We start from the raw sequence: 40,900 nt of genomic DNA on the forward strand, positions 1-40,900 counted from the left end.
TGTGGGAATGGCGCTGATTGCTCTGGGCTTATCGGCCATCGATGGGCGGCTATGGCAGCGCAGAATGATTGCGAAGGCCTAACCGCCACTGTACAAACCGATAGCTTAACGAATAGGCAGGTAGCGCGAATTGAATCGCCCCCAGAACCATAGACACAACTCAGCTTTCCAATGACCGCATCATGTGGCGTTCCCAGTCACTTCTCATAATGGCAGTTTGTAAGGGACAGCGCCCAAGTATTATGTTGGGCGCTGTACTCTGACTAAGAGACGGCTGTGTTTGATCTGTATGTCGATATGATATGGAGCTATTCCGCCTTGCTTTGCGTCGGCATCTTTATTACCGATTTCTGCAAGATCAACGAATTAGGGTAGGTGATCATTCTGTCCCCCTGTCTGATGATCACGTGAAACAGAGCGATCTCTTCGATCTCACCGGATATGTCATCGTCTTTGTCTACTACCTTCACGTAGTCACCGACGCGATAGGGAAAGGCGAAGAAAATGACGAAACTGGCGGTAATGTTGCTCAAAATGGACCACTGGGCAAACAGTGCCACGCCAACCACCGCAAAGATGGAGGAGGCTAAAACGGCCAACTGCTCATACTCCACGCCAAGCACCACAAACAGCGCCAGAAGCAACGCCAGTGAGAGTAGGATATTGAGTGTTCTCACCAAGTATCGCACTCGAAAAGGCTGTACAGACCGTTTTTGCCCGTAGCTTTCGATTCCCCGGGCTACCAGTCTTCCTGCCGTGATGTAGGCGAGAATCAGTACGCCGGCTAATATCCACTGCATTCAGTTTCTCCTTGTCTTGTTATCAGGTTAATCCAGGCTCATCGACGTCGTAGATGATGCCGGGACCCGGGTCCTCATCGAAGAGAGAGTCTATCTGCGCCATCGCTTCGTCAGCGTGCTGTTGCTCAAAGTAGGCAAGATGAAACAGCGCGTCTCCCTCGTTGACGAGTGGCAGGGTGTGCTGACCGATAACGATCCCCTCCTTGGGCGCAAGCAGAGTGAACTCTCCGTGCCCCAGCGGTGCTGCAATTTTGGCTAGCACGGCTCCTTTTTTTACTTTTGAGCCCAGTGCGACCTGGGAGCGGATGATGCCATCTTGCTCGGCTCTGACCCAGGAGGTCGACCGTGCCACAGCCATAGTGTCGGACCGGCTTCGTCGACGTGACGGCAGCATGCCGAGGCTGCGCATCACCCGAATGCAACCTTTGATCGCCATGTTTATGGCACCGCTGTCAAACCTGAGCGCTTCACCTCCTTCAAAGGTGAGCACAGGAATGCCCTTAGCCTGAGCTTCTGCTCTGAGAGAGCCGTCTCTGGTGGAGGCGTTGATTACTACCGGTGCACCAAAGGCTTGAGCCATTGCACTGCTTTCCGGGTCATCCAGGTTGGCTCTGAGCTGAGGCAAATTGGTTCTGTACACCGCGGCCGTATGCAGATCGATGATGTGACTGCAACGGGTCACCACTTGGCTGAAGAACTGATGGGCAAGCCTGGCCGCGATGGAGCCTTTCTGGCTGCCGGGGAAGCTGCGATTGAGATCGCGCCGGTCCGGCAGGTAGCGGCTTTTCTGGATAAAGCCAAAGACATTCACCACAGGTACTGCGACGAGCGTGCCCTTCAGTTTGGCCGGCTCCACCAGAGACAGAATCTGCCTGACTACCTCCACACCGTTGAGTTCATCCCCGTGGATGGCCGCACTGATCAGCAGCACCGGCCCTTCGAGGCGGCCATTCAGCACCTCCACAGGAATGGTCAGCGGTGTGTGGGTGTACAACTGGGCAACATCCAGTTGTATGGTTTGCTGCGTTCCCGGGGCAACCTCGACCCCACCCAATTCAAAACCACGATTTGGTTTAGCCCTTGCCACGAGTGCGCGTCCTTTGAGGTTTGGCGTTTTTTTCAATGTACTCAATGATCATACCGGCCACATCCTTCCCGGTCGCGGCCTCGATCCCTTCCAGTCCCGGAGAGGAGTTCACTTCCATCACCAAGGGGCCACGATGGGACCGCAACAAGTCCACACCGGCGACGCGTAAGCCCATGACCTTGGCTGCCTCTACTGCAGTACGCCGCTCTTCCGGAGTGATGCGCACCAGTGAGGCACTGCCTCCCCGATGCAGATTGGAGCGGAACTCACCCTCGGCTCCCTGGCGTTTCATGGCGGCGATAACCTTGTCGCCGATGACGAAGCAGCGGATATCGGCGCCGTCTGCTTCCTTAATGAACTCCTGCACCATGATGTTGGCCCGGAGCCCAAGGAAGGCTTCGATGACGCTTTCTGCCGCCTTGCGGGTCTCCGCCAGGACCACGCCAATGCCTTGTGTTCCCTCAAGCAGCTTGATGACCACAGGGGCGCCGCCAACCATATCCAGAAGATCCTTGATGTCATCGGGCTTGCTGGCGAAACCGGTAATTGGCATGCCAACCTTGCGGCGTGACAGCAGTTGCATGGAGCGCAGCTTATCTCTGGAGCGGGTGATGGCCACTGATTCGTTGACCGGGTAGACACCCATCATCTCGAACTGACGCAGCACGGCGCAGCCATAGAACGTCACCGACGCACCGATTCTGGGAATGATGGCGTCGAAACCTTCCAGGCTTTCCCCTTTAGAGTGAATGCTGGGTTGGTCTGAATTGATGTTCATGTAACAGCGCAGGGCGTCGATCACGACTGCCTGATGGCCGCGTTGCTCACAGGCTTCGATGAGCCTGCGAGTGCTGTAAAGCTTGCTATTGCGTGACAGTATGCCGATCTTCATTTCGGTTGCTCTCCAAGCAAATAGGATGAGTCGGAGTCAATCAGCAGCCGGCCGCGCATGGCGGTCCGACCGATGAGCATGCGAAACTTCATGGTATCTCTGTTGGTGACGGTCATCTCCACCGGCCAACTCTCGGTGCCGAGGGTAAGCTGGGTAAGAATTACCGGTCTGTTTTCCACATGACCGCCGGAATCGGTGACGTCACGTTGGTCGACAATGGGGGCCTGGCACACCACGACGGTGTCTACATCTCCCTGGCGGGGGTGGACATGAAACTCCAGCCAGGGGTGACCCTCTTTATCGAATACCCGGGTGTGAAACGCGTGCAGACAGGATGTGCGCGCCCCGGTATCCATCTTGGCCTTTATCTTGTCGATGCCCAGGTCGGGTAAAGAGGCCCACTCCCGCCAACCGGCACACTGCTTGGGCGATCTCTTTTCACTGTCCATACAGCCTCCTTCGGCTGATGTCCGGCGCCCCCCGGGGCGCCTTGGTTAGGGGATCAGAACGAGTGTGCCCAGTCCCAGGAATGTCAGGAAACCCACCACATCAGTGACTGTGGTCAGGACCACAGAGCCCGATAGGGCAGGGTCAATCTCTTGTCGGTCCAACATCACCGGGATGATGACACCGGCCAGGGCGGCGACCACAATATTGATGATGATGGCCGCGGCCATCACCAACCCGGTGGCCAGATCGCCAAACCAAAGTCCTGCCACCGCGCCAATAATCACCGACCAGGTAACGCCGTTGAGCAGGCCTACGCCCATCTCTTTAGAGAGCAAGGCGCGCAAGTTACCCTGTGCCAGTTGTCCCATGGCCAAGCCGCGTACCACCAGCGTCAGAGTCTGGCTGCCAGCGATGCCGCCCATGGAGGCGACAATGGGCATCAGTACGGCCAGCGACACCACTTGAACCAGAGTCGCTTCAAACTGACCAATCACCCAGGAGGCCAGCAGCGCGGTGAGCAGGTTGATCCCCAGCCACAGTGCCCGGCGCTTGCTGCTTTGCCATATTGGCGAAAACAGGTCAGTTTCCTCATCCAGACCTACGGTGGCCATCAGCCGGGATTCATACTCTTCCCGGGTGAGCTCCAGAGCCAGTTGCAGGCTGATGCGCCCCAGTAAACGTCCATCCTGATCGATAACCGGCAAGGCGGAGAGATCTGAGTGCTCCACGGCTTCGGTGGCGTCCACCAGGCTGGTCGTCGCTTGCAGCGGCGCCAAGTCCAACAAGGGAGCATCCTGCAGCCGCTGAGAGCCGGGCAGGGTAGCCAGCTGTTGTAATGACATGGCACCCCGATACACCCCTTGGGCATCAACCAGGTAGGCCTGGTCACTGAAAGGGTAGCGGCTGCGCACCAGTACACGCAGGGCATCGGCGGCCCGGGCGTTGGCTGGAATCAGCACCATCTCGTGGTTAAGGTAGCGGCCCACTTCGTCGTCGTCGAACTGACTGGCTTGCTCAAACCAGCGCCTTTGTCTGGCGGTCATTCTGCTGACCGCTTCGTCGACCACCGACTCAGGCAGGTCGTCCGCCAATTCGATCAGGGACTCCGCATCCACCCGGTCGAGCAGTGCCACCAGTGTGGGCTCAGGCAACGTTCTCAAGATGGCGCCACGGGCTTCCGCGCGCATTGCCACCAGTACATCCAGTTGCTCATCCTGGGCAACCTGCTGCCATCTTTCCAGACGCTCTGCTATGGGCAGAGATTCCAGCAACAGGGCAATCTCCCCCGCCTCAACCTGTTCAATGGCTTGCTCGAACAGCGACTCTTGCTGAGCTTCCTTGGCCAGGTTCAGCTTTTCAACCAGTTGACTGACCTCCTCCCTGGAGTGGTCAATTTCGTTTGGTAGTTCGGTCAAGGTGCTCTCCGTTGCTGCAGGTGCGGTTAAAAAAGGGGCAAATTTTGGCGGCATCATGCGCCCAAAAACTGATTTCTACAATCAAATTCTGATGTCAAAACTCAACTTTTTTTCTGAGTGTTTTCGAGCGCTTTTCCAGGTCAATCGGAACTCAGTTCAATGAGTGCCACGAGTCGTGTTTTGATTTCTTTCTTACCGGCATCTATCTAAGATTAGTGGAGTATTTCGAGGATGAGACACTTATGAAAAACAGCCAGGGATTGATCATTGGTCGCCGCTTCGACGGCCAGGGTGGGGCAGAGCCGGTGGCGCTCTGTGAGGATGTTCACTGGCGCTCTAGCGAAGATCCCCTGTGGTTGCATTTCGACTACACCGATGAAGGGGCTAAATCCTGGATAGAGCAGCACAGTGGGCTGGAGCGCGTTGCCATCGATGCACTGCTCTCTGAAGGCAGTCGACCCAGAGCGACCGTGTTGCCGGAGGGATTGCTGCTGAACCTGAGGGGGGTGAACCTAAGTCCAGGTTCGGATCCGGAAGATATGGTGGGCATTCGCTTGTGGACCGATGGTCAGCGCATTCTGAGCACCCGAAAACGGCCTTTGCTGTCGGTTCGGGATATTTCCGATCGCTGGGACCTGGGGGAGGGGCCTCGAAACGTGGGTGAGTTTCTGGTGGTACTGACTGAACGCCTGATGGCGCGGATGCAGGGCACCATTGATGAAACCGAAGATCAGATCGACGAGATCGAGGAGCAGATGCTCACCTCAGACAGTCAGGGCCTTCGCAGTCAGATTGCCTCACTTCGGCGTACGGTGATCTCTTTGCGGCGTTATTTGTCGCCTCAAAAAGAAGCCCTTCAACAACTGCAGATACTCAAAGCGGCCTGGTTGACTCAGGATGAACGTTTGGCGATCCGTGAGGTGGCCGATCATCTTAGCCGTTTTATAGAAGGGCTGGATTCGGTGCGTGAGCGAGCGTTGGTGGCTCAGGAGGAGCTGAACAACCGGTTGGGCGAGAGGATGAATAACCGGATGTATGTGTTGTCTCTGGTTGCGGCCATCTTTCTTCCCCTCGGTTTCCTGACCGGGTTGTTGGGGGTGAATATCGGCGGCATACCCGGTGCAGACTACCCGCTCTCATTCTGGATATTCTGTGGGTTGCTCGTGGCGTTGATCGGGCTGCAGTGGTGGTTATTCAAGCGCAGCCGATGGCTCTAAGCCGATGACTTGGGGATCAGCAGCAGATCACAGTACAGTGTTTCCATAATCTGCTCACTGGTACTGCCGGTCATCTGCCTTTGAAACAGCCCTCGGGCGACCAGGCCCATCACCAGGATGTCGATACGGTGTTTCTGGCAATAGCTGATCAAGGTTTGCGAAGGTTCACCCTGGAGCAATCGCCAGTTGAGTTTGCGCCAGCCGTTGTTGGCAATGAACTCCTGAATCACCTGCTGATGAGTGGACTGAATCATTGAGCGGTATTTGACCATGTAAGCGGGCACATAACAGCTGTGTACCACACTGACCTCTCCATTGAGGGCTCGGGTTAATCCCAGTGCCTGATTGACAATTTTAACGTCCATGTCGGCTGGACGGTCACTCTTGTGGAACGGATCGATGGCGGCCAACAGCGACAGTCGGGTTGGCCAGGGGTGGTCACTGAGCAGCAGTACAGGGCACTGGCTCTGCTCTATGACTCTTCGAAACCGGGGAGGAACCCGCTTGCCTGGACAGTAGACCACCAAAAGGTCAGATTCCGACTCCCAGTGCTTTTGCGCGGTCTCCAGGCTTTTGCTCCAGATGTAACTCAGTTCAAGGGCAACTTTTCCGGAAGCTAACGGGGCGATAAGTGACTGAGCCCAGTCATTGACCTGCTGCTTGTAATGGTCGGCGGCGGCAGCCAGTTCCTGATCGTCAAACAAATAGAATCGTTGCAGAGGCGGGGATTCGCCGTGGATCACCACTTGGCAGGGTGAACTGCTCGCCCGCAGGAGCGGACGCAATTTTGATCTTATCAGGGACAGCTCACCTTCCAGAGCGGACAGCAACAGAGTCGCTCGGTACATTCTTGTCTCCTTATTAGCCGGTAGTCAGACTTTTCTGTTCCTTTGAATCGCTGACTTTGCCATTTCAGTATAGAGGTGTCTTCCGATAATAAGCCTGCCAATGTCCGGAGTTTTCAGTGAAATTTAGCGTGCCTGTGCCTACATTTAGCTAATCTCGGTTGGAGGTTCAGCCGTCTGACCTTGGCGTTTTGCGGCTTGATGAACACAAGGTCACTCTTTTCCTGGAGGTGTGATGCTCAGTGACAGAATAAAGGTGTATTACGACCGGGCAATCGATGCTGTATTTGGCCTGATTCTGCTGTTTATCTCCATTGGGGTTGCCATTGGGGCGATGAAGCTGTTTTTCACCACCTGGGATCTGATACGAGCTGAAGGGGTAACGGGTAATTACATCCACATCATTACCGATGTACTGACGCTGTATGTGATGATAGAGCTGTCAAAGTCCTTGGTTGAGTACTTCAAGTCTCATCGATTGCGTCTGACCTTTATTCTCGACGCAGCTATCGTATTCATTGTGCGTGAGATCCTGATTGCCCTGTTCAAACATGAGATCAAAGCAGAGATGATCTATGCCTTCTCGGTATTTCTGTTGGTACTGGGGGCAATCAGGATCGCCGCAGTGGTGGTCTATCAAAGAGAGAAATTGATCTCCGGTGACGATCACTGAACCCTAGGTTTGAACAGCAGGGCCGTTAATCAGGTGATTTGACCGTCAGCCCCGTGATTCGGCCGCTTTCGGCAAGCGGGCGAAGTTGAGGGTCCGTGTCTGCGTGCCCCAGGTAGTCTGATGAGATGTCGATAGCGCGTTGCAGGTGCAGAGCGGCTTCCTCCAATTCACCAAGAGCAGATGCGGCACAGGCCAGTTGGTAGAAGGCGTGGCCATTCTCCGGATCGATCTGTAAGGCCTGGCGACACAGGTTTATGGCCCATTTTGGTTCGCTAAGCTCAAGGGCTGAGTCTGCTTTGTAGGTGAGCGCCTCTACATCGTCAGGTCGAAGCTGCAGGATCTGGTCATAGATGGAAATTTTCTGTTCTTCGCTGACTTCCTGGCTTGCTCTGAGCCACATTGAATGAATTTCGTTTGTTCGCTCAAGCTCACTTTTATTTTCTGATATCAGCTTCTCTTTGGCATTCATCTGTTCCTCAACGCTTTTTAGCCTTTTTTCATAGCGGTTGATCAATTTGGTTACCTCTTGATCGGTCATCGTTAAGGCTTTGTCTTTGATGTCTCTGATGGAGGTCCAGCCAACCAGGACCAATAAGGAGGAGGCCCCTGCCACCAGATAGAAAAAGTAGGTCACGGTGTCCGTGGCGTAGGTTACGGAGTGGTTTGCCAGTGCCATCTGTTTCTTGTTGAGTTCGCCGATGAGTTCTGCTCTTTGCGCCTGCAATTCGGTTCTCAGAGTTTTGACTTCGTCGAGGAGATAGCGCTCTACAAACGGATTGTAGAGGGGCTTATCCAATTGACTGACGGAATCACGTACTTCCTGCTCCTCTGTGAGGGGCGCTGCAGCAGCAAACAGGTTGTGGCTGAAAAGAAGAGTGACAACGCACATGAGGATTGTTGTGAGGTTTGCTTTCATAAGGGGACCTGATCGGGCAAAGGTAGTGTACAAATCATATCGACATCTTCTGTATGATGCAAAGTCGCACAATGCCTCTATTAATCAGCCGCTTATTGATTCGCTTCTTCGGATCTTTGATTTATTTTGATTAGAGCTGTAACCTTTATTGGGTGTGTGGACAATACCAGTGCGTCCATGGAGGGGGCACTATCTGTCTATGGAGTTCGGCAATCAAGAAGGAGGAATGTGTGAGTAACCGGGATAATCTCGCAGTGGATTTTCAGTCAATGGCCTCTCTCAAACATTGGGGTGAATCCCCGGAGCTGGCCGAGAAAACAATGAAACGCAGGTCGCTGGTTCATTGTGGCTGGGGGCGAGTTCTGTTTGGCCATACTTACGCTGATCACCAGGCCTTGATAGAAGACCTAAATGATGAGGATCAGTTGCGTTCAGATGTGGTGTTTTATTGTCGGGAGCCTCAGGTTCTCGTATCGAAAGCTCCACATCAGTTGTTTATTGACCCCTCGCTAACGTACCGACTCGATCTATCTGGCTCTAAACCAGAGGTTACTCGCTCTCCTAGATTACGGGTCCGTACCTTGATGGGGGGGTGGGATGAATACAATATCAATAAATTGTTGCTTGATTTAGGAAGGGTGGACCTCGGGGATGACTTTACTCACAAGATGTTTGCGGACCCCTCTTTATCAGTGCTCATAGCGGAAGATGAAAAATCGGGCCAATTACTAGGATGCGTTTTCGGTATCGATCATAAGCTCGCGTTTGACGATCCCGACAATGGTTCAAGCGCGTGGTCGCTTGCCGTTGTTGAAGACTCTCCGTTATCAGGAGTGGCCAGTGCGCTGATTTCTGAGTTGGCAAAACGCTTCCGGGAAAAAGGGCGACAATTCCTTGACTGGTCGATAGTTCATGATGAGCAGGATGACTGCTTGCTGGCTGAAAACATGGGGTTTGCGCGCGTTCCGGTTTACTCAGTCAAGAACCGAAATGCAGTTAATGAGCCTTTGTATACCAGCGAAGCAGAGTGCCAGCCAGAATCATTGAGTGCTCAAGCCCTGCCACTGGTTGAGCAAGCTCGTCGCCTGGGGATTTCGGTACAGATACACGACGCGGCCAGGGATCTGTTTTCTCTTCAGCTTGCGGGGCAGTCGGTACGCTGTAAAGGGGCACTCACTGAATTAACCAGCGCGGTTGCCTTGCAAGTGTGTGAAGATCTTCATATCAGCAATTCATTGTTGAGGGGGGTAGATGTTGCTGTGCCAGCACAATGTTTCATCTCGACGAAAAAGGCGCTTGAAGAGTTTGCTAAGCCTTTCATATCGATAGATCTGTTGCCTGCAGTAGGTAACGACGATGGCCAGGCTTTACTGGGTTTGAAGACAGAGGCCGACCTTGAAGCGGCCTGGCATGTTGTTCAAAGCAGTAAGCTGCAATGGGTGGCCCGGGAAAGTATCTTTGGACAAAAGATTGATGTGTTGGTCATCGGCGGTGATGTGTTTGCTGCTAAGGTCGGAGGTCGGTTTTTAGATCACAGTGAGCCGTGCAGGGAGAAAGTCATCTCGCCGGGATCAACACACAACAGTGAAGATGTCACCCAACGCCTCCATCCCGTGATAAAGCGTGCGGCCCTCATGGCTTCGCAAGCACTTGGAGTTCAGGTTGTTGCTTTGGAAATGACGGTGGCCTCAGCTTGCCAGCCAGACTACAAAGTCACTTTGGCGAACCCTCGGCCCGCGCTGAACGCTTTTGCCCCTCAACCGGTAATTGAGCACTGGTTAAAGTTTCTGTTTCCCAGCCTCGCCACTGCAATAGAAATGAAGCGCACTTTTTAGCTTGGCAGGCGCCGACATTGAGTTGGTTATACGGGGTAAGGGTACACAGGAATCGGGCACGTCGATAGGAGCCTTTAATCACGCAGTATGAGACGTCGAGATGGTACTTCCACTGAGAGGTTGTGAGTTAAAAACCCATTGAAAAAGCCCCCAAATCTGGGGGCGTTTGTCTATCTGAGCACTTTGGAGAGGAAGGATTGGGTCCTCTGCTGCTGCGGTGCATCGAAGATTTGCTGCGGCGGTCCGCTCTCCACCACTTCGCCGCCATCGATGAACAGCACCCGATCTGAGACCTCCCGGGCGAAGCCCATCTCGTGGGTGACGATCACCATGGTCATGCCGTCGTCCGCCAGGGATTTCATTACGTCCAGCACGTCGCCGACCATCTCGGGGTCCAGGGCCGAGGTGGGCTCATCGAACAGCATCAGATCCGGCTCCATCGCCAGGGCGCGGGCGATGGCCACTCGCTGCTTCTGGCCTCCGGACAGGCTGGAGGGGTAGACCTGGGCTTTGGCGGCCAGGCCCACCTGTTCCAGCAGAGAGAGGGCTTTGGCTTTGGCCTGTTCGGCGTCCATCAATCCCAGTTTGACCGGTGCCAGGGTGATGTTTTCCATCACCGTCTTGTGCGGGAACAGATTGAAATTCTGAAACACCATGCCGACCTTGCGGCGCAGCTGATCCACGCAGGCGCCGGGGGCGGTGATCGACTCCCCTTCAATGAGGATCTCGCCTTTCGTGGGGATCTCCAGCAGGTTGAGACAGCGCAGGAAGGTGCTCTTGCCGCTGCCGCTGGGACCGATGACGCTGACCACTTCGCCGGGGGCGACGGTTTGGTCGATCCCCTTGAGAACCTCTACATCGCCAAACTGTTTATGCAGGTTGCTGACTTTAATCACTCTGTTTCAGCCTCTTCTCAAATTGGGACAGCATCAGGGTGAAGCTGTAGGTCAACATCAGGTAGATGATGGCGCAGGTAAACAGCGGCACCACGTCTTCGAAGGTGCGACTGCGGATGATCTCTCCGGCGCGCATCAGGTCGACGCCGCCGATAAAGCCGATCACCGCAGTCTCCTTGAGCAACACGATGAATTCGTTGCCCAGAGCCGGCAGGATGTTCTTCACCGCCTGGGGCAGAATCACCTCCTTCATCGCCTGACCCTGAGAGAGGCCGAGGGAGCGGGCCGCTTCCGTCTGGCCCTTGTCCACCGCCTGGATGCCGGCACGGATGATCTCCGAGATGTAGGCACCGCTGTTGATGCCGAAGGCGATCACCGCGGCGGTGATCTTATCCACGTCCAGCGAGGCCAACACGATGAAGTAGAGGATCACCAGCTGGACCACAACCGGGGTGCCGCGAATCACCGACACATAGAGGTTGGCCGGCCAGCGCAGGTACCAGTGGCTGGACATCTTCATCAAAGTGGTGCCGATCCCCAGCACCGAGCCGAGCAGAGTAGCCAGTATGGTCACCGCCAGGGTGACCTTAAGGCCGCTCCAGATCAGCAGGATGCCCACCATTCCATCCTGGCCGATGGGGGTAAAGAGAGAGTCGATGATCGCCTGCATAGGGTTACTTCATGTACTGGGAGATGAGGGCGTCGTACTGGCCATTGGACTTCATCTTGTCCAGGGTGGCGTTGGTCTGCTTGAGCAGTTCGGCGTTCTCCTTGGAGATCGCCAGACCGTAGTATTCCGGATCAAACGCCAGCTTGGTCAGCTGCAGATCCGGGTTCTTCTTCATGTGATTGGCGGCAGGCTCGCTGTCAAACAGCACCAGGTCCACTTTGCCGTTTTTCAGCTCCATGATCGCCTCGAAGCCGGTGTTGAACGCCACCACGTTCTGGCTGTACTCCTTGGCCATGATGTCGCCGGTGGAACCCAGCTGCACGGCGATGGTCTTGCCCTTAAGCTCGTCCGGGCCGGAAGGCGCCTGGCCCTGCTGGGTCAGCACCACCTGGGTGGCTTCGTAGTAGGGTTGGGAGAAGTTCACCGCTTTTTGGCGCTCCGGGGTGATGGTCATGCCGGCGGCGATCATGTCAATTTTGCCCGCGTTCAGGGCCACAATCAGGGAGTCGAACTTCATGTTCTCCACCTTGAGGGTCTTGCCGGCGTCTTCGGCAATCTGACGGGCGATGTCGATATCGAACCCTTTGACTTCGTCGCCGTTGGGGCCACCCATGTATTCAAAGGGAGGGAAGGCGGCGTTGGTGCCGACCACCAGGACGTTCTCTTTCTTTCCACAACCGGTCAGGGTCAGCAGGGAGAGGCTCAGTACAGCAATGAGTTTCTTCATAATCTGGTCTCTGTTTTCAATGGTTCGATAATTGAGAGAGGCCGACTATAGGACAGGGGCAAATGCTTAGTCAATAACTATGCGTTCAGAATGAATTAAAATGCGTTTGATTGCGTTGTTTTTCACCAGTTTTGAACAACGATGCAACCAATGCTATTGGCTTAACGCTATGAGGGAGTGTGTTCACTGTCCAGACAGACATCTCAAACATGCAGCGATTGAATATTTATGCATTGGCCTTGAGGGGGAAGGATTTGTGAGTCATCAGCAGCAACAGGGCGGTCCCCGCCACCAGAGCCAGGGTGGATCCCATGCGGTAGAGGCTGGAGAAGAACAGGTCCTGTTGCCCAGGCACCACGCCGGACATCAGCACGGTGACCGCTGAGGTGCCGGCAAATCCGATGGCGCCACGCTCGCCGCCCTGGCAGACCAGCGACAGGAAGGGGCCCAAAGCCAGGGAGAAGGCCGCCAGGTAGAGCAACAGATGGTCCAGGTAGGAGAACAGCAGCAGTTGTAGCGTCAGGGTGAGGGCACAGCCCAGCAGGGTGCCCACCAGTCTGGCGCGGGAGGCGACAAAGCTGCCCATCAGGCTCATGGGGGCCAACAGCAGCACCGCGGCCGCCTGAGCCGAGAGGGTGTCCGCCAGATCCATACATTGAAACAGCAGATAGAGAAGCATCACCATGCCCCAGGTGATGCGCAGGCCATGGGCGACCTGCTCCGGTGTCTGTGGCGGAGGCCCAGGCATGGGCTGGGGGTCATCCGTCGGGATAAGCAGCAGCATCAGGGCGGCCATCACCGAAGCCAGCAGGGCAGAGAAAAACAGATCCAGGCTGAAGTCCATCAGATCGAAACCGGCAAAACTGCCCACGTTCATCATGACAGACCCTATGGACAGGTTAACAAAGCCAAACATGTAGCTGGCGGGGTGGGTCATGGTGATGCAGCTGATGGCCATCCACAATGCCATGGCGGCCAGGGTCAACAGGGGGAAGGGCTGGAGAAAACCAAGAATCAGGTTGGCCAGCAACCCGGTGAAGCCGACGGACAGCAGCAGTTGGCCTACCACATAGCCGTTCCAGCTCTGCAGCCGCGACAGCAGCACCACCAGCAGCAGCGGCGCGAACATGGCACCGTAGCTCCAGTTGCCCAGCGTCGCCACCACAAAGGCGATGCTGGCGCCAAGCCAAAGCCGCTTGAGCATCTGCACAGCCATCAGTAGATGAAGTGCAGGTGGCTGATGAGGGCGATCTGCACCTGGGCCAGGGTGCGCCAGAGTGGGCTCTCATCCGGGTAGAGCACTACGGAAGCACGGGAGCCGATAAACAGTTGCTGAGGCAGCAGGTCGTCCGAGTTGAGGTTCACCCTGACCCTCTGGGAGTCCCTTACCCAGCGGTTGCTTATCTGGATGCTGGACAGGGCGCCATTGGCGGTCTGCTGCGCCTGGGCGACCCCCATGTCACGGCTGTCCAGGGTGAGGGGGAACACCTCTCCGGGCAGGGCATCGTAAGCCACCAGGGCGCGGGAGTGGTTGTCCATCAGGGCCAGAGCCTTCTCTCTGAAATCGGCGGTGATCCACAGGGAGTTCTCCGGAACAAAGGAGAGCAGGGGTTGGTGGGCGTTGGCGTAGCTGCCGGTGATCAGCTGCAGGTTGGAGACCACACCATCCTCCGGCGCACGGATCTGGGTGTAACTAAGGTTGAGTTTTGCCTGGTTGAGGGTGTTCAGAGCCATCTCCACCGCAGAGATGGTGCCGTCGCCCCACTGGGCCTTCAGGGTCTGCAGCTGCTGCCGGGCCATATCCCGCTCCGCTTCTGCCCCAAGGTAGGCGGTGCGGCTCTGATCCAGCACCGATTGCGACACCAGCTGGCGCTCACCCACCTTGCGGGTGCGCACATACTCCTTATGAGCGTGCTCATAGCCGATCTGGGCCCTGGATAGCTGGGCCTCTGCGGCACCGATCTGAGCCTGCAGAGCCTGTTGCTGCTCCCTGGCTTGCTGCAGGGCTATCTCCGCCTGAGTCACCGCCAGTCGATAGCGGCGGTCATCCAGAGAAAACAGCAGTTGGCCGGCAGTGACCCTCTGGTTGTTCTCCACCTCAACCGAGGTGACCGAGCCGGACACCTCGGTGGCCAATTGCACCACCTGTCCCTGAACTCGGCCTTCGGTGGTCAGGGGCGCGAAGCGGTCGGAAACCACCACATAGAGCAGTACCAGCAGGAACAGCAGCAGCAGGGCGCGGGTCCAGCGTTTGAAAAGGGTGTCGAGTGCGGGCATTGGAAGGCCTGGTTAATTCGCGGTGCGCCAGTATAGGGTCTGTTATTGGTTTCATGAAGGCGGCATAATGGTTCACATATGACCTAAAATTGAGACAATGATGAGTCAGCTGGATGATCTAAATCTGTTTGTGATGACCGTCAGGCATCAAGGGATCAGTGCGGCAGCTAAGGCGGCGGGCATGCCCAGATCCCGCGTCAGCCGGCGGCTGCAGGAGCTTGAGCGTGCTCTGGGGTGCCAACTGCTGATCCGCACCACCCGCCACATCGAGCTGACCGAGAATGGCCGCATGCTCTATGAACAGACTCAGGGGCAGTTGGATACCGCCAATCAGGCGATGGTGCGGCTCAAGGAGCGCAGGATGCAGATGGAGGGGGCTCTGCGAATGGCGGTGCCGGCGGCGGTGGCCTCATCGCCCACCTTCATCACCATGATGCAGCAGTATATGCAGCGTTATCCCAAGGTCAGCCTGGAGGTGTTCTATCACCAGAGAAGTGTCGATCTGCAGCGAGAGCGCATCGATATCCAGCTTCTGCCGTCGGAGGCGGAGGTGATCAATCTCGATTATGTGCGCCAGAGCCTGCAGCCTTTCCCCTGTTGCTGGGCGGCCACCACGGACTACCTGGAGACACATGGGCGGCCTGCCGACGAGAGCGAACTGCAGCAGCACGCCTTGCTAGCCAGCCGCCACATTGCGGCGTTTTTGCAGCGGGATCTCAGCTTTCGCTTTCGCACCGATGATCTGCACCTGGTGCAGCAACTGACCTGTCAGGGGATGGGCATCGGCTTGCTGCCCAGGGTGTTTGTGGCCCGGGCCCAGGACGAGTTCAGCCTGGAGCCGCTGTTTGGTGAGCGTCAGGCGGGAGAGGTGGGGCTGAGCCTCATCTACTCATGCCGCACCTTCCTGCCGGAGAAGACCCGCAAGATGATCGATCACATCCGCGAGACCTTCAGTTCTCTAGGCAGGTAGTGGTGCCGGTTAGCTCCAGCGGAATCGCCAGCTGGCCAGGGCCAGACTCACCAAAGTGATGGCCGCCAGGGGCCACAGGTGATGAGCAATGGCAAAGAGTCCGGCCCCGTCGATGATCACCGCCCGGTTGGCGTCGTTCATGTGGGTCAGCGGCAGCAAGTCCGCCAGGGTGCGCACCCAGGGGGAGCTGCCCTCCAGGCTGAACCAGATCCCCGACAGCAGCATCATCGGCCAGGAGAGCAGGTTGAGGATGCCGTTGGAGAGTTCCTCTGAACGTGTGCGGCTGGCCACCAGCAGGCCGAGGCTGATCATCGCCGCGCCGCCCAGGGTGGTATTGACCAGCAGCAGCAGCGGGTTGCCCACCACGTCGATGGAAAAGATCAGCGCCACCAGGGTAAAGACCGCCACAGAGGTGGCGACAATGGCGCCCAGGCGGCTGAGCATCTGTGACGCGAGAAACTGCCAGGGTCGCAGGGGAGTCACCTGCATCCGCTTGAGCACCCCGGTGCGGCGATAGCGTACCACCACATAGCCGACGCCGTAGAGGGCGGAGAACATCATGTTCATGCCGATGATCCCCGGCAGCAGCCACTCCACGTGGCTGACCGCCTCTCCCTGAATACTTTCGGGATTCAACTGGGGCAGGCGGGCTACCACCAGTTGTTCGGCGATGTAGCCCCGGCTGGAGTCTGGATTGACCCAGTAGTGCTGGCTGTCGATGGCCAGATCCACCAGATGGCGGGCCACCTTGTGTTTGGCCTCCTCAAGGCTGGCGTAGTGGATGTACTCGATGTGGTCGAGGCTTTGCAGGGCCGATGGAATGGCGGTGTTGCCCACCAGGCCAATTTGATACAGGGGGCGCTGATCGTCGTCAAACACCAGCGCCAGGGCGATGATCAGCACCAGAGGAAACACCAGGGACCACCCCAGGGCAGAGCGGTCTCGGCAGAACTCCAGGTTGCGGGCGTGGATCAGGGCGAGTAGGGCGTTCATGGCTGCAGTTGGCTCCCGGTCAGCTTCAGGTAGAGGTCGTCCAGATTGGGCGCCCTGACGGTCAGCCCCTGCAGGGGCAGATTGTGGCGGCTAAGCCAGTTCAGCGCATCCTGGGTGTCGTCGCACTCCAGCACCAGTTGGTCGCCCTGGCGCCACAGCGGATAGCGGTCATCTTCGGGGACGGCCGACTGGCCCGAGTCCAGCAGGGTGATCAGGTGGGGACGGAAATGGTCCTGGAGCAGCACCTCAGGGGCTTCCTCGGCGACGATGCGGCCTCGCTCCATGATGGCGATGCGGTCACAGAGTTGCTGGGCTTCATCCATGTAGTGGGTGGTCAGCACCAGGGTTTTACCCTGATCCTTGAGGGTGCGCACCAGTTGCCAGAACTTGAGCCTGGCCTGGGGATCCAGGCCGGTGGTGGGCTCATCCAGGAACAGCAGCTCCGGGTCATTGACCAGACTCATGGCCAGCAGCAATCGCTGCCGTTGCCCTCCGGAGAGGTGAAAGTGAAGCTTATCCGCCACCTCCTGCAACTGACACAGCTCAATCAGATCCGAGATCTTGGCCTTTTTGGGGTAGAAACTGGCGAACAGTTTCAGGCAGTCGCGTACGCTCAGGTAGTCGGGCAGGGCGGTAGATTGAAACTGGATGCCAATGGCCTGTTTGTACTTGTTGTCTAGCGCAAAGCCTCGAAACAGCACCTTGCCCTTAGCAGGGGGAAGGACGCCTTCCAGCATAGACAGGGTGGTGGATTTTCCGGCGCCATTGGGCCCCAGCAAACCAAAGCAGCTGCCTTGGTTGATATTGAGATCGACTCCGTCCACCGCCCTGTGGTCGTCGTATTGGTAGTGCAGTTGTCGGGCTTGGAGCAGAGCGTTCAAGGTGGGCCTTCGAGATACCGGGGACATTACCGCTATTGTCCCGGCTTCTTGCAGGGCGATTCACTGTGAGTTTTAACAGAGTTTTTCATTGGGTGTGGCAATCGTGCAGTGGCTCAGGTTTTGGTGGCCTGACGCTGGCCTGGAACAGTGTCGGCGCTATGCTGGCGGGAAATTCGACGGCAACGGGCGGAGAAAACCCATGCTTACATCTATCCAGGTGCGCCTGACTCTGTGTCTGGCGCTGTTGCTGTTTCTGCCCGGAGCCTGGGCAGCACGGATTGTGTCTCTGGCACCCAACTGGAGTCATACGGTGTCTGCCGTCGGGGCGGAAGAGGAGTTGGTGGGCGTGACCCGCTATGCCCGTTTTCCACAGAGCATTCCCGACAAGGTGGCCAAAGGCGAGTTGGCGGTGGTGGGTGGGTTTACCGACATCGACCCCGATGTGGTCGCCGCCCTTAAACCGGACCTGGCGCTGACCGCTTCCGGGTTGCAGCTGGGGCTGAAGGCGGAACTGGAAAAACGCGGCATCAAGGTGATCCATATGGAGGAGCGCAGCCTGGCGGAGGTGTACGCCAAGATCCGCGCACTGGGAGAGGCCATAGATCATCGGCCTCAGGCGGCTGCCTTGGTGGACTCCATCCGGGCTGGCCTGGACAAGTTGGCCAGTCAGTACGCAGCCGGTGAGCCTCTCAAGGTCTATTACGAAATCAACTACCTCTACAAGTGTGTGCCGGGGGCGGATTCCTACATCAGTGAGTTGATCCGCCTGGTGGGGGGGGAGCCGGTGTTTGCAGAGCGAGCCGGCATGGCGCCGACTGTCACCTGGCCCGAAGTGGTGCAGTCAAACCCCCAAGTGATATTGCTGCCCACCTGGCCTGGCGCCACCGGACCGGTGTTTGAAGGCCCACAGGCCGGCAGCGGCACCACTACAGTGGCGGAAGTTCAGGGGCGCCAGGGGGCAGAGAGTGTCTTTGCCGTGCAGCATCACCAGGTGAAGTTCATCGATTCTGCGGTCACCAAACAGGCCGGACCCTCGATAGTGACCGCCGCACGCCTGCTGGGTGAGGCGATCCACGGTAAGTAGCACAACACTGGGAAAACCCACATAGAAGCGGTCAACTTCCCAGGGGTAGTATGTGCTTGAGTGATTCATCATATTGAACCTTAACTTTTTCAGCGTTTAACCGGCCTTTGGGCCGGTTTTTTTATGTTAACTGGCTGGCAAAAGCCGGATCACTGTGAAAAGCCCCAGAGTATTTCACGCCTCATCGGTTTACCGTCAGCCTGTTTGCGGCCCCTTTTCAGGGGGCCGGACCAATAACATTCAAACAGTTGGCAAACATGATGATGATGAGAAAAGCGCTGTCCATCGGGGCGGTAACCATGATGGCATTGGGTCTGGGGTTTTCCTCCCAGGCCATGGCCGGAGATGCTGAGCTGCTTACCAAGCTGCAGCAAAAATTTGAGCAGGGGAAATACTCCAAGAAGGGCGCCGATGGCTGCATGATGTGCCATCGCAAAACCGAGGGGGTGGCTGCCATCTTCGATGGCATTCACGGCAATCCCAACGTGGTGAAAGGCCCCATGGCCGGTCTCCAGTGTGAGTCCTGCCACGGCCCTCAGGGCAAACACCGCGGCAAGAATGAGCCGATGATCACCTTTGGTGATGACTCCCCTCTGACCGCCGAGATGCAAAACAGCGTCTGCCTGGCTTGTCACGACGACTCCGGCCGCAGTGACTGGCACCTGGGTGCCCACGCCTCCGATGACGTCGCCTGCGTAGACTGCCACCAGTTGCACGTGGCCAAGGACCAGGTGCTGACCACCGAGGGACAGAACCAGAGCTGCCAGAGCTGCCACACCAAGGTCAAGGCCGACAGCCACAAGCGCTCCGCTCACCCCATCAAGTGGGATGAGATGGCCTGCTCCGACTGCCACAACCCTCATGGCTCCCTGAGTGAGTCCTCCATGAACCAGGCCACCGTCAACGACACCTGCCATCAGTGCCACGCGGACAAGCGCGGTCCCTTCCTGTGGGAGCATGAGCCGGTGATGGAAGATTGCAGCTTGTGCCACAACGCCCACGGCAGCGTGAACGAAGGGATGCTCAAGACCCGGGTCCCCATGCTGTGCAAGCAGTGCCACAGCGAAGATGGCCACCCCAGCACCATTCCTGGCGGTAACGGCAGCATTCAAACCGCAGGGCAGGGCTGCCTGAACTGCCACAGCCAGATCCACGGTTCCAACCATCCGTCCGGCAAGGCGTTCCAGTTCTAAGGGGTGAGACCATGAAGACAAGTATCAGTGCCATCGCCCTGGCGATGATGGCGGCCAGCACCCAGGTGCAGGCGTTCGACTTTGGCGTTAATGCCGCCAATCTGGAGAAGGCCAACACCAGCAAGTGGGCCTGTAAGAAGTGCAACACCAATGTGGGGACTCAGGGTGAATTTACTCTGGCGGCGGGCAGTGCCATCACCGATGATGACCATGCCTCCAATGCCCTGGGCTATGAAGACGGCTTTGCCGCCGGCGTCGATGCGGACATTCTGCACATCAGTGACTCTGGTGTCCGCAGCGAAGTTGAGGCCAAGGAGCTGGGCAGCAAACGAGGCGATCTGCGCCTGAGCCACCGTATGCCGGGCAGCTGGCAGGTAGAGGCGGAGCTGGACACCAAGTCCCATGTGGACACCACCAGCGCACAGACCGATCCCTCCAACCTGGACAAGACCGAACAGCTCAAGCTGGAGCGGGAGAAGCTGGGCTTCGCCGCGCGCTACATGGGAGACCGTTGGGGGGCTCGATTAGCCTTTGACAATGAGGAGCTTACCGGTAAGCAGGTTGGCAGTGTCAGTCTGCTGGGCAATACCACCAATATCGCCAAACCGGTCGACAGCGTTACCCGCAACATCATTGCTGCGGTCAACACCAGCGGCCAGCGTTGGTTGCTGGAAGCGGGCTACCAGGGCAGCTGGTATGACAATGACATACTGGGCTTTGCCGTTCAGGCGCCCGAATCAGCCCTGGCCGGAGCCCCGGACAACCAGGCCCAGCAGCTGTTCCTTAAAGGTCGCTACCAGGCGGGCAGCACCCGTATCAGCGGTCGTGTGGCCACCGGTGAGCAGAAGCAGGATGCGGATCTGGTGACTCTGACCGGCGTTCCCGCCGGTGTGGAAGCGGCGGATCTCAAGGTGGATACCCTGGATGCGGACCTGGGGCTGACCAGTCGGCTCTCATCCAACTTGACCCTGCGCGCCGCCGCCCGTTACCGCGATCGCGACAACGACTCCACCCTGTACGAAATTGAACGGATCCGCTTCGGCGAGCTCAGTGGTCAGGTGGAGCAGACTCAGGCGCTGGACACCACCAAGGCCAACTATCGGTTGTCAGCGGATTACCGCCTGGCCATGGGGCAGAAACTCTCCGCCGGCATCGAGTACGAGAACATCGAACGCAGTGCCAGTGAGCGTGAAGAAACCGACGAGACCGAGGTGTGGGTCAGCTACCGGCTGAGCTCCCTGGAGCTGTGGGACCTGCGCCTGAAGGCGAGCTATGGTCAGCGGGACGGCAGCCGCTTCGAGGCGGACAGCGTCACCTCCTCCGAGGAGAACGACCTGATGCGCAAATACCACCTGGCGGACAGAAACCGCACCCAGGTGGTGGCGGAGATCGGCCACACGCCGCTGCCTCAGCTGAGCATCGACCTGCGGATGCACTATGCCCTGGACGATTACGACGACATTGACATCGGCCTGATCGAGTCCGAAGACTATGGCTATGATCTGAGTCTTGGCTGGGAACCCGGCGACGCCTGGTACCTGTCTCTGTTTGGCGGCTACCAGTGGATCGACAACGAGCAGCTGGGCAGTGACAACGGTGACTACGCCACCTGGTCCGCCCTGAGCAGCGACGAGTTTGGCTTCGCCGGTGTCTCTGCCGATTTCCTGGGCCTGAAGGAGTGGGGCGTCAAGCTGTCTGCATCCTATCAGTATGCACTGTCCATCAGCGATGGTCACACCAGTGCGCCTGAGTATCTGGGCGAGTATGAGTCCACCAGCCACAGTGTGCAGCTGCGTGCAGAGTACGCCCTCAGCGACCGCTCGGCTATCGGCCTGCGTTATCAATATGAGCGCTATCAGGACAGCGATTACGCCGATATTCCGGTGGTCAACTACCCAGGTCAGGGGGTCTGGGGGCTGACAACCCTGGGTGACCTCAGCCAGGACTACAATGCCCACCTGGTGATGGCAACCTTCAGCTACAAGCTGTAACAACGCCAACAAAACAGGGGAGCCGAAAGGCTCCCTTTTTTTATCTTCAGCTTCGGTAGTTTGATGTGATGCCAGTCTCAAATAGAGTAATTGCTCTATTTGGGGTGGAGTGACTGTATTATCCTGTCTCCACAAGTTATGAGGATGAAACGGAGTGCAGGAATGAATCCCTTAAACTGGTGGCGAACGCTGTTTTTACCCGCCATTTTGCCGACAGGTGCCGAGGATGTCCGCAAGATTGATACGACTCTTTTTTTTCTGCTTCTCTCTCTTCTCACCGGGGTCTACAGCCTGATCAAGTGGCAGGGCCAGGGCGTACAGCCTCTGGTTTTGACCTCCATTGTGCTTATCGCTCTGGAACTGTCCGGGGCGGTGGTGCTCAAGCTCTCTGCATCTTACCGGGCCGCCCTGAACCTGGGCTTTCTGGGAATGAGCCTTCACTGCCTTAACCTTATCTACCAGTCCGGCGGCATGCTGGCCTCCAGTCAGGGGTTGTGGGTGCCGGTACTGATGGTGGCCTACTTCCTCTGCGCCGGCTTGCTGATGGCGACCCTGTGGTCTCTGTGTGCCGGTGGCATCGCGTTGGTCATGGTACTCCACGCCCTTTCCGGCGGCAGCTATCCGGACCTGACTTTATCTGCCTCTGCCCTGCGGATGGAGGCGATCACCGGCATCGTGGTGCCTCTGCTGGTCATTGGCATTGCCCTGGCCTTTACCTCTGCTCAGCGCGTCAGAGCACTGCGTCAGGCGACTCAGTCCCGTCAGGAGAGTGAGGCCGCGCTGGACAGGGCCCGCCAGGGAGAGCAGTCTCTGTCTGACGTTCTGGCCAGGGTCAATGATAATGTTCAGCAGCTCTCTGAGGTAAACCGTAATCTGGAGCAGGAGTCCGGTTTGTTGCAGCAGCAAGTGGACCAACTGCATCACAACTGCGCCGACCAATCGGCCGCTGCCGAACAGATAGCCACGGAGCTGCAACGCCTGACCCGGGATACCCAGCGCAGTGACCAGTTTGTCTCGGAGCTCAATCAACACAGCGACAGCATTAACCGCGAGGCTGAGCGCAGCGCGGGCAGCCTGGAGGCGTCGGGCCAGGCAATTTCCCGAATACTGGACGCCAATGACAAGATCACCGGTGTCGCGGCACTGATCACCCAGGTCGCGGAGCAAACTAATCTGTTGGCGCTCAATGCTGCCATCGAGGCGGCTCGCGCTGGCAGTCATGGCCGGGGATTTGCGGTGGTGGCCGACCAGGTGCGAGAGCTTTCGGCTCAGAGCAATCAGGCGGCAAAGGAGATACGCAGCATACTGGACCTCAGCCGCCGCGAGGTTGAGCAGGGCCAGTCTGTGATTGGTGCGACCAACAACACCATCTCCGGCATTCTGTCCCAGGTGGCTGGCAGCCGTGAGGAGGTAGGAAAGCTTACCGGGCTAATCGCTCAGCAGGCTTCCTCGGTCGAAGAGTTGTCAACCGCAGGCGTCAGCGTCAGCGACACGGCGCGGGAAACCGCCGAGGTGGCAGGCCAGGTTGCCGACCAGAGAGTCAGGCTGGCTGAGCAGGTGGAAGTGGTGCGCAGGCTAACACAGGATCTGCACGCCGTTTTGGAGAGCAGAGCCTGAGCACGTTCAACACCGGCACTGAGGGCGCTCTACACCGCCTGTTCAGGGGTCTTCAGACGCTCTAGCGCCGAACTCGTAAGGTAGCGTTCGACCCGGCCGCATTCAGGGCAGGCGAAAAGCTTGAAGGGGGCGTTCGAGTGGGGCAGACCATTGATCAGGCTTAAGGGATCAATGCTGGCATCACCATAGGGCACCATCGCTGAATCGCAGCGCTCGCACTGGGGCAGAACCGCGGCTTCATCGGCTTCAGGATGCCGTTTGGCACAGCAGTTCCAACATTGGGAAAAGGTATCGTCATCTATCAGTACATGACACTGTGGACACACCCAGGACACCACAACTCTCCTTGTCACATGAATATGGCGTGGTAGAAGGCAAGGAGTGTAGGCTTGGAATGCTCATAAGTCCTTGTCATATATCAAAATATATGGATTAACCCCGTCAGGTTTTTTGAAATCATCTTCATAGATTGGCCCTTTATCATGGTGGAATTGCTGGTTATTCCAGCACCCGGTTCGCCAATTACGGCAAAGCGCTGTCATCGGAGCTATCCTCTAAGGTCAGAGGAGCTTAAAGAGCGCAATATGAACAGTGGTTTGCACTTAGTTTCCCAACAGGTTCTTACCGAAAGCGTCATTCGAGGCACTTTGAAAGGCGGTCTTCCGGTACTGGTCGTGCAAAATCGTTTCGCCGAGGCAGTGATCAGCCTGTTTGGCGGTCAGATCCTCAGTTTTACCCCCGTAGGTCGCAATAATTGGCTCTGGCTGAGCGACACAGCCCTGCTGGACCAGACCCGTCCCATTCGGGGTGGGGTGCCCATCTGCTGGCCCTGGTTTGGGAACAACGGCTCCCAGGCGGATTTGCCTTCTCACGGGTTTGCCCGTACCCAACTGTGGCAGCTGGATGAGATCAGTGAGCAGGTCCAGGGCACCATAATTTCCCTGTGTCTGTCAGACGATGACATTCGGCCGGACTATTGGCCCTTTGCCTATGAACTGCAATTGGATATCCACATTGGTCATCAGCTCACCCTCACGTTGACCTGTCATAACTGTGACAGCAAGCCCTGGCCTTTTTCCGCCGCGCTTCATTCCTACTTTGAGGTGGGACAGGTGGATCGCTGCCAGGTGCACGGGCTGGGCGGACGTTATCGTGACAAACTCAGCGGCCAGAGTGTTATACACGCTGGCGCCCTTCAGGTTCGTCCGCCTCTGGACAGGATCTACCCCAAGGCTGAAAGCCAGGTGGTGTTGTCGACACCGGGACACAGTCTGCTATTGGATCAGTCTGGGATGGACTCTGTGGTGGTCTGGAATCCAGGTAAACGGCTACCCGCAGACATGCTGCCGGAACAGGCAGGGTCCATGCTCTGTGTGGAAACCGCCTTGTTGGGCGAGGAGGGGGTGATGCTCTTGCCGGGGCAGGGCAAGCAGTTGTCAGTAACCGTCAGCCGCCAGAGATAAAAAAACCGCCCCAGAGGGGCGGCATCAATCAACGGAAGGTTCGGCGTAGCTTTCCCCTTCAGTTAACTGCAGTCTTTTAGAAAAATCACTCTAAACATCAGTCATCTTTGCTGCAGACCTGCAGCACATCTTCAGCCAGGCCTTCCGGACAGCCGAAATGGGTCCAGTCTACGGTCAGTAACTGGGTGTTGTACTTCTCGCAGATGTGCGGCAGGAAGGTGTTATGGCAGTCGGAAATCAGCTGAATGTAGCTGCGTGGCGTGCCCAGTTCGGCGTCACGGCCGCGTTCCAGCATGCGATCGTAGGCAACTTCAGGATCGGATTTGAGGTAGACCACGGCACTTACCTGAGGGTAATCACGCAGTTTGTCCTGGATGTCGTAGTAGTAATCCAGATCTTTGCCGTCGGGGCGGCATGCCTCAGCCAGATTCGCCTGACAGAACACCAGATCAGAGAACAGGGAGCGTTCGATGATGTAGTTGTAGCCTGGGTCCAGATCCTGGCAGGTCTCTGCACGCTTATTGGTGATGTAGCGCTGGAAGTTGATTCGCTGGCTGGGATCGTTGGTAAAGGCTTTCAGCAGACGCTGGAACTCAGGATCGGTGTCCACCTCCTCAATGATAAGCTTCCAGGGCTTGTCATCTTGGCTGGTTAACTGATGGGCCAGCTTCGGCAGCAGGGTGGATTTGCCTACGCCGATGTTGCCTTCGATGGCGATCAGTTCGAATTCTTGAGTCATGGTCACTGTGGTCTGCTGTTGATATTGGGATGGGCATAATATCAGAACACAGAGTTTTTAAAACGGGAAAATGGCAATTTAAGCGCAACTTTCTATAGGAAAATGGAGCTTGTCAGTGAGAGTTGGTGCCTGAGTGAATAATATTTGGTATTTACTGCGTAATAAATCTTGCAGCCTGATTATGTGATTGAATAAATAGAATATTTCCTCAAATTGAGAATCTTGGCGTTCGGTAGCAAAAACATTGCTTGGGTGAAAAGTGCGCGCCATGGCGATAAATTGAGCTGATTAAGGAGGGGTTTTGAGGGGCTGGAGCCAGAAAGCCGGGAAAAACCCGGCTTTTCGTTATCCTGACTCTATCTCATCAGTTCCAGGAAATGACTGAACGAGGCGATGGCGTGAACGACCAAGTACCAGATGAGGTAGTCACTGAGCATGATGTGCCAGCTTCGCCAGCTCATGGCCAGGCTGCTGTCTAGGGTCGCCAGCCAGGCCAGGCCAGTCAGGCCAATGGCCAGCATCAACAGCAGACCAATGCCCTCAATAAAGGTCAGCAGGCCCGGTGAGCCCGCCGCAGGCAGTTGTCGTTGGGCCAGCTTGCGACAGTCCTTGGCAATGGGGCCAAACTGGCCCAGGCACCAGCCGAAATAGAGACGCCACTGACCATGACGGCAGCACTTGACCAGAAACATCACACTCAACACCGCAGTAACAGTGCCAAGTATTATGTGGTTGTAGTCCCACCATCCGGCCTTGTCGTGGATGCGGTTGGCCAGATGCACCTGACCTGAAGTCGAGAGTATCCAGATTGCCAGCAGTGCCAGCAGGACATGGAGCTTTTCCATTAGCTGAGAGAGTATGCCCATCCTGTCATTCTCCTTGGGATCAGTATGTGGCTACACGCTGGGAGAATCTGTCTACCTTGTCCCAGTCGGTGTATTCAATACAGGCATCCAGGTTGGTTGGGCCCTTGGTGATCCGCATGATGAAACGAATGATGTGGCGATCAAAGAAGTTGTACCTCTGATAGTCCACCATGCCACCGAACACTTCCATAAAGTCAGGTGTCCAGGTGATGCGCTTGAGAAATGCCTGCATATAAGGGTTGGTTTCAGCCGAGTCTTTTCCGGGTTTGCGAGCCACCAGGGATACCGAGAAGAAACCAGAGGGCTTCTGCTCCAGTTGTGGCTGCTTCTCCTTGATAAACTTAAAGACTCTGTGAGCGTGCTTACCGTGTTTGATGCTGGCGCCGATGAGGATCTTGTCGAATCTGGTCAGATCCACATCTCCTTCAGCCAGGTTATGCAGGGATACCACCTCACCACAGCTCTCGAGCTGGGTTTTGATTTTATTGCAGATCTTTAGTGTCTGCCCCTTATCGGTGGAATAGGCGATAAGTGTATTGCTCATTTACTCTCCAGCGGGTTGACCCTATCTCGACGCTCCCATCATAGCCAAAGGAGGCCCAAGGATAACTTGAAGGGGATCACCGATTGGGGCGGGGACTTGGTGAATCGCCTTTCAACTGCTTCTTTTGTGAACTAAACAGGTAAAGTAACTGTTACTGAAAGTGGTCGCCAGTCTCGATTCTCTTTATCGTCTGCCACTCAAAGCAGGAGGAAAACCGCTACAAAGTGAACTCTGGTATGACTGTTTGGCTGAGTGCGGTTCATTTTAAAATACACCTGGTAGTTGAAAAGGTGGTATACTTAGTCCTGAATGTTTCCCCTCGGAGCTGTCACCCCCTCGTAAAGGGTTCCGCCGCCACAGAAGCAAAATCAATGAGAATTAGATTAGAGCAATTGAATGAAGAAGAGATGGATTATCTCTTTAAACTTCGCAAGGCCAGAACATTAGATACACTTGAATTAATGACTGAGCGGTTGGAAAGGGAAGCAACCACCAGCGCTCAGGAAGCCTCAATTTGTCGAGCATTCGACGTTAGAGAAGGTGAAATTGAGCAAGGCAAGTATGTCTAAATGCCTGTGAAGATTTAGATTCGCAAAACAGATATCCATAACTGGTAAAATAGAACTAATAGATAACTAATAATTCTATCTGGATACTTGATTTAAAGCCCGGCCCCTTTTGGGGTGCCGGGCTTTTCTGTCTTAGGGAACAAGGCGATTGATCACAGGCACTCTGGAGAGCGCCATAGTCAACAGCAGAGCGGCAAATAGCGTCAGGATGGCGATCGCCGGCAGGCCGATCCAGTTGCTGCCAAACCAACTATAGACGCCATTACCGAGGTCTCTTACCGGGATCAGAAGCAGAGGGTGAACCAGATAGATTCCCAGGCTGTAACGGGCGATCAGGCTGATAATCTTACGCAGTGGTCCCTGAATGCGATCGGCATAGCGTTGGGCTAATACAAACAGCATTGCGGCTATCACGACAGTATTCAGAGATTTATATCCCATAAAAAATGCACTGTAGCCACGCTTCAGTTCGGCAAACCACCAAGTACCAGTCAGATTGATAAGCAAAGCCAGAGATCCGGCCAATACCCACCACTTCACCTGCTGACTATTATCCCTGTTGAATAGATACCAGCCGAGAATCAGATATCCACTATAGAGAATCAAATTCTGCCTCAGTGGAGTATCGACGTGCAGCCAGTGCGTCAAGGTCAATAGCATCCAGGCGGCAATGATCAATTTAATCCTCTCTTTGTTCATATTAGCCAGAAGGGGGGCTAAAAGGGGAATGACAAAATAGAGAGGAATAAAGTCATAAAAGAACCACAAGTGATACCAGGCAGGTTCTCGTGGTGAACCAACCAGGGTGTCAATGGCCAGTTCTTGCGAAAACCCGCCGTCGGCCCAACCGGAAGCTATTGAATATATTAGGGTCCAGGCGATAAAAGGCACAACAACCTTGAGTAATCGCCGTTTCATATAGTCCTTACAAACAAAGGGGCGATTGTCGGACAACAACAAGGCACCGGTGATCATCATGAAGACGGGCACGGCCCAGCGGGAAAGCGCATTGTAGCCGGAAGCGGCCATCCATTGGTCCATGGGCGCCAGGCCCCACAGGTGGCGCCAGGGGCCCAAAACATGGATCAGCACAACAGCGATGGCAGCCAGGCAGCGTAACAAGTCGAGATAGAAGATGGATGGTCTCGTCTGGGACATGCGATAAGGCTCCTGGGGGAAAACTTATTCAGCATACCTTAGTGAGAGTAATGAAGACAGATTAGGGGCTTAAGCCATTCAGCCTGGGTTAGGACTGATCTGTTATGTGCTCAAAGGTTGGGCGTTTGGGCTGAGTCGATAACCAACCGGTTGGCGTGGGCTCCAGGCCGCGAAACCCTCCGGTTGGTTCGTCTCGGTGTCGTCTATTTGTTGAACGCCACCAGATGCAGCATCTCGGTGGCCAGAGTGGCCCCGGCCAGTGCGGTGATTTCGCTCTGGTCATAGGCGGGTGCCACTTCAACCAGGTCCATGCCGACAATGTTGAGACCAGCCAGTTCACGAAACACCTTCAGCACCTTGTCTGTGCTGAGGCCGCCGCACACAGGTGTGCCGGTACCCGGTGCAAAAGCGGGATCCAGACAGTCGATATCAAAGGTCAGGTAAACCGGCAGGTTACCTACCCGGCTGCGAATCATCTCGGCAATCTTTTTGGCGGGCAGATCGTTGGCTTCATCGGCATGCAGCACCTGGAAGGGGTGATCGTCGTAGCCGTACTCGGTACGAATACCCAACTGGATGCTGTGGTCGGTGTCGATCAAACCCTCTTTGGGAGCGTGATAGAACATGGTGCCATGATCATAACGGCTGCCCATGCTATAGGTGTCTGTATGGGCGTCGAAATGAACCAGAGCCAGCTTACCGTAATGTTTGGCGTGGGCGCGAAGCAGGGGCAGAGTGACGAAGTGATCACCGCCAAAGGTGAGCATCTGCTTGCCAGCCTGGAGCAGCTTGGTCGCGTGGGCTTCCAGTCCCTGAACCAGTTGCTCCGCATCACCGCAGTCAAACACCAGGTCCCCGCAATCCACTACCTTGAGTTTCTCTTCCAGGGCGAATCGCCAGGGGAAACGGTGATCTTCCCAGGCCAGGTTAACCGACGCACGTCGCAGGGCATCGGGACCGTTGCGGCTGCCGGGACGACCAGTGGTTGCCAGATCGAAGGGGACGCCGGAGATCACCCAGTCGGCATCGGATTCGGAGGGGCGAAAGTCCAGGGGGCGGCGCAGAAAGCCAAAGGCGTTGGAATAGAGCGAATAATCTTTCTTATCGGCAAGTGTTGCCATACAGACCTCAAGTGTCACCGTGGTGACGGACTGGTTATGGAATATCAGGGGCTATTGTCCACACAGTCGCGGTTGTTGTCATCTGATATTGGCGGTGGAGAGGCAGATTTTTCCTTGGAGGATCTCTGACCAACTGATCGGCTGCCGGCTTGGTTAAGCTGAATATCCGGGTAGACTGGGGCCAGAACAGATTTTGGAGATGTGACATGGCCCATCAATGGTCACTGGAGTGGCAAGGCCGCACCATCAAAGTGAGCTCAACCTGGGCGGCGGGAAGCCGGCTCTATGTGGATAATGCGCTGCAGGACAGAAACGGTGCGCTATTCGGTTTACCCTCTGCACAGCGGCTGGTCGGTAAGGTTGGAGAGCTTCCCATAGAGGTGGAGGTGAATTACCAGCTTTTCTGGCCTACGGTGGTGATCCGCATAGAGGGTGAAGAGGTGCTCAGGCGCACCTCTCGAGGCTTTTAAATCACCACTTCCTGCCACAGCTTTACCACCTCGGCATCGCCGGGATAAGGGGTGGCGGCCAGCTTGTCGGCGCTGTGGTATTGATGGCGTTCCTCCCCCTTTCCACACAACAGCAGCAGGTCGCCCGGTGCCATCTTATTCAGGGCGGTGTGAATTGCCTGGGCCCTGTCCTCAATTTGGTGAGACAGCCGTCGGGGATCCATGGTGTCGAGCAAGGTGGTCAGGCTGACGCCAAGAGGGTTATCTGCCGTGAAGTAGCTGTGATCGGACAGCGCCAGAACCGTTTCGCCAATCTCTTCGGCATCGGCCAATCGGTCGCCGGTCACCCCCAGCAGGGTATGAATCTGACCGTAGCTGCTATTCCTGGCCTGGGCTATCAGGGTAGCCAGGCTGGCACGGTTGTGGGCATAGTCCACCACCACCTGGCGGTTGTTACTCAGGGCAATGCTGTGGGAGCGGCCGGGGACAGGTGCCAATGCAGTCAGTTTGGTCAATAAGGGCTGAAGGGAATGGCCCAGAATCAGACCCGCGGCCAGCATGGCCAGCGCATTGTCGATGTTGAACTCAAAGGGAAGGGGCAGGGTGCAGCGATATTTTGCTCCCAGATGGTGCAGCCAGAACTCACTGCCCTGAAGATCGCAGTGAATCACCTCGGCGTACAGGTCTGCTTCCGGGTTGGCTCGGCTGTGGGTCAGGGCCGGACCCCGATGGCGGCACCGGTCCAGAACCATGGTGGCGCAGGGATCGTCCAGGTTGACCACCGCGCGTCCTTCCGGCTTCAACTTATCCAGAAGACGCAGCTTCGCCTGTATGTAATTGTCGCGATTACCGTGAAAATCCAGGTGGTCTTCGGTGATGTTGGTGAAAATCGCACAATCGAAGGCGACGTGGTCTACCCGGTCCTGTGCCAGTGCATGGCTGGAGACCTCCATCACATGATGGGTTAACCCCAGGCGCCTCAGCGTGCCGAAGCGTTCCAGCAGCGTCAGGGCATCCGGAGTGGTATTGACGGTGGGCGTCAGCAATTGCCGGTAGAGGCTGCCGAGCGTCCCGGTATAGCAACTCGGGGTAATGTCATCGAGCAGCTGGTAGAGACCGAAGGCCACCGTCGTCTTGCCATTGGTGCCTGTGACTCCGATCTGAGTCAGATGATCGCCTGGGTACTCCAGATAGCCGTTGAGCAGCGCCAGGGTATCGGCAAAACCGGCGGTGACGATGCAGGGCACCTCAAGCTCCAGCGGCCTGTTGGCAATAACCAGAGTGGCTCCGGCGGCCACCGCAGCTTGGGCAAACTCATGACTGTCGACGGTCAGCCCCTGTCGGCAGACAAAGGCGTCACCCGGCTCAATGGATCGGCTGTCCAGTTTGAATGTCTTGGGTTGCAGAGCGTCAAGCTGTTGCAGGCGGGAATCTTGGTTCATAAATCAAGGCCCGGGAGACCCAGGCCAGAATAGGATCAGTTGTCCAGGCCGGCAGAAGCCTGAGCCATCTGAATAAGCTCAATCATGTAGCCATCGGGATCGCGCACAAAGGCGATGTGGGTGTTACCACCCAGAACCGGGCCAGGCTCACGGGTGATCTGGCCACCGGCAGCCCTAATCTTGTCGCAGGCGGCGTAGATGTCGTCGAAGCCCAGGGCCAGGTGTCCGAAGGCGTTGCCCATCTCGTACTCCTCCACACCCCAGTTGTAGGTCAGCTCAACGACGGCGTGACCATCCTTCTCTTCGCCGAACCCAACGAAGGCCAGGGTGTACTTGTACTCCTCATTGACCGATTGGCGCAGCAGGTTCATGCCCAGTACGTCGGTGTAGAATTTGATTGAGCGATCCAGGTCTCCGACCCGAAGCATGGTGTGCAGCATCTGCGGCATGGTGCGTTCCTTAGTGTTCGTTTGCAGCCAAGTTTAAAGATAAACCCTGAGGGATGCGACCACAGAAGCCGTTAAATCGGGATCCGCCTCTCACCTCAATGCAGATGTCAGGGCAGTATCCTCACTTATCTATTTAAATACAGCTAGTTGAACAAGCCTCGACCAGTTGGGTAAGAGTTTTGCCATAACCGCTGTGAGTCATTGCCACCGCGTGTTGCGGTGAGGTTAAAAATGGATTTCAACCCGGACTTTCCTTGGTAAGCTGGCTGAAAAAATGTAGCTGGTTCAAGCAACCGGTAGGGCAAGGGGCATCACTCCCTGTCGCCGGTGATCCTGATTGTATAATTTATTTAACTTAAATCAGTATCTTACTCGGAAACCTGAGCGTACAGATTCCGCGCAGACGTCCAGATGATTTGCTTGATTACGGTCCACAATACAGTATTATCGAAAGGCTGTTTCAAACAGCGAATATCGTTTGTCTGAAGGGGATGGAGTTTGATCCATATCTATCTAGTTGATGACCACGCCCTGGTCCGTACCGGAATTCGCCGCATCTTGGATGACGAGCGTGGCATCAAGGTCGTCGGTGAGGCCGAAGATGGTGAGGTTGCCGTAAACTGGTGCCGGAAGAACCATGCCGACGTCATTCTTATGGACATGAACATGCCTGGTATCGGCGGCCTGGAGGCCACTCGCAAGATTTTGCGGTTTAATCCCGATGCCAAGATCATTGTTCTGACCATCCATACCGAAGAGCCGTTCCCTACCAAGGTGATGCAGGCGGGTGCCGCAGGTTACCTGACTAAGAACGCGCCGCCGGTGGAGATGGTGCAGGCGATCCGCCAGGTGGCTTGTGGTCAGCGTTACCTGTCGCCGGAGATCGCCCAGCAGATGGCACTGAACAAGTTTAAGACCGAGGAGAACCCCTTCGATGACCTGTCGGAGCGGGAGCTGCAGATCATGATGATGATCACCTCAGGGCAAAAGGTCAGTGATATCTCCGAAAGTCTGAACCTGAGCCCGAAGACGGTGAACAGCTATCGTTACCGGCTGTTCCAGAAGCTCAACATCGGTGGTGATGTGGAGCTGACCCGCCTGGCCATTCGCTATGGTATGCTGGACGCAGAGAAACTCTGACAACCAGCTCAATGTCCGAAATACAATTTGACTCCAAGGCCTTCCTGAAAGCGGTCACCTCTCAGCCCGGTGTGTATCGCATGTACGACGCACCGGGTGGGACCGTCATCTATGTCGGTAAGGCCAAAAGCCTCAAGAAACGCCTCAGTTCCTATTTTCGCGCTCAGCTACCCGATGCCAAGACTCAGGCGTTGGTGGCACAGATCCGTCATATCGAAGTGACCGTCACCCACACCGAGACCGAAGCGCTGATCCTCGAGCATGACTACATCAAGTTGTACATGCCCAGGTACAACGTGCTGCTGCGGGATGACAAGTCCTACCCCTATATCTTTCTGTCAGAACACCGCCACCCCAAGTTGGGGTTTCATCGCGGCCCGCGTCGTGCCAAGGGGCGTTACTTCGGTCCTTTCCCCAATGGCGGCGCCGTTCGCGACAGCCTGCACCTGATGCAGAAGCTGTTCCCCATTCGTCAGTGTGAAGACAGCTATTACAAGGCCAGATCCCGGCCTTGTCTGCAGTATCAACTCAAGCGCTGCAGTGCCCCCTGCGTGAGCAAGATCAGCGATGAGGAGTATGCCGAGCAGGTGAAGATGGCCACCCTGTTCCTCCAGGGCAAGAATCTGCAGGTGATTGACCAGTTGGTGGGATGGATGGAGCAGGCCAGTGCCGAACTCAAGTTTGAGAAAGCGGCCCTGTACCGGGATCAGATTCAGGCGATGCGCACCGTCCAGGAGCAGCAGGGGGTCCATGGCAGCCTGGGCGAAATGGACATCCTCGGGGTCTCCGTCGATAAGGGCATGGCCTGTTGCCATATGCTGTTTATCCGGGAGGGTAAGATTCTCGGCAGTCGCAGCTATTTTCCCAAGTTGCCGGCGGACACCGGCAACGATGAACTGACCGCCTCCTTCCTGATGCAGTTCTATCTTGGAGGAGGGGAGGAGCGCCAGGTTCCCACGGAGATCATCCTGCCCTTTGAACTGGATGATAAAGAGGTGCTGCAGGAGGCGATCGTTCAGCGCTGCGGCCATAAGGTGGCACTGAAACACTCGGTACGCAGTGACCGGGCTCAGTTCCAACGGTTGGCGGCCACCAATGCGGCGACCGCCCTGGCCAGCCGGGTGGCGCATAAGTCCACCATTGCCGATCGTTACCGGCTGCTCACCGACACCCTGGAACTGTCTGGCCCCATAGAGAGGATGGAGTGTTTCGACATCAGCCACACCATGGGCGAGCGCACCATTGCCAGCTGTGTGGTGTTCGACGCCGAGGGGCCGGCTAAGAAGGAGTATCGCCGTTATAAGATTGACGGCATCACCCCGGGGGACGATTACGCCGCCATGGCCAAGGCGGTGAAGCGTCGTTTCGAAAAGGTGACCGATGCGGCCAATCTGCCCACCATCCTCTTCATCGACGGAGGCCGGGGTCAACTGACCCAGGCAGAAACCATTCTGGAGGAGACCCTGTCAGCCAGGGGTATTGAGCCACCGCTGGTGATCGGTGTGGCCAAAGGGGAGGGAAGACGCCCCGGTCTGGAAACCCTGTTCGTGGGATTTACCCGGGAAGTGATCGATTTGCCTGCAGACTCTCCGGCGCTGCATCTAATACAGCACATACGGGACGAGGCACACCGTTTTGCCATCAGTGGTCATCGTGCGGCGCGTGGTAAGGCTCGTTCACAATCTACCCTGGAGCATATACCGGGTATTGGGGCCAAAAGGCGTCAGTCTCTGCTCAAATATATGGGTGGAATGCAGGAACTTAAGCGCGCCAGTGTTGAGGAAATAGGCAAAGTGCCAGGAATCAGCACAGAACTGGCACAAAAGATTCATGATGCGTTGCGCGACTGATCGGTTTTCGGCATGATTGACGGCTGAAGTGGGCCGGCTAGGGCGTTTGTTTTGACCTTAAATATTCCAAATATACTCACACTGTTACGGCTCATCCTGATCCCGTTTTTTCTGGTTTTCTATTATATCCCCTGGCAGTACGCCTATATGACCGCGGCAGGCATCTTCGTGTTGGCCTCTTTTACCGATGCTTTGGATGGATACCTGGCCAGGAAACTGAATCAGACCACCCCCTTTGGTGCCTTCCTCGATCCTGTGGTGGACAAGGTGATGGTGGCCAGCGCCCTGGTGGTACTGGTGCAGAGCTACGAAGGCTCCATCTGGATGACCATCGCCGCCATCATCATGATTGGCCGCGAGATCGTGATATCCGCCTTGAGGGAATGGATGGCGGAGCTGGGCAAGCGCTCCTCCGTGGCGGTGTCCTGGATCGGCAAATTCAAGACCGCCGCCCAGATGCTGGCGATTACCGGGTTGATTACCCATTACAATGAGTGGGTCATTAACCTCTCCATGGTGATGCTCTATGTGGCTACGGCACTGACCCTATGGTCTATGCTGGTCTATCTGAAAGCGGCCTGGAAGGACCTGGTTGCCCACGGATAAAGCAATTCACCTGGGCATTGCATAAATACACAGCACTTAACCCCATAACCAACAAAAGGTTATTGACCGCCAAAGGGGTTTAAGTAGAATACACAGCGTTCCGAAACACGGAACAACTGGCGCGTTGGCAGAGTGGCTATGCAGCGGATTGCAAATCCGTGGACCTCGGTTCGACTCCGGGACGCGCCTCCACTTTTGGGTATAGAGAGTAGCGATACTTTTTAAGACCCTGCCCTGGTGGTGAAATTGGTAGACACAAGGGATTTAAAATCCCTCGCTGGTAACAGCGTGCCGGTTCAAGTCCGGCCCGGGGCACCATCTTCTAACCTTTATGGTTAGCACATAAAAGCTCAATCTCTTCAGGAGGTTGGGCTTTTTTGTTGCCTGACTAAAAGGGACAAGACCGCCTGCGGCTGACATTCAGCGCCATGGATAGCAGATTAATGCCCCGTTTCTTCAAGAGGCGGGGCTTTTTTGATAGGGGCGGCGGGTTCGCGTCCGCTTTAGGTGCCCCAACTGCTTTGGAATGCTGAGCGTCGGGTTGTTACCGCCATTGATCTTTTTTTGCTGTGGTTTGTTCCATGCGGGGAGCGCTGATTGTTTGGTTGCGCCACTGGACACCGAATCCCCTCTGTGATCTCTGCGTCTTTCTGCTTGAGGTGGAACAGTTGCTGTTGGGGTGCTGGATGTGGGTACCCAGGTCTCTGGTGTCTCGGGTCACTATCAGGTCATGCCAACATAAACGGGGCGGCCGCAGCCACCCCGAAGATGGGTTAGGGCTGAACGTGGAAGTCCACGCTGTATTTGAGCAGGAAGTCCGCTTCTCGATAGTCCGGGTATTTTGATTTCATCGCGTCCATGGCTGCTTCCTTGGTTTGCGCGTCGGCGGTGACCGCCTGAAAGTACTCCATGTATTCGATCATGGTGGAGAACAGTTTGGCATCGGTCGGCGCGCCGTGGCCCGGATAGAGGGTGGGTTGCAGCGGCGCGTATTGGCGCTCCATTTCCGTCAGTTGTTGCTTCCAGTTGTCGATGTGCTGGTTGGTGACACCTTGACCCATCCACAGGTGCACCTTGTTGTAACCCAGATCAGACATAAACAGGGCATTAAGGCTGTCTACGTAAACGGTAGTCACATGCTCCGCTTCCGCCGGCTGGTATTGAGTCTCCAATGTCAGGGTGTTGCCCCCGGCAAACGCCAGGGTATTGCTTGGCAGTACCTGGATTCTGTTCTGATAATCAAATCCTTGTGGGTGCTTAGCCGATTTGGGCTTCAGATTGGGCTCGGCGTCCAGCCAACCGACACTTTCCATCCAGGTAGAGAAGCCGATAATGTCCTGTTTGATGGCGTCATTGGCCACCACAATTTTGGCGTCCGGGAAGGTTTTGATCAGGTGATCCATGCCGATGTAATGGTCTGGATGGCCGTGGGTGATCAATATGTGGGTCAGAGGCAGGCCTTTGGCCTTGATCTGCTGACCGAGCTTTTTCGCCTCCTCTGTGGAGCGCTGCACATCCATGACGATCAACGATTCACCGTCGGAGAAGATGGTGGAGTTCACCGAGGCGGTTTCGCCCCGGTATAGCTCAACCTCCAGCGGCTGGGCGGCACTCGCCGAGAAGCTGCTGGCCAGGCTCAGGCCCAGGGCGGAGATCAGAGTTGGATTCAGGCGTTTCATAATTGGGTTCCTTGTGTCTTTGTTTCCCCTGTGTGGAATAGGGGGTCAGTTTCCGGCATGGGCTTTGAAGGTTTGTCCGGTCTCTATGCCCTGTACTGATCTCAGGTAGGAGAGGGCCAGGTCTTTGGCGTCGATAGAGTGGAAACCGGGGAAGTAGTCGCCATAGACGGCCAGGGATTCGGTTACCACAGTGGGGCTGACCACATTGACGCGCAGACCACGGGGCAGTTCCTGGGCGACCGCTTTGGCGAAATGCTCAATGGCGCCATTCAGAGTCGCGGCGCTGGTGCCCATGGCGATGGGGTGATCGGCGATGATGCCGCTGGTCAGAGTGATGCTGCCGCCGTCGTTGAGAAACTCTGTGCCTATTTGGGTGAGGTTTACCTGGCCCATCAGGCGGCTGTTGATGCCCAGATCCCACTCTTCTCGGCTGAGCTTATCGAACTGGTTGAAGGCCACTGCTCCGGCGGCGCAGACAATGGCGTCCAGCGGTGCGACCTGGCTCAGTGCTTGCCGAATCGACTCCGGGTTGCTCAGGTCCAGCGACACTTCTCCAGAGTCTTTCCCTGCCCGGATCACCTGATGGTTGCTCTCCAGTGCCGCTGTCACTCTGCTGCCAATGGTGCCGGATGCACCGATAATCAGTATTTTCATTGATTGTCTCCGTTTGTTTATGAAATGGATGGTAGTTGCTTGCCAAACGTAGAAAAACAGCGATAAATGAGTTCACTGTTTAGTAAATGATGTCAATCAATGAATCTCGCCTATCTACAGACCTTTGTGATCGTTGCGAAGGAGCGCAGTTTTACCCGCGCGGCGGAAAGCCTGGGGGTGTCCAAGGGCTTGGTCTCCCGTCATGTGCAGAAGCTGGAGGAGACACTGGCAACCAGGTTGTTGCTGCGTACTACACGATCCATCAATCTCACCGAAGCGGGGGAAGCTCTGTTGGTCAAGGCCAGTCAGATCCAGTTACTGGCCACAGAGGCAGAGATGCAGGTCAGGGATTTGACTCAGGAGCTCAGTGGCGATCTTCGGGTCACTGCTCCCTTCGAATTTGGCCGGGCTCTGTGTCGGCACGTTATCCCCGAGTTCACGGCTTTATACCCCAAGGTCAATCTGATTCTGGATTTTGGCCCTAAACGCCGTCAGATAGAGGCGGGTGACTTCGATGTGGCTTTTCGGGCATACGATGAGTTGCCCAAGGATGTGGTGGCCAGGGATCTGGGGTACATTCGCAATGTACTGGTGTGCAGTTCGGCGTTCGCCGAGTCGTCCAGACCCGGAAAGATAGCCGATCTTCATCGCTGTCGATTCATATTGAACAGCCAGAACGAGCGCTGGAATCAGCTGGAGCTGGTAAGCGATGATCGACGATATACGGTGGAGGTAACCGGAGGGCTCAGTGTCAATACTTATGCCGCGATGCTTCAGCTGGTACAGAGCGGTATGGGGCTGGCCAGTCTGCCCTATTACCAGGTGGAAGAGTTGCTGGAAAAGGGGGAGTTGATTCAGGTGCTGCCTCAGTGGTCGGTGAAAACCCACAGCATGAGCCTCATATACGCCCAGAGGCGGGTGACCCCCCAGAAGCTGACCACTTTTAACCAAGCGGTACAGCGTTGGCTCGGCGCCAACGAGCTATTCCTGATATAGCGTCAACTGGGGGCGTCGTGTCGCTCATGAACCTGCGACACTCTTGCTCCATCTCAGGGTAAACCGACGCAATAGGAGTGCCCAGATGGACGCGAACAAACTGATGAGGCTCAATCCACCGCCATCAGAATCCTCTGGCTTCTCTTCGGGGACCGGCAGAAAAACCACATTATGGTCGTAGTAGTAGCGTTGGCCTTGGCTTGTCCCCAGTTTTTCCCCGTCGCGAATCCCGACAACCAGCTCAAGCCATTGGCTACCGGATAGATCGATATTCAGGCTGACGTTTTTGCTGGACACCCCGGGAAGAAAATCCACACGTTGGGTAAAACCGTCATCGAAGTGGACACCGGGCTCTGCACTGTCGGAGTCTGCGTAGATCTCAATGGACACTCGCTCATTCAGGGTAACTTCCTGTCCATCGGCATCCGCCAGCCAGACTCTGAAATCCACTTTTCCCTGCATCTCCTCATTGAGTGCCTCCTGTTCCACCTCCAACTGAGCTTGCGCCAGTTCAGGCATGGTGGCCGTGATATCAAACCATCGTTTTTGTGGCAGGGTGTGGTCAAAGAGCACCTGGTGAAGGTAGTCAATTTGCTGCTCATTCACTTTGAGCGGGAAAGCGGTTCTTAACGCCTGGGTGGGGCACATCACATTGTCTTTTTGAGTGCACGCCTCCTCAGTCAATGTATCAAGCCCTGCCAGTCGAAACGCTTCATGAGCCCAACTGTCGGGCGTACTGTCTGTCAGCGAAAGAATGGAGGCCGAGTAGCCTGACGAACCGGAGGTGTTTCCTTGAGTGTCTGGCTCAAGAACAACGTAGGTGACGAGGTCTGCGCCGAACCTCTGCATAGCTTGGCTGGCTTCTGTGTCTGCCCCTTCAGAGATCTGATTTTGTATGGCTGCGGCTGCTGCGTCCATATCGGCAATTGGGGTGGTGTAAACCACATCAGCTAAATTGCCATAGTTGGATTGCAATACTGCTTTGGTTTGAAATTTCACTTTAGGATAGGGGACACCTTCAACCTGATTGGCCCAAAACACCCATTCAGTAATTCTATTGCGAATATATTGTTGGTTGAGCTCTTCAATAGCCTGTGGCTCCACGATGAATACGACATCGACATCAATGGGTGGCTCCATGGGACTGAGGTTGAGTACCGCCGATACTAAGAGCGAACTGACTTCCAACATGAACGACTTCCTTGTTATTGATTGAATAAAGCTATGGTATCCAATGACATTTTAGTTTTGCGCAAGGCCTGCTCAAAATGTGACAAGGAGTTGAAAAATAGCGCCTTTTATCCCGTGGGGATAGGAGGGTGTGCCGTGTCGGCTTTGATAACATGTTCCTGACGGGCAAATAACTCGAAAGGGCGTCAAATTGAACGGCGCTCTTAGTGTAGTGGTCTAATGATCCCGGACACCACTTAAGGTGGTAAAGTCACCACCGTAACAAGAGGTGTTCCATGACCAGAAAACGTCGTTCCTTCACGCCCGAGTTCAAGCTCGAGGCTGCCAGTCTAGTACTCGACCAGGGATACTCAGTCCCCGAAGCCAGCCGCTCTCTCGATATCGGTGAGACCATCCTCAGGCGCTGGGTTAAGCAGCTGGAGGAGGAGAGAGGCGGCACCACACCGACAAACAAAGCCCTGACTCCAGAACAGCAGAAGATTCAGGAGCTGGAGGCCCGGATTAACCGTCTTGAGCGAGAGAAGGTGATATTAAAAAAAGCCACCGCTCTCTTGA

At 56.0% G+C, this 40,900-nt stretch carries 42 protein-coding genes and 2 tRNA genes (1 of these 44 running past the window's edge); 19 read left to right on the top strand and 25 right to left on the bottom strand.

All coding sequences use genetic code 11. From position 1 onward, the window contains the following. Positions 1-82, top strand: partial view of a DMT family transporter gene (locus G505_RS0119880; RefSeq protein ID WP_028111121.1) — the final stretch only. The gene continues 842 nt to the left of window position 1, outside the view; 82 of the gene's 924 nt are visible here — the last part of the coding sequence; its start codon lies beyond the left edge, outside the window; its stop codon occupies positions 80-82. 226 nt (positions 83-308) lie between these two features. On the opposite strand, the gene G505_RS0119885 is transcribed toward G505_RS0119880, so the two are convergent. The 5 genes from G505_RS0119885 to G505_RS0119905 form a co-directional block, all read right to left on the bottom strand. After that, positions 309-677, bottom strand: coding sequence for a mechanosensitive ion channel domain-containing protein (locus tag G505_RS0119885; protein ID WP_245568409.1), 369 nt, complete (start codon positions 675-677; stop codon positions 309-311). A gap of 145 nt (positions 678-822) precedes the next feature. Next, complete coding sequence (locus G505_RS0119890) at positions 823-1,887, bottom strand: succinylglutamate desuccinylase/aspartoacylase family protein (protein WP_028111123.1); 1,065 nt, start codon at positions 1,885-1,887, stop codon at positions 823-825. Next, positions 1,874-2,779 carry a 30S ribosomal protein S6--L-glutamate ligase gene (gene rimK / locus G505_RS0119895; protein ID WP_028111124.1) on the bottom strand — a complete coding sequence of 302 codons (906 nt, stop codon included), beginning with the start codon at positions 2,777-2,779 and terminating at the stop codon, positions 1,874-1,876. The genes G505_RS0119890 and rimK overlap by 14 nt, the downstream gene beginning before the upstream one ends. Continuing rightward, entirely contained in the window at positions 2,776-3,228 is a 453-nt protein-coding gene (locus G505_RS0119900; protein WP_028111125.1) for an ATP-dependent zinc protease family protein, read from the bottom strand. The genes rimK and G505_RS0119900 overlap by 4 nt, the downstream gene beginning before the upstream one ends. A 45-nt stretch (positions 3,229-3,273) precedes the next feature. After that, complete coding sequence (locus tag G505_RS0119905; RefSeq protein ID WP_028111126.1) at positions 3,274-4,644, bottom strand: magnesium transporter; 1,371 nt, start codon at positions 4,642-4,644, stop codon at positions 3,274-3,276. A 242-nt stretch (positions 4,645-4,886) separates the two neighbouring features. Here G505_RS0119905 and G505_RS0119910 point away from each other — a divergent pair, with 242 nt between their 5' ends. After that, positions 4,887-5,861, top strand: coding sequence for a zinc transporter ZntB (locus G505_RS0119910; RefSeq protein WP_035385601.1), 975 nt, complete (start codon positions 4,887-4,889; stop codon positions 5,859-5,861). Here the strand turns inward: G505_RS0119910 and G505_RS0119915 are convergent. Next, the gene (locus G505_RS0119915; RefSeq protein WP_028111128.1) at positions 5,858-6,709 is read right to left on the bottom strand and encodes a universal stress protein; all 852 of its coding nucleotides are present in this window, start codon (positions 6,707-6,709) and stop codon (positions 5,858-5,860) included. The genes G505_RS0119910 and G505_RS0119915 overlap by 4 nt on opposite strands. Positions 6,710-6,941: 232 nt before the next feature. Between G505_RS0119915 and G505_RS0119920 the strand changes: the two genes are divergently transcribed. Next, on the top strand, positions 6,942-7,379 hold the full coding sequence (locus G505_RS0119920) for a phosphate-starvation-inducible PsiE family protein (protein ID WP_028111129.1): 438 nt from the start codon (positions 6,942-6,944) through the stop codon (positions 7,377-7,379). A 25-nt stretch (positions 7,380-7,404) separates the two neighbouring features. On the opposite strand, the gene G505_RS22180 is transcribed toward G505_RS0119920, so the two are convergent. Next, complete coding sequence (locus tag G505_RS22180) at positions 7,405-8,295, bottom strand: TPR end-of-group domain-containing protein (protein ID WP_051216537.1); 891 nt, start codon at positions 8,293-8,295, stop codon at positions 7,405-7,407. A 230-nt stretch (positions 8,296-8,525) separates the two neighbouring features. On the opposite strand from G505_RS22180, the gene G505_RS0119930 reads away from it, so the two are divergent. Continuing rightward, the gene (locus G505_RS0119930; RefSeq protein ID WP_028111130.1) at positions 8,526-10,130 is read left to right on the top strand and encodes an N-acetyltransferase; all 1,605 of its coding nucleotides are present in this window, start codon (positions 8,526-8,528) and stop codon (positions 10,128-10,130) included. A 170-nt stretch (positions 10,131-10,300) separates the two neighbouring features. On the opposite strand, the gene G505_RS0119935 is transcribed toward G505_RS0119930, so the two are convergent. The 5 genes from G505_RS0119935 to G505_RS0119955 form a co-directional block, all read right to left on the bottom strand. After that, the gene (locus G505_RS0119935) at positions 10,301-11,026 is read right to left on the bottom strand and encodes an amino acid ABC transporter ATP-binding protein (RefSeq protein WP_028111131.1); all 726 of its coding nucleotides are present in this window, start codon (positions 11,024-11,026) and stop codon (positions 10,301-10,303) included. Beyond that, positions 11,019-11,696 carry an amino acid ABC transporter permease gene (locus tag G505_RS0119940; RefSeq protein ID WP_028111132.1) on the bottom strand — a complete coding sequence of 226 codons (678 nt, stop codon included), beginning with the start codon at positions 11,694-11,696 and terminating at the stop codon, positions 11,019-11,021. The genes G505_RS0119935 and G505_RS0119940 overlap by 8 nt, the downstream gene beginning before the upstream one ends. A gap of 4 nt (positions 11,697-11,700) precedes the next feature. Further along, positions 11,701-12,423, bottom strand: a complete 723-nt coding sequence (locus G505_RS0119945; protein ID WP_028111133.1) for a basic amino acid ABC transporter substrate-binding protein — start codon at positions 12,421-12,423, stop codon at positions 11,701-11,703. A 226-nt stretch (positions 12,424-12,649) separates the two neighbouring features. Next, a complete protein-coding gene (locus tag G505_RS0119950; protein ID WP_028111134.1) occupies positions 12,650-13,627 on the bottom strand; it encodes a DUF2955 domain-containing protein in 978 nt (325 codons plus the stop codon). Positions 13,628-13,638: 11 nt separating this feature from the next. Further along, on the bottom strand, positions 13,639-14,700 hold the full coding sequence (locus G505_RS0119955) for an HlyD family secretion protein (protein WP_028111135.1): 1,062 nt from the start codon (positions 14,698-14,700) through the stop codon (positions 13,639-13,641). 100 nt (positions 14,701-14,800) lie between these two features. Between G505_RS0119955 and G505_RS0119960 the strand changes: the two genes are divergently transcribed. After that, positions 14,801-15,670 carry a LysR family transcriptional regulator gene (locus G505_RS0119960; RefSeq protein ID WP_211220006.1) on the top strand — a complete coding sequence of 290 codons (870 nt, stop codon included), beginning with the start codon at positions 14,801-14,803 and terminating at the stop codon, positions 15,668-15,670. 9 nt (positions 15,671-15,679) lie between these two features. On the opposite strand, the gene G505_RS0119965 is transcribed toward G505_RS0119960, so the two are convergent. Further along, a complete protein-coding gene (locus tag G505_RS0119965) occupies positions 15,680-16,663 on the bottom strand; it encodes an ABC transporter permease (protein WP_028111137.1) in 984 nt (327 codons plus the stop codon). Continuing rightward, on the bottom strand, positions 16,660-17,544 hold the full coding sequence (locus G505_RS0119970) for an ABC transporter ATP-binding protein (protein WP_028111138.1): 885 nt from the start codon (positions 17,542-17,544) through the stop codon (positions 16,660-16,662). The genes G505_RS0119965 and G505_RS0119970 overlap by 4 nt, the downstream gene beginning before the upstream one ends. 199 nt (positions 17,545-17,743) lie before the next feature. Between G505_RS0119970 and G505_RS0119975 the strand changes: the two genes are divergently transcribed. The 4 genes from G505_RS0119975 (at position 17,744) to G505_RS0119990 (ending at position 23,429) form a co-directional block, all read left to right on the top strand. After that, positions 17,744-18,628, top strand: a complete 885-nt coding sequence (locus G505_RS0119975; protein WP_028111139.1) for an ABC transporter substrate-binding protein — start codon at positions 17,744-17,746, stop codon at positions 18,626-18,628. A 263-nt stretch (positions 18,629-18,891) separates the two neighbouring features. Beyond that, positions 18,892-19,821, top strand: a complete 930-nt coding sequence (locus tag G505_RS0119980; RefSeq protein ID WP_084644094.1) for a DmsE family decaheme c-type cytochrome — start codon at positions 18,892-18,894, stop codon at positions 19,819-19,821. Positions 19,822-19,832: 11 nt separating this feature from the next. Further along, positions 19,833-21,812, top strand: coding sequence for an MtrB/PioB family decaheme-associated outer membrane protein (locus G505_RS0119985; RefSeq protein WP_028111141.1), 1,980 nt, complete (start codon positions 19,833-19,835; stop codon positions 21,810-21,812). A gap of 162 nt (positions 21,813-21,974) precedes the next feature. Continuing rightward, positions 21,975-23,429 carry a methyl-accepting chemotaxis protein gene (locus G505_RS0119990; protein ID WP_028111142.1) on the top strand — a complete coding sequence of 485 codons (1,455 nt, stop codon included), beginning with the start codon at positions 21,975-21,977 and terminating at the stop codon, positions 23,427-23,429. 29 nt (positions 23,430-23,458) lie between these two features. Here the strand turns inward: G505_RS0119990 and G505_RS22185 are convergent, their stop codons facing one another. Beyond that, on the bottom strand, positions 23,459-23,764 hold the full coding sequence (locus tag G505_RS22185; protein WP_035385603.1) for a hypothetical protein: 306 nt from the start codon (positions 23,762-23,764) through the stop codon (positions 23,459-23,461). Between the two features lie 339 nt (positions 23,765-24,103). Between G505_RS22185 and G505_RS0120000 the strand changes: the two genes are divergently transcribed. Beyond that, a complete protein-coding gene (locus G505_RS0120000) occupies positions 24,104-24,892 on the top strand; it encodes a D-hexose-6-phosphate mutarotase (protein ID WP_169628237.1) in 789 nt (262 codons plus the stop codon). Positions 24,893-24,989: 97 nt separating this feature from the next. On the opposite strand, the gene G505_RS0120005 is transcribed toward G505_RS0120000, so the two are convergent. The 3 genes from G505_RS0120005 to hemG all read right to left on the bottom strand — a co-directional run bounded on the left by G505_RS0120005 (position 24,990) and on the right by hemG (position 27,041). Further along, complete coding sequence (locus G505_RS0120005; RefSeq protein WP_245568411.1) at positions 24,990-25,631, bottom strand: deoxynucleoside kinase; 642 nt, start codon at positions 25,629-25,631, stop codon at positions 24,990-24,992. A gap of 356 nt (positions 25,632-25,987) precedes the next feature. Next, a complete protein-coding gene (locus tag G505_RS0120010) occupies positions 25,988-26,497 on the bottom strand; it encodes a cytochrome b/b6 domain-containing protein (protein WP_035385604.1) in 510 nt (169 codons plus the stop codon). A 19-nt stretch (positions 26,498-26,516) separates the two neighbouring features. Beyond that, positions 26,517-27,041, bottom strand: a complete 525-nt coding sequence (gene hemG, locus G505_RS0120015) for a menaquinone-dependent protoporphyrinogen IX dehydrogenase (protein WP_028111146.1) — start codon at positions 27,039-27,041, stop codon at positions 26,517-26,519. Between the two features lie 371 nt (positions 27,042-27,412). Between hemG and G505_RS23210 the strand changes: the two genes are divergently transcribed. Continuing rightward, positions 27,413-27,610: a hypothetical protein gene (locus tag G505_RS23210; protein ID WP_169628238.1), complete on the top strand. Its 198-nt coding sequence runs from the start codon at positions 27,413-27,415 to the stop codon at positions 27,608-27,610. A gap of 132 nt (positions 27,611-27,742) precedes the next feature. Here the strand turns inward: G505_RS23210 and G505_RS0120025 are convergent, their stop codons facing one another. Both G505_RS0120025 and speB read right to left on the bottom strand, forming a co-directional pair. Continuing rightward, complete coding sequence (locus tag G505_RS0120025) at positions 27,743-28,768, bottom strand: acyltransferase (protein ID WP_028111148.1); 1,026 nt, start codon at positions 28,766-28,768, stop codon at positions 27,743-27,745. A gap of 203 nt (positions 28,769-28,971) precedes the next feature. Next, positions 28,972-29,889: an agmatinase gene (gene speB, locus G505_RS0120030; protein ID WP_028111149.1), complete on the bottom strand. Its 918-nt coding sequence runs from the start codon at positions 29,887-29,889 to the stop codon at positions 28,972-28,974. Positions 29,890-30,095: 206 nt separating this feature from the next. On the opposite strand from speB, the gene G505_RS22190 reads away from it, so the two are divergent. Next, complete coding sequence (locus G505_RS22190; protein WP_035385605.1) at positions 30,096-30,359, top strand: hypothetical protein; 264 nt, start codon at positions 30,096-30,098, stop codon at positions 30,357-30,359. Here G505_RS22190 and G505_RS22195 read toward each other — a convergent pair. Further along, complete coding sequence (locus G505_RS22195) at positions 30,356-31,780, bottom strand: Mur ligase family protein (RefSeq protein WP_035385606.1); 1,425 nt, start codon at positions 31,778-31,780, stop codon at positions 30,356-30,358. The genes G505_RS22190 and G505_RS22195 overlap by 4 nt on opposite strands. Before the next feature lie 35 nt (positions 31,781-31,815). Beyond that, on the bottom strand, positions 31,816-32,229 hold the full coding sequence (gene gloA, locus G505_RS0120045) for a lactoylglutathione lyase (protein ID WP_028111150.1): 414 nt from the start codon (positions 32,227-32,229) through the stop codon (positions 31,816-31,818). Positions 32,230-32,727: 498 nt separating this feature from the next. On the opposite strand from gloA, the gene uvrY reads away from it, so the two are divergent. From uvrY to G505_RS0120070, 5 genes are all read left to right on the top strand, one after another. Next, positions 32,728-33,369, top strand: a complete 642-nt coding sequence (gene uvrY, locus G505_RS0120050; protein WP_028111151.1) for a UvrY/SirA/GacA family response regulator transcription factor — start codon at positions 32,728-32,730, stop codon at positions 33,367-33,369. Between the two features lie 11 nt (positions 33,370-33,380). Then, positions 33,381-35,219 (top strand): excinuclease ABC subunit UvrC, encoded by a 1,839-nt coding sequence (gene uvrC, locus G505_RS0120055; RefSeq protein ID WP_035385607.1) that lies wholly within the window; start codon positions 33,381-33,383, stop codon positions 35,217-35,219. 51 nt (positions 35,220-35,270) lie between these two features. Further along, positions 35,271-35,825 carry a CDP-diacylglycerol--glycerol-3-phosphate 3-phosphatidyltransferase gene (gene pgsA, locus G505_RS0120060; RefSeq protein ID WP_084644089.1) on the top strand — a complete coding sequence of 185 codons (555 nt, stop codon included), beginning with the start codon at positions 35,271-35,273 and terminating at the stop codon, positions 35,823-35,825. 118 nt (positions 35,826-35,943) lie between these two features. Then, positions 35,944-36,017, top strand: a tRNA-Cys gene (locus G505_RS0120065). Positions 36,018-36,056: 39 nt separating this feature from the next. After that, positions 36,057-36,143 (top strand) — tRNA-Leu (locus G505_RS0120070). Between the two features lie 455 nt (positions 36,144-36,598). Here G505_RS0120070 and G505_RS22200 read toward each other — a convergent pair. Together G505_RS22200 and G505_RS0120080 are read right to left on the bottom strand one after the other, a co-directional pair. Continuing rightward, the gene (locus tag G505_RS22200; protein ID WP_051216541.1) at positions 36,599-37,504 is read right to left on the bottom strand and encodes an MBL fold metallo-hydrolase; all 906 of its coding nucleotides are present in this window, start codon (positions 37,502-37,504) and stop codon (positions 36,599-36,601) included. A 45-nt stretch (positions 37,505-37,549) separates the two neighbouring features. Next, a complete protein-coding gene (locus tag G505_RS0120080; protein WP_028111154.1) occupies positions 37,550-38,158 on the bottom strand; it encodes a short chain dehydrogenase in 609 nt (202 codons plus the stop codon). A gap of 99 nt (positions 38,159-38,257) precedes the next feature. Between G505_RS0120080 and G505_RS0120085 the strand changes: the two genes are divergently transcribed. Continuing rightward, a complete protein-coding gene (locus tag G505_RS0120085) occupies positions 38,258-39,154 on the top strand; it encodes a LysR family transcriptional regulator (protein WP_028111155.1) in 897 nt (298 codons plus the stop codon). 24 nt (positions 39,155-39,178) lie between these two features. Here the strand turns inward: G505_RS0120085 and G505_RS0120090 are convergent, their stop codons facing one another. Beyond that, positions 39,179-40,345, bottom strand: coding sequence for a hypothetical protein (locus G505_RS0120090; RefSeq protein WP_028111156.1), 1,167 nt, complete (start codon positions 40,343-40,345; stop codon positions 39,179-39,181). Between the two features lie 275 nt (positions 40,346-40,620). Here G505_RS0120090 and G505_RS0120095 point away from each other — a divergent pair. Then, positions 40,621-40,900: IS3 family transposase (locus G505_RS0120095; protein ID WP_028110706.1), on the top strand; the 280-nt coding region annotated here is incomplete at its 3' end.

Origin of the sequence: Ferrimonas futtsuensis DSM 18154 (genome assembly GCF_000422645.1) — a bacterium.
GTDB lineage: Bacteria > Pseudomonadota > Gammaproteobacteria > Enterobacterales > Shewanellaceae > Ferrimonas > Ferrimonas futtsuensis.

What these genes read in the sequence shown, in the direction of transcription:
- G505_RS0120080 (WP_028111154.1), bottom strand. Translation starts at nt 38,158, where the DNA reads ATGAAAATACTGATTATCGGTGCATCCGGCACCATTGGCAGCAGAGTG.
- G505_RS22180 (WP_051216537.1), bottom strand. Translation starts at nt 8,295, where the DNA reads ATGAAAGCAAACCTCACAACAATCCTCATGTGCGTTGTCACTCTTCTT.
- G505_RS23210 (WP_169628238.1), top strand. Translation starts at nt 27,413, where the DNA reads ATGAGAATTAGATTAGAGCAATTGAATGAAGAAGAGATGGATTATCTC.
- G505_RS0119940 (WP_028111132.1), bottom strand. Translation starts at nt 11,696, where the DNA reads ATGCAGGCGATCATCGACTCTCTCTTTACCCCCATCGGCCAGGATGGA.
- G505_RS0119915 (WP_028111128.1), bottom strand. Translation starts at nt 6,709, where the DNA reads ATGTACCGAGCGACTCTGTTGCTGTCCGCTCTGGAAGGTGAGCTGTCC.
- G505_RS22190 (WP_035385605.1), top strand. Translation starts at nt 30,096, where the DNA reads ATGGCCCATCAATGGTCACTGGAGTGGCAAGGCCGCACCATCAAAGTG.
- G505_RS0119960 (WP_211220006.1), top strand. Translation starts at nt 14,801, where the DNA reads ATGAGTCAGCTGGATGATCTAAATCTGTTTGTGATGACCGTCAGGCAT.
- G505_RS0119920 (WP_028111129.1), top strand. Translation starts at nt 6,942, where the DNA reads ATGCTCAGTGACAGAATAAAGGTGTATTACGACCGGGCAATCGATGCT.
- G505_RS0120090 (WP_028111156.1), bottom strand. Translation starts at nt 40,345, where the DNA reads ATGTTGGAAGTCAGTTCGCTCTTAGTATCGGCGGTACTCAACCTCAGT.
- G505_RS22200 (WP_051216541.1), bottom strand. Translation starts at nt 37,504, where the DNA reads ATGAAACGCCTGAATCCAACTCTGATCTCCGCCCTGGGCCTGAGCCTG.
- G505_RS0119990 (WP_028111142.1), top strand. Translation starts at nt 21,975, where the DNA reads ATGAATCCCTTAAACTGGTGGCGAACGCTGTTTTTACCCGCCATTTTG.
- G505_RS0119975 (WP_028111139.1), top strand. Translation starts at nt 17,744, where the DNA reads ATGCTTACATCTATCCAGGTGCGCCTGACTCTGTGTCTGGCGCTGTTG.
- G505_RS0119950 (WP_028111134.1), bottom strand. Translation starts at nt 13,627, where the DNA reads ATGCTCAAGCGGCTTTGGCTTGGCGCCAGCATCGCCTTTGTGGTGGCG.
- gloA (WP_028111150.1), bottom strand. Translation starts at nt 32,229, where the DNA reads ATGCCGCAGATGCTGCACACCATGCTTCGGGTCGGAGACCTGGATCGC.
- G505_RS0119965 (WP_028111137.1), bottom strand. Translation starts at nt 16,663, where the DNA reads ATGAACGCCCTACTCGCCCTGATCCACGCCCGCAACCTGGAGTTCTGC.
- G505_RS0119980 (WP_084644094.1), top strand. Translation starts at nt 18,892, where the DNA reads ATGATGAGAAAAGCGCTGTCCATCGGGGCGGTAACCATGATGGCATTG.
- G505_RS22195 (WP_035385606.1), bottom strand. Translation starts at nt 31,780, where the DNA reads ATGAACCAAGATTCCCGCCTGCAACAGCTTGACGCTCTGCAACCCAAG.
- rimK (WP_028111124.1), bottom strand. Translation starts at nt 2,779, where the DNA reads ATGAAGATCGGCATACTGTCACGCAATAGCAAGCTTTACAGCACTCGC.
- G505_RS0119910 (WP_035385601.1), top strand. Translation starts at nt 4,887, where the DNA reads ATGAAAAACAGCCAGGGATTGATCATTGGTCGCCGCTTCGACGGCCAG.
- G505_RS0119955 (WP_028111135.1), bottom strand. Translation starts at nt 14,700, where the DNA reads ATGCCCGCACTCGACACCCTTTTCAAACGCTGGACCCGCGCCCTGCTG.
- hemG (WP_028111146.1), bottom strand. Translation starts at nt 27,041, where the DNA reads ATGAGCAATACACTTATCGCCTATTCCACCGATAAGGGGCAGACACTA.
- G505_RS0120025 (WP_028111148.1), bottom strand. Translation starts at nt 28,768, where the DNA reads ATGTCCCAGACGAGACCATCCATCTTCTATCTCGACTTGTTACGCTGC.
- G505_RS0120005 (WP_245568411.1), bottom strand. Translation starts at nt 25,631, where the DNA reads ATGACTCAAGAATTCGAACTGATCGCCATCGAAGGCAACATCGGCGTA.
- G505_RS0119985 (WP_028111141.1), top strand. Translation starts at nt 19,833, where the DNA reads ATGAAGACAAGTATCAGTGCCATCGCCCTGGCGATGATGGCGGCCAGC.
- G505_RS0120085 (WP_028111155.1), top strand. Translation starts at nt 38,258, where the DNA reads ATGAATCTCGCCTATCTACAGACCTTTGTGATCGTTGCGAAGGAGCGC.
- G505_RS0119900 (WP_028111125.1), bottom strand. Translation starts at nt 3,228, where the DNA reads ATGGACAGTGAAAAGAGATCGCCCAAGCAGTGTGCCGGTTGGCGGGAG.
- uvrC (WP_035385607.1), top strand. Translation starts at nt 33,381, where the DNA reads ATGTCCGAAATACAATTTGACTCCAAGGCCTTCCTGAAAGCGGTCACC.
- G505_RS0119945 (WP_028111133.1), bottom strand. Translation starts at nt 12,423, where the DNA reads ATGAAGAAACTCATTGCTGTACTGAGCCTCTCCCTGCTGACCCTGACC.
- G505_RS0120010 (WP_035385604.1), bottom strand. Translation starts at nt 26,497, where the DNA reads ATGGGCATACTCTCTCAGCTAATGGAAAAGCTCCATGTCCTGCTGGCA.
- speB (WP_028111149.1), bottom strand. Translation starts at nt 29,889, where the DNA reads ATGGCAACACTTGCCGATAAGAAAGATTATTCGCTCTATTCCAACGCC.